General features: G+C 58.8%; 57 protein-coding genes and 4 tRNA genes (2 of these 61 running past the window's edge). 27 read left to right on the top strand and 34 right to left on the bottom strand.

Annotated elements, in window-relative coordinates; translation table 11 throughout:
• The 5 genes from I9H07_RS06910 to I9H07_RS06890 all read right to left on the bottom strand — a co-directional run.
• Positions 1 to 28, bottom strand: partial view of a DUF1289 domain-containing protein gene (locus I9H07_RS06910; RefSeq protein WP_024673636.1) — the beginning only. It extends 164 nt beyond the left edge of the window; only the first 28 of its 192 coding nucleotides appear in the window; the start codon lies at positions 26 to 28; its stop codon lies off the left edge, out of view.
• Between the two features lie 201 nt (positions 29 to 229).
• Complete coding sequence (gene scpB, locus I9H07_RS06905; RefSeq protein ID WP_024672499.1) at positions 230 to 997, bottom strand: SMC-Scp complex subunit ScpB; 768 nt, start codon at positions 995 to 997, stop codon at positions 230 to 232.
• A 15-nt stretch (positions 998 to 1,012) separates the two neighbouring features.
• Positions 1,013 to 1,711: a segregation and condensation protein A gene (locus I9H07_RS06900; RefSeq protein WP_236425231.1), complete on the bottom strand. Its 699-nt coding sequence runs from the start codon at positions 1,709 to 1,711 to the stop codon at positions 1,013 to 1,015.
• Positions 1,712 to 1,830: 119 nt separating this feature from the next.
• Entirely contained in the window at positions 1,831 to 2,460 is a 630-nt protein-coding gene (locus tag I9H07_RS06895; RefSeq protein ID WP_024646391.1) for an L-threonylcarbamoyladenylate synthase, read from the bottom strand.
• A gap of 13 nt (positions 2,461 to 2,473) precedes the next feature.
• The gene (locus tag I9H07_RS06890; protein ID WP_236425228.1) at positions 2,474 to 3,337 is read right to left on the bottom strand and encodes a PHP domain-containing protein; all 864 of its coding nucleotides are present in this window, start codon (positions 3,335 to 3,337) and stop codon (positions 2,474 to 2,476) included.
• 65 nt (positions 3,338 to 3,402) lie between these two features.
• Here I9H07_RS06890 and I9H07_RS06885 point away from each other — a divergent pair, with 65 nt between their 5' ends.
• The 5 genes from I9H07_RS06885 (at position 3,403) to I9H07_RS06865 (ending at position 7,196) form a co-directional block, all read left to right on the top strand.
• Positions 3,403 to 3,999 carry a septation protein A gene (locus I9H07_RS06885; protein WP_024672502.1) on the top strand — a complete coding sequence of 199 codons (597 nt, stop codon included), beginning with the start codon at positions 3,403 to 3,405 and terminating at the stop codon, positions 3,997 to 3,999.
• Position 4,000: 1 nt separating this feature from the next.
• On the top strand, positions 4,001 to 4,300 hold the full coding sequence (locus I9H07_RS06880; protein WP_236425229.1) for a YciI family protein: 300 nt from the start codon (positions 4,001 to 4,003) through the stop codon (positions 4,298 to 4,300).
• Positions 4,301 to 4,388: 88 nt separating this feature from the next.
• Entirely contained in the window at positions 4,389 to 5,066 is a 678-nt protein-coding gene (locus tag I9H07_RS06875; RefSeq protein ID WP_024672504.1) for a response regulator transcription factor, read from the top strand.
• A gap of 205 nt (positions 5,067 to 5,271) precedes the next feature.
• Positions 5,272 to 5,751: a Spy/CpxP family protein refolding chaperone gene (locus I9H07_RS06870; protein WP_024672505.1), complete on the top strand. Its 480-nt coding sequence runs from the start codon at positions 5,272 to 5,274 to the stop codon at positions 5,749 to 5,751.
• Positions 5,752 to 5,837: 86 nt separating this feature from the next.
• Positions 5,838 to 7,196, top strand: coding sequence for a sensor histidine kinase (locus I9H07_RS06865; protein WP_236425230.1), 1,359 nt, complete (start codon positions 5,838 to 5,840; stop codon positions 7,194 to 7,196).
• Here the strand turns inward: I9H07_RS06865 and I9H07_RS06860 are convergent.
• Positions 7,177 to 7,737 carry a nitroreductase family protein gene (locus I9H07_RS06860; protein WP_058391778.1) on the bottom strand — a complete coding sequence of 187 codons (561 nt, stop codon included), beginning with the start codon at positions 7,735 to 7,737 and terminating at the stop codon, positions 7,177 to 7,179. The two genes, I9H07_RS06865 and I9H07_RS06860, sit on opposite strands and share 20 nt — an antisense overlap.
• A 173-nt stretch (positions 7,738 to 7,910) precedes the next feature.
• Between I9H07_RS06860 and I9H07_RS06855 the strand changes: the two genes are divergently transcribed.
• Together I9H07_RS06855 and I9H07_RS06850 are read left to right on the top strand one after the other, a co-directional pair.
• Positions 7,911 to 9,365 (top strand): TrkH family potassium uptake protein, encoded by a 1,455-nt coding sequence (locus I9H07_RS06855; protein WP_005767693.1) that lies wholly within the window; start codon positions 7,911 to 7,913, stop codon positions 9,363 to 9,365.
• A gap of 1,335 nt (positions 9,366 to 10,700) precedes the next feature.
• Positions 10,701 to 11,012, top strand: a complete 312-nt coding sequence (locus tag I9H07_RS06850; protein ID WP_024672946.1) for a DUF962 domain-containing protein — start codon at positions 10,701 to 10,703, stop codon at positions 11,010 to 11,012.
• Positions 11,013 to 11,031: 19 nt separating this feature from the next.
• On the opposite strand, the gene I9H07_RS06845 is transcribed toward I9H07_RS06850, so the two are convergent.
• Entirely contained in the window at positions 11,032 to 11,853 is an 822-nt protein-coding gene (locus I9H07_RS06845) for a UDP-2,3-diacylglucosamine diphosphatase (protein ID WP_236425478.1), read from the bottom strand.
• A 93-nt stretch (positions 11,854 to 11,946) separates the two neighbouring features.
• Positions 11,947 to 12,249 (bottom strand): SelT/SelW/SelH family protein, encoded by a 303-nt coding sequence (locus I9H07_RS06840; protein ID WP_236425477.1) that lies wholly within the window; start codon positions 12,247 to 12,249, stop codon positions 11,947 to 11,949.
• A gap of 243 nt (positions 12,250 to 12,492) precedes the next feature.
• Between I9H07_RS06840 and I9H07_RS06835 the strand changes: the two genes are divergently transcribed.
• Positions 12,493 to 13,581 (top strand): LLM class flavin-dependent oxidoreductase, encoded by a 1,089-nt coding sequence (locus I9H07_RS06835; RefSeq protein ID WP_236425476.1) that lies wholly within the window; start codon positions 12,493 to 12,495, stop codon positions 13,579 to 13,581.
• A 57-nt stretch (positions 13,582 to 13,638) separates the two neighbouring features.
• On the opposite strand, the gene I9H07_RS06830 is transcribed toward I9H07_RS06835, so the two are convergent.
• Positions 13,639 to 14,544, bottom strand: a complete 906-nt coding sequence (locus I9H07_RS06830) for a LysR family transcriptional regulator (RefSeq protein ID WP_236425475.1) — start codon at positions 14,542 to 14,544, stop codon at positions 13,639 to 13,641.
• Positions 14,545 to 14,746: 202 nt separating this feature from the next.
• On the opposite strand from I9H07_RS06830, the gene I9H07_RS06825 reads away from it, so the two are divergent.
• The 4 genes from I9H07_RS06825 (at position 14,747) to I9H07_RS06810 (ending at position 19,406) form a co-directional block, all read left to right on the top strand.
• Positions 14,747 to 15,367, top strand: coding sequence for a cysteine dioxygenase (locus I9H07_RS06825; RefSeq protein WP_236425474.1), 621 nt, complete (start codon positions 14,747 to 14,749; stop codon positions 15,365 to 15,367).
• Complete coding sequence (locus I9H07_RS06820; RefSeq protein ID WP_236425473.1) at positions 15,364 to 16,947, top strand: rhodanese-related sulfurtransferase; 1,584 nt, start codon at positions 15,364 to 15,366, stop codon at positions 16,945 to 16,947. Before I9H07_RS06825 ends, I9H07_RS06820 begins: the two co-directional genes overlap by 4 nt.
• A 258-nt stretch (positions 16,948 to 17,205) precedes the next feature.
• Complete coding sequence (locus tag I9H07_RS06815) at positions 17,206 to 18,195, top strand: ABC transporter substrate-binding protein (RefSeq protein ID WP_236425472.1); 990 nt, start codon at positions 17,206 to 17,208, stop codon at positions 18,193 to 18,195.
• A gap of 32 nt (positions 18,196 to 18,227) precedes the next feature.
• Positions 18,228 to 19,406 carry an acyl-CoA dehydrogenase family protein gene (locus I9H07_RS06810; RefSeq protein ID WP_024673537.1) on the top strand — a complete coding sequence of 393 codons (1,179 nt, stop codon included), beginning with the start codon at positions 18,228 to 18,230 and terminating at the stop codon, positions 19,404 to 19,406.
• Positions 19,407 to 19,420: 14 nt separating this feature from the next.
• Here the strand turns inward: I9H07_RS06810 and I9H07_RS06805 are convergent, their stop codons facing one another.
• Positions 19,421 to 20,329: a LysR family transcriptional regulator gene (locus I9H07_RS06805; protein WP_024673536.1), complete on the bottom strand. Its 909-nt coding sequence runs from the start codon at positions 20,327 to 20,329 to the stop codon at positions 19,421 to 19,423.
• A gap of 184 nt (positions 20,330 to 20,513) precedes the next feature.
• Between I9H07_RS06805 and I9H07_RS06800 the strand changes: the two genes are divergently transcribed.
• Positions 20,514 to 21,236, top strand: a complete 723-nt coding sequence (locus I9H07_RS06800; protein ID WP_058391023.1) for a pirin family protein — start codon at positions 20,514 to 20,516, stop codon at positions 21,234 to 21,236.
• 101 nt (positions 21,237 to 21,337) lie between these two features.
• Here the strand turns inward: I9H07_RS06800 and I9H07_RS06795 are convergent.
• The 4 genes from I9H07_RS06795 to I9H07_RS06780 form a co-directional block, all read right to left on the bottom strand.
• Positions 21,338 to 21,413, bottom strand: a tRNA-Gly gene (locus I9H07_RS06795).
• A gap of 4 nt (positions 21,414 to 21,417) precedes the next feature.
• Positions 21,418 to 21,493 (bottom strand) — tRNA-Glu (locus I9H07_RS06790).
• A 102-nt stretch (positions 21,494 to 21,595) separates the two neighbouring features.
• A tRNA-Gly gene (locus I9H07_RS06785) sits at positions 21,596 to 21,671 on the bottom strand.
• A 2-nt stretch (positions 21,672 to 21,673) separates the two neighbouring features.
• A tRNA-Glu gene (locus I9H07_RS06780) sits at positions 21,674 to 21,749 on the bottom strand.
• Between the two features lie 326 nt (positions 21,750 to 22,075).
• Between I9H07_RS06780 and I9H07_RS06775 the strand changes: the two genes are divergently transcribed.
• The gene (locus tag I9H07_RS06775) at positions 22,076 to 22,834 is read left to right on the top strand and encodes a hypothetical protein (RefSeq protein ID WP_080266524.1); all 759 of its coding nucleotides are present in this window, start codon (positions 22,076 to 22,078) and stop codon (positions 22,832 to 22,834) included.
• Between the two features lie 61 nt (positions 22,835 to 22,895).
• Here I9H07_RS06775 and I9H07_RS06770 read toward each other — a convergent pair whose 3' ends face one another.
• Both I9H07_RS06770 and I9H07_RS06765 read right to left on the bottom strand, forming a co-directional pair.
• Positions 22,896 to 23,378: a GAF domain-containing protein gene (locus I9H07_RS06770; protein ID WP_236425471.1), complete on the bottom strand. Its 483-nt coding sequence runs from the start codon at positions 23,376 to 23,378 to the stop codon at positions 22,896 to 22,898.
• On the bottom strand, positions 23,375 to 24,265 hold the full coding sequence (locus I9H07_RS06765; protein WP_024672612.1) for an ATP-binding protein: 891 nt from the start codon (positions 24,263 to 24,265) through the stop codon (positions 23,375 to 23,377). Before I9H07_RS06765 ends, I9H07_RS06770 begins: the two co-directional genes overlap by 4 nt.
• 91 nt (positions 24,266 to 24,356) lie before the next feature.
• Between I9H07_RS06765 and I9H07_RS06760 the strand changes: the two genes are divergently transcribed.
• On the top strand, positions 24,357 to 26,708 hold the full coding sequence (locus I9H07_RS06760; protein ID WP_024672613.1) for a hybrid sensor histidine kinase/response regulator: 2,352 nt from the start codon (positions 24,357 to 24,359) through the stop codon (positions 26,706 to 26,708).
• Positions 26,709 to 26,714: 6 nt separating this feature from the next.
• On the opposite strand, the gene I9H07_RS06755 is transcribed toward I9H07_RS06760, so the two are convergent.
• Together I9H07_RS06755 and msrB are read right to left on the bottom strand one after the other, a co-directional pair.
• Complete coding sequence (locus tag I9H07_RS06755; RefSeq protein WP_058823955.1) at positions 26,715 to 27,200, bottom strand: glutathione peroxidase; 486 nt, start codon at positions 27,198 to 27,200, stop codon at positions 26,715 to 26,717.
• 111 nt (positions 27,201 to 27,311) lie between these two features.
• A complete protein-coding gene (gene msrB, locus I9H07_RS06750) occupies positions 27,312 to 27,707 on the bottom strand; it encodes a peptide-methionine (R)-S-oxide reductase MsrB (RefSeq protein WP_024672615.1) in 396 nt (131 codons plus the stop codon).
• Between the two features lie 187 nt (positions 27,708 to 27,894).
• On the opposite strand from msrB, the gene I9H07_RS06745 reads away from it, so the two are divergent.
• The 3 genes from I9H07_RS06745 (at position 27,895) to I9H07_RS06735 (ending at position 31,508) form a co-directional block, all read left to right on the top strand.
• A complete protein-coding gene (locus I9H07_RS06745; RefSeq protein WP_058392456.1) occupies positions 27,895 to 29,106 on the top strand; it encodes a pyridoxal phosphate-dependent aminotransferase in 1,212 nt (403 codons plus the stop codon).
• 263 nt (positions 29,107 to 29,369) lie between these two features.
• Entirely contained in the window at positions 29,370 to 30,257 is an 888-nt protein-coding gene (gene htpX, locus I9H07_RS06740; protein ID WP_236425995.1) for a protease HtpX, read from the top strand.
• 483 nt (positions 30,258 to 30,740) lie between these two features.
• Positions 30,741 to 31,508: a DODA-type extradiol aromatic ring-opening family dioxygenase gene (locus I9H07_RS06735; protein ID WP_024675868.1), complete on the top strand. Its 768-nt coding sequence runs from the start codon at positions 30,741 to 30,743 to the stop codon at positions 31,506 to 31,508.
• 88 nt (positions 31,509 to 31,596) lie between these two features.
• Here the strand turns inward: I9H07_RS06735 and I9H07_RS06730 are convergent, their stop codons facing one another.
• Both I9H07_RS06730 and I9H07_RS06725 read right to left on the bottom strand, forming a co-directional pair.
• Entirely contained in the window at positions 31,597 to 33,309 is a 1,713-nt protein-coding gene (locus I9H07_RS06730; protein ID WP_200866820.1) for a DEAD/DEAH box helicase, read from the bottom strand.
• 421 nt (positions 33,310 to 33,730) lie between these two features.
• Complete coding sequence (locus tag I9H07_RS06725) at positions 33,731 to 34,492, bottom strand: spermidine synthase (protein WP_236423361.1); 762 nt, start codon at positions 34,490 to 34,492, stop codon at positions 33,731 to 33,733.
• A gap of 169 nt (positions 34,493 to 34,661) precedes the next feature.
• Between I9H07_RS06725 and I9H07_RS06720 the strand changes: the two genes are divergently transcribed.
• Positions 34,662 to 36,008: a class II 3-deoxy-7-phosphoheptulonate synthase gene (locus I9H07_RS06720; RefSeq protein WP_024675865.1), complete on the top strand. Its 1,347-nt coding sequence runs from the start codon at positions 34,662 to 34,664 to the stop codon at positions 36,006 to 36,008.
• A gap of 26 nt (positions 36,009 to 36,034) precedes the next feature.
• Here I9H07_RS06720 and I9H07_RS06715 read toward each other — a convergent pair whose 3' ends face one another.
• Positions 36,035 to 36,268, bottom strand: coding sequence for a DUF1127 domain-containing protein (locus I9H07_RS06715; protein ID WP_236423362.1), 234 nt, complete (start codon positions 36,266 to 36,268; stop codon positions 36,035 to 36,037).
• 67 nt (positions 36,269 to 36,335) lie between these two features.
• On the opposite strand from I9H07_RS06715, the gene I9H07_RS06710 reads away from it, so the two are divergent.
• Positions 36,336 to 37,217: a LysR substrate-binding domain-containing protein gene (locus I9H07_RS06710; RefSeq protein ID WP_032606661.1), complete on the top strand. Its 882-nt coding sequence runs from the start codon at positions 36,336 to 36,338 to the stop codon at positions 37,215 to 37,217.
• On the opposite strand, the gene I9H07_RS06705 is transcribed toward I9H07_RS06710, so the two are convergent.
• A complete protein-coding gene (locus tag I9H07_RS06705) occupies positions 37,207 to 37,953 on the bottom strand; it encodes a sulfite exporter TauE/SafE family protein (RefSeq protein ID WP_024675862.1) in 747 nt (248 codons plus the stop codon). The two genes, I9H07_RS06710 and I9H07_RS06705, sit on opposite strands and share 11 nt — an antisense overlap.
• Before the next feature lie 189 nt (positions 37,954 to 38,142).
• Between I9H07_RS06705 and I9H07_RS06700 the strand changes: the two genes are divergently transcribed.
• Positions 38,143 to 38,616, top strand: coding sequence for a MarR family winged helix-turn-helix transcriptional regulator (locus tag I9H07_RS06700; RefSeq protein ID WP_058823958.1), 474 nt, complete (start codon positions 38,143 to 38,145; stop codon positions 38,614 to 38,616).
• A 245-nt stretch (positions 38,617 to 38,861) separates the two neighbouring features.
• On the top strand, positions 38,862 to 39,281 hold the full coding sequence (locus tag I9H07_RS06695; RefSeq protein ID WP_024675860.1) for an organic hydroperoxide resistance protein: 420 nt from the start codon (positions 38,862 to 38,864) through the stop codon (positions 39,279 to 39,281).
• A 101-nt stretch (positions 39,282 to 39,382) separates the two neighbouring features.
• Here the strand turns inward: I9H07_RS06695 and I9H07_RS06690 are convergent, their stop codons facing one another.
• Both I9H07_RS06690 and earP read right to left on the bottom strand, forming a co-directional pair.
• Entirely contained in the window at positions 39,383 to 39,952 is a 570-nt protein-coding gene (locus I9H07_RS06690) for an elongation factor P (protein ID WP_002554550.1), read from the bottom strand.
• A 98-nt stretch (positions 39,953 to 40,050) separates the two neighbouring features.
• Positions 40,051 to 41,187, bottom strand: a complete 1,137-nt coding sequence (earP, locus tag I9H07_RS06685) for an elongation factor P maturation arginine rhamnosyltransferase EarP (protein WP_058823959.1) — start codon at positions 41,185 to 41,187, stop codon at positions 40,051 to 40,053.
• A gap of 154 nt (positions 41,188 to 41,341) precedes the next feature.
• Between earP and I9H07_RS06680 the strand changes: the two genes are divergently transcribed.
• The 3 genes from I9H07_RS06680 (at position 41,342) to I9H07_RS06670 (ending at position 42,556) form a co-directional block, all read left to right on the top strand.
• Positions 41,342 to 41,740, top strand: a complete 399-nt coding sequence (locus I9H07_RS06680; protein ID WP_024675858.1) for a hypothetical protein — start codon at positions 41,342 to 41,344, stop codon at positions 41,738 to 41,740.
• A gap of 3 nt (positions 41,741 to 41,743) precedes the next feature.
• Positions 41,744 to 42,226 (top strand): GreA/GreB family elongation factor, encoded by a 483-nt coding sequence (locus tag I9H07_RS06675; protein ID WP_024675857.1) that lies wholly within the window; start codon positions 41,744 to 41,746, stop codon positions 42,224 to 42,226.
• Between the two features lie 123 nt (positions 42,227 to 42,349).
• Positions 42,350 to 42,556: a hypothetical protein gene (locus I9H07_RS06670; protein WP_002554553.1), complete on the top strand. Its 207-nt coding sequence runs from the start codon at positions 42,350 to 42,352 to the stop codon at positions 42,554 to 42,556.
• A gap of 67 nt (positions 42,557 to 42,623) precedes the next feature.
• Here the strand turns inward: I9H07_RS06670 and I9H07_RS06665 are convergent, their stop codons facing one another.
• The gene (locus tag I9H07_RS06665) at positions 42,624 to 43,901 is read right to left on the bottom strand and encodes an aromatic amino acid transport family protein (RefSeq protein WP_058823961.1); all 1,278 of its coding nucleotides are present in this window, start codon (positions 43,899 to 43,901) and stop codon (positions 42,624 to 42,626) included.
• Between the two features lie 403 nt (positions 43,902 to 44,304).
• On the opposite strand from I9H07_RS06665, the gene I9H07_RS06660 reads away from it, so the two are divergent.
• Together I9H07_RS06660 and I9H07_RS06655 are read left to right on the top strand one after the other, a co-directional pair.
• Complete coding sequence (locus I9H07_RS06660; RefSeq protein ID WP_024675855.1) at positions 44,305 to 45,144, top strand: TlpA disulfide reductase family protein; 840 nt, start codon at positions 44,305 to 44,307, stop codon at positions 45,142 to 45,144.
• 73 nt (positions 45,145 to 45,217) lie between these two features.
• Entirely contained in the window at positions 45,218 to 45,787 is a 570-nt protein-coding gene (locus tag I9H07_RS06655; RefSeq protein WP_024675854.1) for a TetR/AcrR family transcriptional regulator, read from the top strand.
• Positions 45,788 to 45,890: 103 nt separating this feature from the next.
• Here the strand turns inward: I9H07_RS06655 and I9H07_RS06650 are convergent, their stop codons facing one another.
• The 9 genes from I9H07_RS06650 to cmk form a co-directional block, all read right to left on the bottom strand.
• Positions 45,891 to 46,247, bottom strand: coding sequence for a ComEA family DNA-binding protein (locus I9H07_RS06650; protein WP_024675853.1), 357 nt, complete (start codon positions 46,245 to 46,247; stop codon positions 45,891 to 45,893).
• 149 nt (positions 46,248 to 46,396) lie between these two features.
• The gene (locus I9H07_RS06645; protein WP_024675852.1) at positions 46,397 to 48,400 is read right to left on the bottom strand and encodes a polysaccharide biosynthesis protein; all 2,004 of its coding nucleotides are present in this window, start codon (positions 48,398 to 48,400) and stop codon (positions 46,397 to 46,399) included.
• Positions 48,401 to 48,498: 98 nt separating this feature from the next.
• The gene (locus I9H07_RS06640) at positions 48,499 to 49,515 is read right to left on the bottom strand and encodes an MraY family glycosyltransferase (protein WP_236423364.1); all 1,017 of its coding nucleotides are present in this window, start codon (positions 49,513 to 49,515) and stop codon (positions 48,499 to 48,501) included.
• Complete coding sequence (locus tag I9H07_RS06635) at positions 49,508 to 50,503, bottom strand: UDP-glucose 4-epimerase family protein (RefSeq protein ID WP_236423365.1); 996 nt, start codon at positions 50,501 to 50,503, stop codon at positions 49,508 to 49,510. Before I9H07_RS06635 ends, I9H07_RS06640 begins: the two co-directional genes overlap by 8 nt.
• Positions 50,504 to 50,701: 198 nt before the next feature.
• Positions 50,702 to 52,129, bottom strand: coding sequence for an MBL fold metallo-hydrolase RNA specificity domain-containing protein (locus tag I9H07_RS06630; RefSeq protein WP_236423367.1), 1,428 nt, complete (start codon positions 52,127 to 52,129; stop codon positions 50,702 to 50,704).
• 408 nt (positions 52,130 to 52,537) lie between these two features.
• On the bottom strand, positions 52,538 to 52,780 hold the full coding sequence (locus I9H07_RS06625) for a lipopolysaccharide assembly protein LapA domain-containing protein (RefSeq protein ID WP_024675848.1): 243 nt from the start codon (positions 52,778 to 52,780) through the stop codon (positions 52,538 to 52,540).
• A 24-nt stretch (positions 52,781 to 52,804) separates the two neighbouring features.
• Entirely contained in the window at positions 52,805 to 53,101 is a 297-nt protein-coding gene (ihfB, locus tag I9H07_RS06620) for an integration host factor subunit beta (protein ID WP_002554561.1), read from the bottom strand.
• A gap of 226 nt (positions 53,102 to 53,327) precedes the next feature.
• On the bottom strand, positions 53,328 to 55,019 hold the full coding sequence (gene rpsA, locus I9H07_RS06615) for a 30S ribosomal protein S1 (protein WP_002554562.1): 1,692 nt from the start codon (positions 55,017 to 55,019) through the stop codon (positions 53,328 to 53,330).
• Between the two features lie 121 nt (positions 55,020 to 55,140).
• Positions 55,141 to 55,281, bottom strand: the final stretch of a protein-coding gene (gene cmk / locus I9H07_RS06610) for a (d)CMP kinase (protein ID WP_024675847.1). Its footprint extends 549 nt past the window's final position; only the last 141 of its 690 coding nucleotides appear in the window; its start codon lies off the right edge, out of view — the gene reads right to left on this strand; the stop codon is at positions 55,141 to 55,143.

Genomic DNA, 55,281 nt, shown 5'->3' with positions numbered 1-55,281 from the left:
TGATGCAGGGGTTCTTGGTCGAACTCATGGGCAGCGAATCTCATGGCGAGTGGTATCAGATGTGACCCTGAGCTGACGTATGAATTCGACCGAAGTGCACGGAGCATTGCAGAGGATATCGTTCCGCACGCTCCAGCGTGGGAATGCAGTTCTCGACGCTCCGCGTCGTCAAGAGGACGCAGAGCGTCCAGAAAAGCGCTACCACGCAGAGCGTGGGAGCGATAATCAATCAGATTTCATCGTCGCCTTTGCTGTCTTCAGCCTCCGGCTCGTCACGCAGCAGGTCGTCGAAGTCAGTCTTGAGGCCCTGCTCCATCGAGTCCAGTTCCACCAGCAGGCTGCGAAAGCTGGTTTCGTCGCGAGGGGCTTCGGGCTCTGCGTCCGGGTCCAGGCTGGCGTCGGCCAGGGCTTGCAAGTGCGCGGGCACCGGGGCCTCTTCGAAGTCCATGACCGGCTCGGTTTCCATCTCGCGCAGGTCGGCCAGCGGCGGTAGCTCATCCAGGCTCTTGAGGTTGAAGTGATCGAGAAAGCCTTTGGTGGTCGCGAACATGGCCGGTTTGCCCGGTACGTCACGGTAGCCCACCACGCGAATCCACTCGCGCTCCAGCAGCGTCTTGACGATGTGGCTGTTCACCGCAACGCCGCGCACGTCTTCGATCTCGCCACGCGTGATCGGCTGGCGATAGGCGATCAACGCCAGGGTTTCCAGCATGGCGCGGGAGTAGCGCTGCGGCCGCTCTTCCCACAGCCGGCCTACCCACGGTGAAAACCGGTCGCGGATCTGCAGGCGATAACCCGACGCCACTTCCTTGAGTTCGAACGCGCGGCCGTCACAAGACTTGCGCAGCACCTCCAGCGCCTTCTTGAACACTGGCGGCTCGGGACGCTCGCCCTCTTCGAACAGCTCGTAAAGCCGTTCCAGCGTCTGCGGCTTTCCGGAGGCCAGCAGAAATGCTTCGAGCAACGGGGCCAGTTCGCGGGGTTCGTTGAGGTTCATGGGTGTGTTCTAGCTCTACTCGGCTCGCGCCCGGACATGGATCGCCGCAAAGGGCTCGTTTTGGACCAGCTCGACAAGGGATTCCTTGACCAGCTCAAGCACCGCCATGAATGTCACGACCACGCCCAGACGCCCTTCTTCTGCGGTGAACAGCTCGGCAAACGGTACGAAACCGCCACCCTTGAGGCGCTCCAGCACATCGCTCATGCGCTCGCGGGTCGACAGCGCCTCGCGGCTGACCTGATGGCTTTCGAACATGTCGCCACGGTGCAGCACTTCAGCCATGGACATCAGCATTTCTTCAAGGCTGACGTCCGGCAACAGCTTGCGTGCGCGGGCTTCAGGGGCGTCGAGCTTCGGCACGATCACATCACGACCGACCCGTTTCAGGCCGTCGATGCCTTCGGCTGCGGCCTTGAAACGCTCGTACTCCTGCAAGCGGCGAATCAGTTCGGCGCGAGGGTCACCCTCTTCCTCCTCGATTTCCGCCGAACGCGGCAGCAGCATGCGCGATTTGATCTCGGCCAGCATGGCGGCCATGACCAGATATTCGGCCGCCAGCTCCAGGCGCACGGTTTTCATCAGCTCGACGTAACCCATGTACTGCTTGGTGATCTCCGCCACCGGGATGTCGAGGATGTCGATGTTCTGTTTGCGGATCAGGTACAGCAGCAGGTCGAGCGGCCCTTCAAAGGCTTCGAGAAAAACCTCCAGCGCATCCGGCGGGATGTACAGGTCCAGCGGCATCTGCGTGACCGCGCGCCCGTAGACCACCGCGAACGGCAGTTCCTGCTGGGCGTCGGCCTGGCTGTCCGCTGGCTCCACGACGGTCATTAAGCGCGTTCGCCGAACGGGGTTGGATCGCCGCAGCCGACCCGCACGATCTGCGGCTCGCCCTCGGACAGGTTGATGACCGTGGACGCCGAAATGCCGCCGATCCCGCCATCGATGATCAGGTCGACATGGTGCTCGAGAATCTGACGCATTTCATAAGGATCGCTGAGCGGTACGCTGTCGCCGGGCATGATCAGGCTGACGCTCATCAACGGCTCGCCCAGTTGCTCCAGCAATGCCTGGGCGATGGGGTGACTCGGCACCCGCAGGCCGATGGTGCGGCGCTTGGGGTGCAGCACCAGACGCGGCACTTCGCGGGTGGCGTTGAGAATGAAGGTATACGGCCCGGGCGTGTGGGCTTTGAGCGCGCGGAAAGCGCCGGTGTCGACCTTGGCAAACAGCCCCAGTTGCGAGAGGTCGCAGCACATCAGGGTGAAGTTATGCTTGTCGTCCAGCTGGCGCAGGCGGCGGATGCGCTCGATGGCGCTCTTGTCGCCGATCTGGCAACCCAGTGCGTAGGACGAATCTGTCGGGTACACCACCAGCCCGCCGGCTTTTATGATTTCCGCGGCCTGTTTGATCAGGCGCGGCTGCGGGTTTTCCGGATGGACCTGGAAAAATTGACTCACGGTAACTTCCTGTTCAGACGGCGGCAGTAGGCTGTTCATGTTTGAATCTGCACCACAAAGGCGGTAGATCCTCCGGCACCGGACGGTAAGTGCCGATCTCGCCCCAGGTACCGGGCCCGTGGAAGTCACTGCCGGCGCTGACCAGCAGACCGAACTCACGCGCCAGGATGGCCAGGGTTCCGACCTGATCGGCAGGTTGCATGCCATTGACCACTTCTATGGCGTGCCCACCGGCCTGGACGAAATCGCCGACCAGTTTACGCCGTTTACTGCGCGTAAAGTCATAATGCGAAGGATGCGCGAGGCTGACCCACGCACCGGAGGCACGCAAGGTCGCAACGGTGTCTTCCAGGGTCGGCCAGTGCTGCTTGACGTCACCCAGCTTGCCCGCGCCCAGCCATTTGCGAAACGCTTCGGCGCGATCCTTGACGAAACCGGCACGCACCATGAAATCGGCAAAGTGCGGACGCGCCGGGGCATTGCCGCTGTCGCCGAGCTCCTGCTGGATCGCCCGGGCACCTTCCAGCGCGCCAGGCATACCTTTGATCGCCAATTTTCGGCTGATTTCTTCGGCGCGCAGCCAGCGCCCCTCATGCAATCGGGCGATGGCGTCGGTAAGCGCAGGGGCCTGAGTGTCAAAACCGTATCCCAGCACATGGATGGTCGCGCCACCCCAGGTGCAGGACAATTCGACCCCGTTGACCAGCTGCATACCCAATGAATGCGCCGCCGCACGGGCCTCTTCAAGCCCTTCAAGGGTGTCGTGGTCGGTAAGGGAAAGGACGCGCACGCCGTTTTCATGAGCACGGGCAATCAGCGCCGTGGGCGATAGCGCCCCGTCGGAAGCGGTGCTGTGGCAATGCAGGTCAACATTCATAGTGGTGCTTTCGTGTTCATTGATGTTTGTTATTATGCCGCCACATCCTGCTTCTGGCTGCCATTGTGAAACAATTCATCGACTTCATCCCGCTGTTGCTGTTTTTCATCGTTTACAAAACCGAGCCGCGTGCCGTGGACATCCTCGGCAATACCTACATGGTCGGCGGCATTTTCAGCGCAACGGCGATGCTGATCATCAGTTCGGTGGTGGTCTACGGCATCCTATATATCAAACAGCGCAAGCTGGAAAAAAGCCAATGGCTGACGCTGATCGCCTGTCTGGTGTTCGGTAGCCTGACCCTGGCCTTCCACAGTGAAACCTTCCTCAAGTGGAAAGCCCCGGTGGTCAACTGGCTGTTTGCCGTGGCCTTCGCCGGTAGCCATTTCATCGGTGATCGCCCGCTTATCCAGCGCATCATGGGCCATGCGCTGACCTTGCCAGCGGCTATCTGGACGAAACTGAACATCGCCTGGATCATTTTCTTCCTGTTCTGCGGCGCGGCCAACCTGTATGTGGCGTTCACTTATCAGGAATTCTGGGTCGACTTCAAAGTCTTCGGCAGCCTGGGCATGACCCTGCTGTTCCTGGTCGGTCAGGGGATCTACCTGTCACGCCACCTGCACGATACCGCTCCCACCACGACCAAATCCGAGGACTGACATGCTCTACGCAATCATCGCCACTGACGTCGAAAACTCGCTGGAAAAACGCCTGAGCGTTCGTCCTGCACACCTTGAGCGCCTGAATGCACTCAAGGATGCAGGCCGTCTGGTACTGGCCGGGCCACATCCGGCGATCGAAAGTAATGATCCCGGCGCTGCCGGCTTTACCGGCAGCCTGGTGGTTGCCGAGTTCGAATCGCTGGACGCCGCCAAAACCTGGGCTGATGCCGATCCGTACGTTGCAGCCGGCGTTTACGCCAATGTCGTGGTCAAGCCGTTCAAGCAAGTCATGCCCTGATCCGCGTCTGGCAGACCCCCATGCCGTGCTGCCGCTCGATCAAGGCAGCGCTGCGCTGCATCCTGGCAGTGGCTAAATTGAGTGAGTCATGAGCGAGCTGTTACTGATAGATGATGACCAAGAGCTGTGCGAGCTGCTGAGCAGCTGGCTGAGCCAGGAAGGTTTTCAGGTACGCGCCTGCCACGATGGCTCCAGCGCACGCAAGGCATTGGCTGATTCAGCGCCCTCTGCGGTAGTGCTGGATGTGATGCTGCCCGACGGCAGCGGTCTGGAGCTGCTCAAGCAGTTGCGCTCCGAGCACCCGGACCTGCCAGTGGTGATGCTCTCGGCGCGTGGCGAGCCGCTGGACCGCATCCTTGGCCTGGAACTCGGCGCTGACGATTACCTGGCAAAACCCTGCGACCCCCGCGAACTGACCGCCCGCCTGCGCGCTGTACTACGCCGCAGCCACCCGGTTGCTTCGTCGACGCAACTTGAGCTGGGTGACCTGACCTTCAGCCCGATGCGTGGTGTGGTCAGTGTCGATAACAAGGAGCTGACCCTCACCGTGTCCGAGAGCCGTTTGCTTGAAGCGCTGATGCGCCAGCCGGGCGAACCGCTGGACAAGCAGGAACTGGCACAGCTGGCCCTGGGCCGCAAACTGACCCTTTACGACCGCAGCCTGGACATGCACGTCAGCAACCTGCGCAAGAAGATCGGCCCGCACGCCGATGGCCGCCCACGCATCGTCGCCCTGCGCAGCCGCGGGTATTATTATGCTCTTTGAGCAGCGGCAAGCCTCAAGCTGCAAGCTACAAGTTGAAAGCAGAACGCTTCTGGCTTGAAGCTTGAAGCTTGAAGCTTGAAGCTGACAACTTGCAGCTGCCCCTGACCCTTACACAAGCTTTACGTACCGCTGACCGCGCTTGACCTTGTTCTCCCTAAACTGGGCTCATCGGCATTGAGCCGCACTAGAGACAAGGAGATACACCATGCGCAAGACCCTGATCGCTTTGATGTTCGCAACTGCCCTGCCCACCATTGCCATGGCCGCTCCACCAGCGCCACCTGCCGGTGGTCCTGATGCTGATGCACCTGGCATGCACATCGAGCGTGATGACCGGGGCCCTGGCCCAGGCATGCATCGCGGCCCTGGCCCGAAAGGCCCGATGGGTGAGCTGGATCTGACGCGTGAACAGCGTCAACAGATCGACCGTTTGATGCGCGAGCAGATGCACGAGCGCCGCGAGATCACTCAAAGCTACCTGGAGAAAATGCCAGCTGCTGACCAGAAAGCCATGAAGGACGAAATCGAAGCCAAGCGCTCCAAGACCGACAGCGAGATTCGTGCACTGCTCAAGCCTGAACAGCAGAAGCAGTTCGACGAAATCAAGAAGAAGGAAGATGAGCGTCGCGCCGAATGGGCCGAGTTCAAGGCCTGGAAAGCGGCAAAAGCAGCAAAAACGCAGTAATCGTCGGGCCCATCGGCCAGATGAGTTGAACAGAACCCGGCATGCACACGCATGCCGGGCTTTTTTACTGAGATCGAGGAAATCCCGTGCGTTCATTGTTCTGGCGAATCCTGGCCAGCTTCTGGCTGGCCATTGCCCTGGTTGGCGGCCTGTCGGTGCTCGTGGGGCACATGCTCAATCAGGACGCCTGGATTCTCAATCGCCATCCGGTGCTCAACGTGCTGCCGGAACAATGGACGCAACGCTTCGAAGAACAAGGCGCGGATAACGCTCAGGAGTTCCTGCAGGACATCAAACGCCGCAACCGCATCGACGTGCAGGTGCTGAGTGACAGTGGCGAACCCGTGGTGCGCGGAACCTTCCCGCCACGCGCCGCAGCGCTGGAAGCCCGCCAGGCGGAGGATGAGGACAAGGGGCGCAAGCTCCCATGGCGGCGTCTGGCCACTGAATACAGCAGCCCGAAGACCGGCGAAACCTACCTGTTCATCTATCGCGTCCCGCACCCGGAACTCGACGCCTGGCACCGCCAGAGTCTGATGTGGCCGCTGAGCGCGCTGGGTATCGCGCTGGTGGTGCTGACCCTGTTCAGCCTGTTCGTGACGCTGTCGATCACTCGCCCGCTGAACCGCCTGCGCGGCGCCGTGCATGATCTGGGGCAAACCAGTTATCAGCAGCACAGCCTGGGGCAGCTTGCCAATCGACGTGACGAATTCGGCGTGCTGGCCACTGATTTCAACCGCATGGGCGCACGCCTGCAAACCCTGATCGGCAGCCAGCGCCAGTTATTGCGCGACGTTTCCCATGAGTTGCGTTCGCCGCTGGCGCGACTGCGCATCGCCTTGGCGCTGGCCGAGCGTGCGGAGCCTGCCGAGCGTGAAAAACTGTGGCCACGGCTGGGCCGCGAATGCGACCGTCTGGAAGCGCTGATCAGCGAGATTCTGGCACTCGCGCGTCTGGATGCGGATTTTGGCGGACCCGAACCGGTGAATCTCGACGAACTGCTACACCGGCTGAAGCACGACACACACCTGGACGGCGCCGAGCAAAACATTCGGGTCGAGGTTCATAGCGGCCTTCAACTGCAAGGCTGGCCGGACATGATCGAGCGCGCGCTGGACAATCTGTTGCGCAACGCCCTGCGCTTCAATGTGCCAGGGCAGAGCATCGATTTGCAGGCGGTTCAGGTTGGCGATCATGTACGCCTGAGCGTACGCGATCACGGCCCGGGCGTTGCCGCAGAACACTTGGCGCAACTGGGCGAACCGTTTTACCGCGCGCCCGGCCAAAGCACTCCGGGACACGGCCTGGGCCTGGCGATCGCCAAGCGTGCAGCAGAGCGGCATGGTGGAAGCCTGATTCTGGGCAATCACCCGGACGGCGGCTTCGTCGCCACGCTGGATCTGCCGCTCGAGCCGGTAATCCCCTCTAGCCTTGCCACTCACTGACGAACTCAGCCACATCAACTTTCGGGGCCTGGCGTGGCGGGTTCTGTGGGGTGCCCAGGTACAGAAAGCCAATCACTTGTTCGTCGGATTCAAGCCCGAACCCCTTGGCGACATGCGGCGTATAAGACAACTCCCCCGTGCGCCAGACCGCACCCACGCCCAGCGCATAGGCTGCCAGCAGCACGCCGTGGGCGGCGCAACCGGCGGTTATCAGCTGTTCCGAGCGCGGCACCTTGAAATGATCCTGCAGGCGGGCAATCACCACCACGACCAGCGGCGCACGCAGCGGGCCTAGACGGGCTTTTTCCAGCGCTTGCGGGGTGACTTCTGCCCCGCTCTGTTGCAGCGCCTCGACCAGCAACTCGCCCATACGTTCACGGGCAGAACCTTCGACGGTCAGAAAACGATACGGCTTCAGCTGGCCATGGTCGGGCGAGCGCAACGCCGCGCCGAACATGATTTCCCGCTGTGCAGCGTCCGGGGCCGGGTCGACCAGTCGCGGAACCGATACGCGATTGAGCAAAACGTCGAGCGCCTGCATGGGCTGTCTCCTTGAAAGATGGGCTGGACATTCTAGAGCCTGTTCAGTGTCAATAACGAGTCCGGTGGACAAATCCTTACCTGCACTGTCGAAACGCCCCACGGCTACACTGGTTTACATGCCTTCAAGCGCGGGTAGAATGGCGCCTTTCCTGATACCAGCCAGAGTCTTTCATGTCGTTGCCGACCTTTCGCATCATCGGTTTCATCATCGGCATCTTCCTGATCACGCTGGCGGTCGCGATGATTGTGCCCATGGCGACACTGGTCATCTACGACCGCTTCGAGGATCTGCGCTCGTTTCTGTGGGCCAGCGCGATCACCTTTATTGCCGGTCTGGCGCTGGTGGTGCCCGGGCGGCCCGATAATGTCCAGCTGCGCCCTCGCGACATGTACATGCTCACGGTTTCCAGCTGGATCGTGGTGTGCATCTTCGCCGCCCTGCCCTTTCTGCTGACCCAGCACATCAGCTACACCGACTCGTTTTTCGAGAGCATGTCAGGCATTACCGCCACCGGTTCCACTGTGCTCAGCCATCTGGACAGCATGTCGCCGGGCATCCTGATCTGGCGCTCGATGCTGCACTGGCTGGGCGGAATCGGCTTTATCGGCATGGCGGTGGCGATTCTGCCGTTACTGCGCATTGGCGGCATGCGCCTGTTTCAGACCGAATCTTCCGACCGTTCGGAAAAGGTCATGCCGCGCTCGCATATGGTGGCCAAGTTCATCGTGCTGGCCTACGTCGGCTTCACTGCATTGGGCAGCCTGGCATTCTGGGCGGCAGGCATGAGCCTGTTCGATGCGATCAACCACGCGATGTCGGCCATTTCCACCGGTGGTTTCTCGACGTCCGACCTGTCGCTGGCCAAATGGCCACAGCCTGCGGTGCACTGGGTCGCCATTGTGGTGATGATCCTCGGCAGCCTGCCGTTCACGCTGTACGTCGCCACCCTGCGCGGCAATCGCAAGGCGCTGATCAAGGACGAGCAGGTGCAGGGGCTGATCGGCTTGCTGTTGATTACCTGGCTGGTGATGACCGTCTGGTACGCCAACACCACCGACCTGCCATGGACCGAGGCTCTGCGCCATGTGGCGTTGAACGTCACGTCGGTGGTGACAACGACTGGCTTTGCGCTCGGCGACTACAGCTTGTGGGGCAACTTCTCGCTGATGTTGTTTTTCTATCTGGGGTTCATCGGCGGCTGTTCCGGCTCGACGGCAGGCGGAGTGAAAATCTTCCGCTTTCAGGTGGCCTACATCCTGCTCAAGACCAACCTCAATCAACTGATCCACCCGCGTGCGGTGATGAAACAGAAATACAACGGCCATCGACTGGACGATGAAATCGTTCGTTCGATTCTGACCTTTTCGTTTTTCTTCACGATCACGATCTGTCTGATCGCGCTGATGCTGTCACTGCTCGGGCTGGACTGGATGACAGCGCTGACCGGCGCGGCCAGCACGGTATCCGGCGTAGGGCCAGGGCTGGGCGAAGTCATCGGTCCGGCAGGCAACTTTTCGACCCTGCCGGACGCAGCCAAGTGGATTCTGTCCGGCGGCATGCTGCTTGGCCGTCTGGAGATCATTACTGTGCTGGTGCTGTGCGTCCCGGCGTTCTGGCGGCATTGAGAGCGGGCAGCGCTCATACGTCTGACTATCGTGCCGACGCTCCGCGTCGGTACGCAGTTCGTGACGCTCTGCGTCACACAGCGGTTCTGCGATGTGACTATCGTGCCCACGCTCCGCGTTGGCATGCAGTTCGTGACGCTCCGCGTCACACAGTGGTTCTGTGATGTCAGTGATGTTTGTTTACGGATCGACGCACCTTTTCGCCCCTCGGCGAGTTACTTTGATGGGGCCAAAGTAACCAAAACCCCTGGCTCCGTTTCCGGCCCGACTTCGTCGGGTTCCTTCGTCCTGACCCTGATCCGGGGGTCGCCGCAACGGGCCATCCATGGCCCGGTGCGGCTAGCCTGGCGTCCTGCCAGGCTACCCCCGGATCAGTGTCAGGACTCAGCCGTCACTTACGTCGCACTCTGCGTCGTCAGTGACATCGTGATAAAAAAGCGCTTTCTTTTGACTATCGTGCCGACACTTCGCGTCGATACGCAGTTCGTGACGCTCTGCGTCACACAGTGGTTCTGCGATGTCAGTGATGTTTGTTAACGGCTCGACGCCCCTTTTGACTATCGTGCCGACGCTCCGCGTCGGTATGCAGTTCGTGACGCTCCGCGTCACACAGTGGTTCTGTGATGTCAGTGATGTTTGTTTACGGATCGACGCACCTTTTCGCCCCTCGGCGAGTTACTTTGATGGGGCCAAAGTAACCAAAACCCCTGGCTCCGTTTCCGGCCCGACTTCGTCGGGTTCCTTCGTCCTGACACTGATCCGGGGGTCGCCGCAACGGGCCATCCATGGCCCGGTGCGGCTTGCCTGGCGTCCTGCCAGGCTACCCCCGGATCAGTGTCAGGACTCAGCCGTCACTTACGTCGCACTCTGCGTCGTCAGTGCCATCGCGATAAAAAAGCGCTTTCTTGACTATCGTGCCCACGCTCCGCGTTGGCATGCAGTTCGTGACGCTCTGCGTCACACAGCGGTTTTGCGATGTCAGTGATGTTTATTTACGGCTCGACGCCCCTTTTCGCCCCTCGGCGAGTTACTTTGATGGGGCCAAAGTAACCAAACCCCCTGGCTCCGTTTCCGGCCCGACTTCGTCGGGTTCCTTCGCCCGGATCAGTGTCAGAACTCAGCCGTCACTTACGTCGCACTCTGCGTCGTCAGTGACATCGTGATCGAAAAGCCTCTTATGGCAACGTTTGTTTGCAAGCGACGCATGAAGTCGTGCTGCTGTGTCACGCGGAGCATCACGAATGCATGTCACGGGGTGGGCACGAGTCATAGCCGTATTTTGTGGCTCATCAGGACTTGTGTATAACAACAAGAACCAACCTGAGGGTACGCACTGTGGATACCATCAAGCGTTTCTCAAGCTTTGCCGAGTTTTATCCGTTCTATCTTGCCGAACACAGCAGCAGCACCAGTCGACGCCTGCATTTTGTCGGCACGTCGCTGGTGATTTTTCTGTTGGCGTTCGGCGTGGGCAGTGGTCGCTGGGGGTTGTTGTGGTTGGTGCCAGTCGCTGGCTATGGTTTTGCCTGGGCCGGGCATTTCTTTTTCGAGAAAAACCGGCCGGCCACGTTCAGGCATCCGTTCTACAGCCTGCTCGGTGACTTCGTCATGTACCGCGACATGTTGTTGGGTAAGGTAGCTTTTTAAACGAGCGCCGCTTCAACGTTCATGCAACCGTTTCGCTGACGGGCTCCTGCGCGACCACCTGTTGCGCCTTCACATGCGCATCAGCCAGGCGGAACAGTTCGATGTTGCCGTCCAGATGCTCGATCAGCGCGGTACAGGATTCAACCCAGTCGCCGCAATTGAGGTATTCCACGCCACCCACCTGACGGATTTCCGCGTGGTGGATGTGCCCGCAGACCACGCCGTCCAGACCACGCTTCACACACTCGTGAGCAATCGCTTCCTCAAAGTCGCTGATGAAGTTCACCGCACTCTTGACCTTGTGCTTCAAGTACGCCGACAGCGACCAATAGCCATAGCCGTACCTGGCGCGCCAGTGGTTAAGCCAGCGATTGAGGGTCAGGGTGAACTCGTAGGCCGAGTCGCCGAGAAAGGCCAGCCAGCGGTGGTAGCGGGTAATCACGTCGAACTGATCGCCGTGGATGACAAGCAGGCGGCGGCCATCGGCGGTCACGTGCTCGGCTTCGTCCACTAACTGGATGTTGCCCAGCACCAGTTTCGAATACCGACGCAGAAATTCGTCATGGTTGCCGGTGACGTAAATCACTTCGGTGCCGCGCTTGCTCATGGTCAGCAGACGGCGAATCACGTTGGTGTGTGCTTGCGGCCAGTACATGCCGCCGCGCAGTTTCCAGCCGTCGATGATGTCGCCGACCAGGTACACCTTGTCAGCCTGATAGCGCTTGAGGAATGCAGACAAGTGCTCAGCCTGGCAATCACGCGTGCCGAGGTGAACGTCGGAAATCCACAAGGTCCGCACACGTTGTTTGCGGCTGGGTGTGGCGAGCTGAGCGCTGCTCATGGGACAACCTCCGGCATGGTTTTGAAGAGAGTGGAGCATGCCGGTTAACTGAATGTGACACGCATGTGGCGATGTCGTGACAATCGCCCCGTGTCACTGGGAGCTGGTGGGCACGGGACGCTCGTTGTGGCCCAGATCACGTGCCGGGTCTATCTGATCACGGACCCGCTGCTTGAGCACCTTGGCCTCGGGAAAGCCGCCGTCTGCCTTGCGCTCCCAGATCTGCACACCCTCGCAGGTAATACGAAACGTACCTCCGGTGCCCGGTTGCAGGGATACTTTGCCCAGATCGTCACTGAAGGTACTCAGCAGCTCCTGTGCCAGCCAGGCGGCGCGCAACAGCCACTGACACTGAATGCAATACGTGATGATGATTTCAGGTTTTTCGGCAGACATGAACGTCCCCTCCAGCCAATACAGACGACCATGATACCCATCACAGGGCACATCAACGAGCGTTGATGATGCGCTGCACCCTGCGACGCAGCCTCGCACAAGACTTTAATTATCAGTCCATTAAATAATGCAGATTTTTTATAATTAACTTAGACCAAAATCGAATTTCACAGCGTCTGCCGATTGCCTTTATGGTGCTCCTCGACCAGGTCGAACGGACCTCAACCATTGGCAGGAGTTTTCATGAGCATTGAATTCATTGGCTACATCGCCACGCAACCCGGTTCTGAAATTCATTCCCGCAGCGGCGCAACCATTCAGCCCGACTATGTGCAGAAGGTGGCCAAGGCTCATGAAGACGCTGACTTTGATCGGGCATTGATCGCTTACCACTCCAACAGCCCGGACAGCACGCTGGTGGCTGCGTATGCTGCGAGCGTCACCCGCACACTGAAATTTCTCGTCGCGCATCGCCCCGGTTTTATCTCGCCAACCGTGGCCGCCCGACAGTTTGCCACGCTGGACGTCTTCAATGGCGGGCGCACCGCCGTGCACATCATCACCGGCGGCGATGACAAGGAACTGCGGGCTGACGGCAGCCACATCGGCAAGGACGAGCGTTACGCCCGCAGCGACGAATACCTCAGCGTGGTGCGTCAGGAATGGACCAGCGACAAGCCGTTTGATCATCAGGGCACTTACTACCAGTTCGAGGGCGCGCACTCGCTGGTCAAATCGCCACAGCAGCCACACATCCCGCTGTATTTCGGCGGCTCTTCGGCGGCAGCGATTGCCGTCGCGGGCAAGCATGCGGATGTCTACGCGCTGTGGGGCGAGACCTACGAGCAGGTGCGGGACGTGGTGAAACAGGTGCGCGCCGAGGCCGCCAGACATGGCCGCAGCATTCGTTTCAGCCTGTCATTGCGACCGATTCTGGCTGATACCGAAGAACAGGCCTGGGCCCGCGCCGACAGCATTCTGGAAAAGGCCAAAGCCCTGGCGGACAGTAACGGCTTCGTGCGCCGTGAACCACCGAACGAAGGATCGCGTCGCCTGCTGGCCGCCGCCGCGCAAGGCTCGCGTCTGGACAAGCGCCTGTGGACCGGCATTGCTGGCCTGCTCGGCGCACAAGGCAACTCCACGTCGCTGGTCGGCACCCCGGAACAGGTCGCCGAAGCGCTGCTGGATTACTACGACCTGGGGATTACCACCTTCCTGATTCGCGGTTTCGACCCGCTGGAAGATGCCATCGATTACGGCAAAAAGCTGATCCCGCTAACTCGCCAACTGGTCGCTCAGCGTGAGCAGCAAGCTCGCGAACAGGTGGCCTGACAGGTGGCGATGCGGACGGGCTGATTCCATGAAGGCAGCCCGCCCGCGATGCCAGTCTTACGCGGCGGCTGAAACCGGTTTGAGGGATCGAGCCACCAAGGCACCGAACGCGTCGACCGGTGCTTGCAGGTTGCCTAGAAAGCGTGGGTAGAACAGCCACAAATCCATGACCGGCTTGAAATCCTTCAGTGGCAGCACCACCAGATTCTCACGGTGGGCGCTGCGTTCAAGCAGCGGCCTCGGCACCAGGCCAAGCCCCATGCCATCGGCCACCAGCCCCAGTTGCAGCTCGGTGCCGAAGGTTTCCAGGTTGACCTTCATGCTCAAGCCCTGATCGGTCAAGGTGCGCTGCAAACCTGCGCGAAACCCACAGCCATCCGGGTTGAGCACCCAGCCCTGCTCGTAACAATCAGCCAGCTTGCCGGGCTTTTTCGGCACCGAACCTTTGGCGCACACCACCACCAGCTCCATCTTGCCGATGGACTGCCCCATGATGTTGTCGGGAAAGATCTTGCCCGCCGGGAACAGCGCTGCCGCCGCATCCAGCTCACCGTTCTCGATCTTGCCGATCAGGTGGCTGCCCCAGCCGGTGCTGACCTGAGCGCGCAAGTCCGGGAACTCGCCGCGCAGTTGCTTGAGCGCATCCAGCAGCACCACATCGCCAATGGTTTGCGGCACGCCAAGGCGCAACACACCACTGGGCGGCGTATCGCTGGCCACCAGCTCACGCAGCGAATCCATCTCGCGCAGGATCGCCAGGCATTTCTGATACACCTGAATACCCATGGGCGTTGGCTTGAGTGGCTTGGTGTTGCGGTCGAACAATTCGACGCCAAGCGCCTGCTCGAAATTCTGTACCCGGCGCGTGATGGCCGGCTGGGTCAGATCGAGTGATTCAGCCGCATGACTGATCGACTGACAGCGGATGACTGCAACGAACGCATCGATATCATCAATTTTCATTCGGACCGCACATAAATATGAGAAATCAACATAGGCAAAAAGCATAGTACCCGCAGGCGCTGATTAATAGCCCTGTCCAGGATTTCCCGTCTTCACGAAGAAAGGCAAAAGACATTTTTGTTATAACCTAATCATTAAAAAATAGCATATTAACTGACAATATTATGCTTATATCAGGTCATTCCCTGATCTGGAACCGGACATGACCCAGCCACGACGCCCTGAACAACACCCCGAACGACTCGGCGCGTTTATTGATGCGCTGGCCGAGCTGATCGGCAGCGAACCGCACGAAAGTGACCTGTTGCGGCGCGGCGGCAAACTGCTGGCGCAACTGGTCAGCCATGATGACTGGCTGCCTGCAGAATTCGCCATCCCCGATTCCGCGCGTTATCAGCAATTCCTCCTGCATGTCGACCCGCTGCAGCGCTTTTCGGTAGTGAGTTTCGTCTGGGGGCCGGGGCAACGCACGCCGATTCACGATCATCGTGTCTGGGGCCTGATTGGCATGCTGCGCGGCGCTGAGCACTCACAGGGTTATGCACGAAGCGCACACGGACACTTTGAAACCAGCGGCCCGCCGATTCTTTTGCAACCGGGTCAGGTCGAAGCCCTGTCGCCGCACAGCAACGACGTTCATCAGGTCAGCAACGCGTTCGACAATCAGGTCTCGATCAGCATTCATGTGTACGGCGCCGATATCGGCACTGTAAAGCGTGCCGTCTACGACCTCGATGGGCACGAAAAACTGTTCATTTCCGGCTATTCCAATGCCGTCCCCACTGCTCGTCAGGACCTGCCAACAGGGAGTGTTATCCAATGACCACAACCACAACCCGATCATTCGCCGATATTCGTCAGGCGCTGCTGGACCGCCGGGAGCTGGCGCTGGTGGACGTTCGCGAAGAGGCGCCGTTCGCCGAGGCTCACCCACTGTTTGCGGTGAATATCCCCTTGTCGAAACTGGAGCTGGAAGTGTTCTCGCGGATTCCACGCCGCGATACCGCCGTCACGCTTTACGACAATGGCGAAGGACTGGCGCAGATCGCCCTGCAACGCCTGCAATCCCTGGGCTACAGCGACGTCAAATTGCTCGACGGCGGCTTGCAGGGCTGGCGTGCCGCAGGCGGCGAGCTGTTCATCGATGTCAACGTGCCGAGCAAAGCGTTCGGCGAGCTGGTGGAGCATCAGCGCAACACGCCATCGCTGGCCGCCGAAGATGTCAAAGCCCTGCTCGACAGCCACGCCGATGTGGTGGTGCTGGATGCGCGCCGCTATGACGAATACCAGACCATGAGCATTCCAGGCGGCATCAGCGTACCGGGCGCGGAGCTGGTGTTGCGCGCGCGCGAACTGGCCCCTGACCCCAGCACGCGGATCATCGTCAACTGTGCGGGCCGTACGCGCAGCATCATTGGCACTCAATCGCTGGTCAACGCGGGTATTCCCAATCAGGTCCATGCGCTACGCAACGGCACTATTGGCTGGCTGCTGGCCGAGCAGACACTGGAGCATGGACAGAACCGGCGTTTCGCGGCAGTCAGCGACGCCACTCGCGACACTGCCCGCGCCGATGCACGCAAGGTCGCCGACCGGGCCGGGGTCAAACGTGCCCGTCGGGCCGAGCTGCAACGCTGGCAGGCTGAGCCGTCACGGACCACCTATCTGTTCGATGTGCGCACCCCGGAAGAGTTTGCCAAGGGCCATTTGCCGGGTGCGCGCTCTACGCCAGGCGGCCAGCTGGTGCAGGAAACCGACCATTTCGCCAGCGTACGCGGCGCACGCATCGTGCTGGTAGACGACGAAGGTGTACGCGCCAACATGTCGGCTTCCTGGCTGGCGCAACTGGGCTGGGAGGTCTCGGTCATCGATGATCTGCGTGAGGCGGACTTCAGTGAGTCAGGCGACTGGGACGCGCCCTTCCCTGCTCCGCCATACGTAGAAGCGATCAGTATCGAGACACTTGTCGAGTGGCAGAAAAATGTCGAGGTGGCGGTGCTGGATTTCACGGCGAGCGCCCATTACGTCAAGCAGCACATCCCTGGCGCATGGTGGGCGTTGCGCGCCGATCTCAAGCAGGCGCTGACAAAAATACCTGCCGCCGAGCGTTATGTACTGACCTGTGGCAGCAGCCGTCTGGCGCGTTTCGCCGTGGCCGACGTCGAGGCACTGACCGACAGGCCGGTGTTCCTGCTCGAAGGTGGTACCGCCAGCTGGGTCAAGGCCGGCCTGCCACTGGAGCACGGCGAAAGTCGACTGGCCTCGCCACGCATCGACCGTTACCGCCGCCCCTATGAAGGCACCGACGCCCCGCGTGAAGCCATGCAGGCTTACCTCGACTGGGAGTTCGGGCTGGTCGAGCAACTGGGGCGTGACGGGACACATGGGTTCTACGTGATTTGATGTTCGATCTTGAGCATGCGGTGCGGCGCAGGGTTGTGACGCGAAGCGTCACCCAATGCATGCCAACGCGGAGCATTGGCACGAGAATCAAAGCCCGGAAAACGAGGCCCAGACCACGATGACTCGCGTCCCCACGCTCTGCGTGGAAATGCATTTCTGGACGCTCTGCGTCCGACTTTGAAGGTGCGGTGCGGCGTACTGGCACAAGCGTCAAAGGCTTATCGGGACTATTCATCACCCTATTGGAGAACCACCTGAATGCTACCTTTTTTCAAATCCCCCCTGCCGCTCAAAAGCCTGTTGCTGGGGGCACTGTTGAGCGTCATGGCGGGTCAGCAGGTTCTGGCCGCTGAGCTGGCACCGTTGCTGGTGGCTAATCAGAAGTCACTGCTCAAAGTGCTGTTGCAGGTCTCCGGCGAACTCAAGGATGCGCCTTACGAAATCAGGTTCTCCGAGTTCCCTTCAGCCGCGCCTTTGGGCGAGGCCTTGAATGCCGAAGCCGTGGATATCGGTGCGCTGGGTGATGCACCTTATGTGTTTGCCCTCGGCGCAGGCGCGCCGTTGAAAGTGGTCAGCATCACCCACGCCCAAGGCCGATTCACCACCGCCGTGCTGGTGGCGAAAGATTCGCCGATCCAGACCGTGGCCGACCTCAAGGGCAAGCGCATCGTCACCGGGCGGGGCTCCATCGGCCACTATCTGGCGATTCGCGCGCTGCACCAGGCGGGACTCAAGACCAGCGATGTGACCTTCCTCTACCTGTTGCCCAGCGAATCACGGTTGGTGCTGGCCAACGGCGATGCCGATGCCTGGGCAACCTGGGACCCGTACACCACGATCTCCATCAGCCAGAACGATGCACGCGTCCTGGTCAGCGGCAACGAACTGCTGAGCAATCATCTGTACCTCGCCGCGACCAGCAAGGCCATTGACAGCAAACGCGTGCAACTGGAGGACTTCGTTGCCAGGGTCGAGCGCGCCTTCGACTGGACCAACAATCATCCCGAGGAGTATGCCGCCGCGCAGGCCAAAGTCACCGGCCTGCCAGTAGCCGTGCATCTGGCAGTAGCGAAGGCCACAAAGATGCAGCGCACGCCGATTGATGACCCGATTATTCAGGGCCTGCAAGAAACCGCCAACACCTACCTGGCAGAAGGCATTGTCAGCAAACCCATCGACGTCTCGACTGGTTTCGATAAAAGCTTCAACGCATCGCGTGCCCGGATTGCCCAGGCCAATGCTCAATAACGCTCAGATACCCGCTGCGAAAAGGACCCCGCATGAAACTTTCACCGCTTCGTCAGCACCGTGAGCTGCCCGAATCAGCCGCAGACTTCGCCACCCGGCTGCAGGGGATTACCGCAACGCTGGCCGAAACCGCAGAGCACTACGATGCCAGCGGAGCATTCCCCCACGCCAATTTTGCCTTGCTGCACGGCCACGGCCTGCTGGGCTTGACTGTGCCCGCCGAACTGGGCGGCGGCGGTGCTGATCTGGCTCGAGCGCAGCAGGTTGTCAGCGCAGTGGCCAAGGGCGAACCGTCGACAGCGTTGATTCTGGTGATGCAATACCTGCAGCATTCGCGCCTGCAAGAGAACCGCAAATGGCCGACTGATCTGCGCGTTCGCGTGGCCGAAGAAGCGGTTCGCGATGGCGCGCTGATCAACGCCCTGCGCGTTGAACCGGACCTGGGCACGCCCGCACGTGGTGGCCTGCCGGGCACCCTCGCCCGCCGTACCGCCGAGGGCTGGCGGATCAGCGGCAGCAAGATCTACTCCACCGGCAGCCATGGCCTGACCTGGTTCGCCGTGTGGGCGCGCAGCGATGACGACGACCCGCTGGTCGGCAGCTGGCTGGTGCACAAGGACACGCCCGGCATCACCATCATCGAAGACTGGGACCATCTGGGCATGCGCGCCACCAACAGCCACGAAGTCAGATTCGACAACGTGCTGGTGCCGCTCGAACACGCGGTCAGCGTCAGCCCGTGGAGCGCGCCACAATCGGAGCTGGACGGTGCGGGCATGCTCTGGATGGCCGTGCTGCTGTCATCGGTCTACGACGGCATCGCCCATTCCGCCCGCGACTGGCTGGTGCAGTGGCTGGAACAGCGCAAACCGTCCAACCTCGGGGCGGCACTCTCGACGCTGCCGCGCTTTCAGGAAACCGTCGGGCACATCGACACCCTGCTGTTCGCCAACCAGAGCCTGTTGCAAGCCGCTGCACAGGGGCATACGCCTGCCGAACACGCCGCGCAGATCAAATTTCTGGTGACCGGCAATGCCATACGCGCCGTGGAGCTGGCCGTCGAAGCCTCGGGCAATCCGGGCCTGTCGCGCAGCAACCCGCTGCAACGTCATTACCGCAATGTGCTGTGCGGTCGGGTGCATACGCCGCAGAACGATGCGGTGCTGAGCGGGGTGGGCAAAGCGGCTTTTGCCAGGCGCAACACCGGGTAACGTGGGCGCACCGATCACCCCTGCCGGTCATCCAGCTCGATATCAGCGTCCAGACGCTCGCGCAGAAACTCGATGAACATCTGTACCAGTCGCGAAGCCTGACGGTGTTGCGGGTACACCGCTGACAGCGTCAGAGGCTCGGGCCGCCTGTCGTCCAGCACGCGGACCAGACTGCCATCGCGCAGCGCGGCACCGACGATGAACGTCGGCAGGTAAGTGATCCCCAGCCCGGCAACTGCCGCATCTCTGAGCAACTCGCCGTTATTGACCCGCATTCGCCCACTGACGCTCAGACTCGATGCTTTGCCAGCCCCTTGAAAGCGCCATTGCACCTGGCGGCTGTGACCATACGGCAGGCAGTCGTGCTGGTGCAGGTCTTCAGGCTCCAGCGGCGTGCCGCGCGCGGCGAGGTAGCCGGGGCTGGCGCAGTAAACCCGATCAATGGCAGCGATGCGGCGTGCGATCAGGCTGGAGTCCTCCAGCACGCCGATGCGCAGCACCAGATCGTAGCCCTCACTGATCACGTCCACCGGCCGGTCGCTCAAGTCGACCTCCACCGCTACCTCACGGTAGCGCTGTAAAAACTCTGGCAACAGGCAGCCCAGGTGCGCGACGGCAAACGACAAGGGCGCGCTCAGGCGCAATGTGCCACGCGGTTCGCTGCTCTGCCCGGTGATGCTCTGCTCGACCTGTTCGACTTCGGCCAGCACGCGCAGGGCCGATTCGTAATAGCTTTGGCCCAGAGGCGTAGCATCCAGACGCCGCGTCGAGCGGTTGAGCAAACGCACGCCAAGCCGCTCCTCAAGCTGCATCAGGCGGCGACTGACAAACTGCTTGGACAGCCCGAGCTTATCGGATGCGGCCGTGAAACTACCGGACTCCATGACCTGGCAAAATATACGCATGTCTTCAAAAGGGTTCATCGGCATGGCCTGAGTGAGCTGAACTACATTCAGCAGAGACTAATCCTACACTTGGCACTGTCAACCAGAACGAGACAGTGATTCGTCTTTCAGCTACTTATTGCATCGAGAGATAGTCAGTAATCTTGATCTCACTTGATCGATTGCTGAATGTGCAGCGTCGATATTCGATGGAGAAAGAATCATGCTGACTCTTCGCAACGCTTCCGATCGCGGCGCAGCTGATCACGGCTGGCTGAAGTCCTTCCACACCTTTTCGTTCGCCAGCTATCGCAATCCGCAGGAACAGGGCTTTTCCGATCTGCTGGTCATCAATGACGACCGGGTAACTGCCGGCAAAGGCTTTGGCCAGCACCCGCACCGCGACATGGAAATTTTTTCCTATGTGCTGGAAGGCGCGCTGGAACACAAGGACACGCTGGGTACCGGCTCGGTGATTCGCCCTGGCGACGTGCAACTGATGAGTGCCGGTAGCGGCGTGGCGCATAGTGAGTTCAACCACTCGCAGACCGATGGCGTGCATTTCCTGCAGATATGGATCGTGCCGAATGTCGCCGGTGCCACTCCAAATTATCAGCAGGAACACTTCACCCCTGAGCAGAAACGCGGCCGCTTGCAGCTGATCATCGCGCCTGAAGGCGAGAATGGCGCACTGAAAGTTCGTCAGGACGCCCGTGTGTATGCCGGTCTGTTCGAGGGTGATGAAAGCGCCGCGCTTGAGCTGGCTGACAATCGCTATGCCTACGTGCATGTCGCCCGTGGCAGCGTGGTGCTCAATGGCCAGCGGCTTGGCGAAGGTGACGGGGTGCGCGTGCGTAACGAGCGGCTGATCAGCCTGAGCGAAGGGGTTGATGCAGAAGTGCTGGTGTTCGATATGCGGCCCAATGAACTGCCGCAAATGCCTTGAGCTGATGCTGACAATGCGCCGCTCCTGGAAGCGGCGTTCTCATACAGCGGTATAACGCACAAACAAAAACGCCGCTCTGATGAGCGGCGTTTTTGTGAATATGGAGCGGGAAACGAGACTCGAACTCGCGACCCCGACCTTGGCAAGGTCGTGCTCTACCAACTGAGCTATTCCCGCAAAATGGCGTCCCCTAGGGGACTCGAACCCCTGTTACCGCCGTGAAAGGGCGGTGTCCTAGGCCACTAGACGAAGGGGACACTGCCTGAAACACCATGGTGTGTGTGTTTCAGTTCCAGACATCATCCGCAGATGTGTACTGGTTTCACTCAACCCTGCCCTGAGGCAAAGCTGCTTAAAAATGGAGCGGGAAACGAGACTCGAACTCGCGACCCCGACCTTGGCAAGGTCGTGCTCTACCAACTGAGCTATTCCCGCAATGGCGTCCCCTAGGGGACTCGAACCCCTGTTACCGCCGTGAAAGGGCGGTGTCCTAGGCCACTAGACGAAGGGGACACACGTACAACATTCACTACTTATTTGCGCTACGCTGTGTGCTTTACGCTGTAAGTGGCGCGCATTCTATGGATGCTTTGAGGGGTCGTCAACCCCATTCTGAAAATTTATTGAAATCAATAACTTCGCTGCCGTTCAGACACTGACCGACGGCAGCCGACCGGCCGCCCGCCTGAGCAATATCGTTCAGTTGCCTGATCTGTCCTCATCTATATAGAAGAGATGCCGACAAACTCGGATAAGGACATCTATGCGCAGTAGTGCTTAGCCACTACACTCGCGCTAAAACTAATTGAACAAATGAGGTTTGCACAGTGACTCCACTCATGATCACGCTGATGGTAGTAGCAGGTATCGCACTGCTAATCGCGATCGGCTACCTGAATCACGTCGCTGAAAACGGCAAACTGGAGAAAGCCCGGACCAAGGTTGAACTGAGTGACCGACTGCGTCGCTGCAGCGAGATCACCGAAGTATTCCCGGGCCAGTTGATGTCGCCAGCATTGAAGCTGCTATTGGCTCGCCTGGAACTCAACGTTGTGCAGCGCATGCTGAACATGGAAAAAGGCAACGCCCAGCTCAAACACCGCATCGGCGAACTGGAAGAACAGATTGCCAAAGGCGAAGGCATCGAAATAACCAACCCGGTCACGCCTATCCAGACCGAAGCCAAGGCCAAGGACGTTCGTTTTCTGCTGGAAGCCCTGCATGGTCAGGTCACACGTGCCGCGCATGACGGTTTTCTGCAAACCAGCGAGGCCAAACACTGGATTCGTGAAATCCGCACCATTCTGGTCAACCTGCACATCGAATTCTTCAACAACCTGGGCCAGACTGCACTGTCTCAGGATCAGCCAGGCCAGGCGCGTCTGGCGTTCGAACGAGGCGTGCAGTATTTGCGCAACCAGCCGGACCCCGTTACCTATCAGCAACAACTGCTGGCAATGGAAAAGCAACTGGCCCGTGCAAACTCGGTAGTGTTGACCAACACCGCGCCGACCGAAGACGACGACAATGCGCTGACCGAAGGTCTGAAGCAGGACGACACCGAATCGGAATGGAAGAAAAAAGTCATCTACGATTGATGAGTGCCCCGCCGCTGCCCGCCCCCTGAGCGCGGGCAGCGCCTGGCAGACCGAGACCTGCTCAGCAGTCGGTAGCAGCCAGAAAGATAGCGGCCAGACGCTCGATTCCCGCCTGATCCTCTTCCGCAAAACGCCCCACGCTCGGACTGTCCAGGTCCAGCACGCCGATCAGACGCCCTTCCTTGACCAGCGGCACCACCAGTTCACTGTTCGATGCGCTGTCGCACGCGATGTGTCCGGGAAATTCGTGCACGTCTTGAACACGCTGTGTTTGCTGACTCTGCGCGGCCGCCCCGCAAACGCCGCGACCAAAGGGAATGCGCACGCAGGCGATCTGCCCCTGAAACGGCCCGAGTACCAGTTCTTCGTTGCGATTAAGATAAAAGCCCGCCCAGTTCAAATCCTCGATCTGGGTGTAGAGAAACGCCGAAAACTGTGCGGCATTGGCGATGAAATCACGCTCATCGGCGAGCAGCGCCTCAAGTTGAGCCGCCAGCAAGCCGTAGCCATCCAGTCCGTTGCCGGTGTTTTGCAAATCAATCATGTGTGTTGCTCCAACAATTCAAGTCCTACCCAGTAACGCGCAAATTGATAAGCGCAGCGGCCGTTGCGATTGCCCCGCGCTGTGGCCCAGCGGATCGCAGCCTTTTCCAGTGGCTCGTCGCGCTGCCATTGCAACCCTGCCTTGTGCGCCAGCTGAGTGATCCAGTGTTCGACCACATCCAGGTAGTGCTCCTGCGTGAACGGATAGAACGACAGCCACAGGCCGAACCGGTCGGACAGTGCAATCTTGTCTTCCACCGCTTCGCTGGGATGCAATTCGCCATCAACGTGAGCCCAGTTGGCGTTGTCGCTTTCCTTCTCGGGCACCAGATGGCGCCGATTGGACGTGGCATACAGCAGCACGTTGTCCGGGGCCTGTTCCAGCGAGCCGTCGAGCACGCTTTTCAACACCCGATAATCGCCTTCGCCCGACTCGAACGACAAGTCGTCACAGAACAGCACGAAACGCTGCGGCAGCTTTTGCAGTTGCTCGACCACGCGAGGTAAGTCGCCCAGGTGATCACGCTCGATCTCGATCAGGCGCAGACCTGCCGAGGCGTACTCGGCCAGCAGTGCGCGGATCAACGAGGACTTGCCCGTCCCCCGCGAACCCCAGAGCAACGCGTGGTTGGCCGGCAGACCTTCAATGAACTGGCGTGTGTTGCGCCCCAACTGGTCGCGCTGCAGGTCAACGCCGATCAGATCAGTCAGGCGCGTATCGAGACTGACCTGCAACGGCAGCAGATAGCCGCTACGCCCCTCGCGCACCCAGCGGGCGGCCAGCACCTGCGTCCACTCGACCGGCTCGCGTAGCGCAGGCAGCAGAGGCTCTAGCCGGGCCAGCACGGCGTCAGCGCGTTGCAGAAAAGCATCCAACCGAGAATCCACGTGATCTCCTTACGTATTTAACTGATTGGTCACCGATGCCGATCAGCTATGCTTGACCGGCACCGGGCACCCGAAGTGGCAGTAGGTATTCATGGATATATCGCTCAAAAACAGGCTTTCATTCAAGCAGGCGCGCCTGGCGGTGTTGATCGGCTTCGCGCTGGGAACCTTGCTGAGCTTTGCGCAGATTGCGCTTGATTATGCCAGCGAAGACGCCTCCATCAATCGCGAAATCAAATCCCTGCTGGAAATCACCCGCAACCCTGCGTCGCGCATTGCCTATAACATCGATGCCGAGCTGGCTCAGGAACTGACCCTCGGGCTGCTGCACTCCCCTGCCGTGATCAGTGCACGACTGACCGACAACAACGACACGGTGCTCGCCAGCGTAGAACGCCCGATGGCCTCCGGACGCTATCGAATGCTCAGTGACTGGCTGTTCGGCGAAAGCCGCCAGTTTCAGGAAAAGCTGCACCTTGATCATCTGCCGGACGAAACCATCGGCACACTCTACCTGACCGTCGACACCTTCGCTTTCGGCAGCCATTTCCTGCAACGCGCAGAAATCACCCTGCTCAATGGCTTTGTGCGCAGCCTGGCGCTGGCGGGGATTCTGACCATTCTGTTCTACGCAACGCTCACCAAACCGCTGGTCAGGGTGATCCGCGAGTTGAGCAGCCGCGACCCGCGCAGCCCCGATCAGGCCAGGATCAATTGCCCGCCGCACCATGAGCAGGATGAAATCGGCGTGTTGGTCGCCACATTCAATCGGCAGATCGAAACCATGAGCGGCGAGTTTTCCCGGCGCCGGGCGGCCGAGGACCGCCTGACCGACCACCTCAATCAACTGGAAAACATCGTCTCGGCACGCACCAATGAACTCAAGGCCAGTAATATGCGCCTGCGCCAGTCCAACGAGGAATTGCAGATCGCGCGCAGTACTGCGCTGGACATGGCGCACGCCCGCTCGGCGTTTCTGGCGCACATGAGTCATGAAATCCGCACCCCGCTCAACGGCCTGCTGGGCATGCTCGCCCTGTCGCTGGACAGCCCGCTCGGTGCCGAGCAACGCCAGCAACTGATGATCGCCCACGATTCGGGCAAAGTGCTGGTGGAACTGCTCAACGATATTCTCGACATGTCCAAGTTCGACGCCGGGCATCTGGAAATCGAACGCATCCCGTTCGACCTCGGCGCACTGATCGAGGACACCGCCAATCTGCTGTCGCAGAACGCAGCGCCCAGTGTGGAGCTGACCTGCCTGATCGCGCCGGACTTCCCGGCCATGGTCACCGGCGACCCGACCCGCGTCCGGCAGATTGTCAGCAACCTGCTGTCCAATGCGCTCAAATTCACCCGTTTCGGGCGCGTAGACGTACGCCTTACGCATCACCTGGACGCCACCAGCGGCGAAAACCGGGTGCGCATCGAGGTCCGCGACACAGGTATTGGCATCGCGCAGGACGCTCAGGCGAAAATCTTTCAGCCTTTCACCCAGGCGGAAGCCGCCATCACCCGCCAGTACGGCGGCACCGGACTGGGGCTGGCGTTGACCAACAACCTGTGCGAGGCCATGAACGGCCAGTTGAGCATTCAGTCGCAATCCGGCTTTGGCAGCCAGTTCTGCGCCGAGCTGCCACTGCCGATCAACCTGCCTGCGGTCGCTCAGACCCCGCTCAAAGGCCGGGTCACGGTGATCAGCTCGGCAGGCAGCGGCCTGGTGGAGCTGCTCGGCACCCTGCTCCCGTTCTGGGGCGTTGACGTCAAGCGACGCAGCATCGACGACCGTCCGGACGACATGGAGCTCGACAGCGGTCCGGACCTGGTGATTACCGACTGCCCCGAGTGCCTGTTCGCGATCCGTCCGACCACACCGGTACCGATTCTGCTGGTCACCGCCTACGGCAACTTCATGCCCGCCGAGCAGGTGGCCGCTCTGGCGCCGCTGCAGCAGCAGGCCCGGCCACTGGCGCGTAATGCGCTCTATCACACACTGAGGCGGGTTCTGAGCCAGGAAGAACCCGGCTCACGCGACCCGATGGCACTTGAACAGACCACGCAACGCCCGGCGCGCGTGCTGCTGGTGGAGGACAATCCGGTCAATCAACTGGTGGCCAAGGGCATTCTCGGCAAACTGGGCTGCGAAGTGGTGATCAGCAGCCATGGCGGCGAGGCGCTGGAGCAACTGGAACACGACCACTTCGACCTGGTATTGATGGACTGCAACATGCCGGTCATGGACGGTTACGAAGCCAGCCGGCAGATCCGCAGCAGCGGTCGCTGGCCGAACCTGCCGATCGTCGCCCTGACGGCCAATGCCATGCCCGACGAGCGCGAGCGCTGCAAGGCAGCGGGCATGAATGATTATCTGGCCAAGCCGTTCAGACGCGCCGAACTGGTCAGCATTCTCGATCAGTGGATACCGATCACCGAGGAGAGTTAAGCGGGCCTAGCGCAGCAAGGCTTCGATTTCGCCGGTCATTTCTTCCGGTTTGGTCAACGGCGCAAAACGCTTGACCAGCGTGCCATCGTTGCCAATCAGGAACTTGGTGAAATTCCACTTGATGCGTTCCGTCCCCAACACCCCCGGAGCCTGCTGCTTGAGTTGCACAAACAGCGGGTGGGCCTGATCGCCATTGACATCGATCTTCTTGAACAGCGGGAAGGTAACGCCGTAATTCAGCTCGCAAAACCCGGAGATCGCACTTTCATCTCCCGGCTCCTGCTTGCCGAACTGGTTGCAGGGGAAGCCAAGCACCACCAGCCCCTTGTCCTTGTAGTCCTGCCAGAGTTTTTCCAGCCCTTTGTATTGAGGCGTGAAGCCGCATTTGCTTGCCGTATTGACCACCAGCACCGCTTTGCCCGCAAAATCGGCCAGGGTTTTCTGTTCGCCCTTGAGGGTGGTGACGGGGATGCTCAGCAGGTTTTCGCTCATGGACATAGGCCTCGGGACGGTGACGGTGTCAGGACAATTGACGTTAGCGTGCAATTGAACAGCACGCACGCCAATTCCCGGGATTGATGCCGATGAACAAACCCGTTCGCGTTATTCGCGAGGCTCAAGCGTCAGGCACACCGAGTTGATGCAGTAACGCAGCCCGGTCGGCGCCGGACCATCGGGGAACACATGCCCCAGGTGCGCATCGCATTTGGCACAGACCACTTCGGTACGAATCATGCCGTGGCTGACATCGCGCACTTCGACCACCGCACTGCCTTCCAGCGGTGCATAGAAGCTCGGCCAGCCGCAGCCGGAGTCAAACTTGGTGGTGGAATCGAACAGCGGCTCGTTGCAGCAGATGCAGTGGTAGACGCCTGCTGTCTTGGTCTCGTTGTACTTGCCGGAGAAAGGTCGTTCGGTGCCTTTCAGGCGGCAAACGTTGTACTGCTCCGGGTCGAGCATCTGCTTCCACTCTTCAAGCGTTTTCTGCAACTTGTCCACAGGTACACCTCCGAATCGGAAAAAGCCCGATCTGTATCTTTTCCACAGATCAGGTGGCACGTATGATTGCGCCAGGTCAGACGTCAGTCTGGCACCCGCGTTTGCCGCACACAAACCCATTTTCATGGAGTCCGTGCCGCGGCCCTCGCTGCAAGCCGGCAACCGCTTCATTTTCGGGATCATCACCATGCAGTTCAGCAAATCGAACAAGCTCGCAAACGTCTGCTACGACATTCGCGGGCCAGTGCTCAAGCACGCCAAACGCCTGGAGGAGGAAGGTCATCGCATCCTCAAGCTGAACATCGGCAACCCGGCACCGTTTGGTTTCGAGGCGCCGGACGAAATCCTCCAGGACGTGATCCGCAACTTGCCGACTGCGCAGGGATACAGCGACTCCAAGGGCCTGTTCAGCGCCCGCAAGGCGGTCATGCAGTATTACCAGCAGAAGCAGGTCGAAGGCGTCGGCATCGAAGACATCTACCTGGGCAACGGCGTGTCCGAGCTGATTGTGATGTCGATGCAGGCGTTGCTCAACAATGGCGACGAAGTGCTGGTTCCGGCCCCCGACTACCCACTGTGGACCGCTGCCGTCGCCTTGTCCGGTGGCAGCCCGGTGCATTACCTGTGCGACGAGCAGGCCAACTGGTGGCCGGATCTGGAAGACATCAAGGCCAAGATCACCCCCAACACCAAGGCCATGGTCATCATCAACCCGAACAACCCGACCGGTGCGGTGTACTCGCGCGAAGTGCTGCTGGGCATGCTGGAGCTGGCTCGCCAGCATAATCTGGTGGTGTTCTCCGACGAAATCTACGACAAGATCCTGTATGACGACGCTGTGCACATCTGCACCGCCTCGCTGGCGCCTGACCTGCTGTGCCTGACCTTCAACGGCCTGTCCAAGTCGTACCGGGTCGCAGGCTTCCGCTCCGGCTGGATCGCCATTTCCGGGCCCAAGCACAACGCGCAGAGCTATATCGAAGGCATCGACATTCTGGCCAACATGCGTCTGTGCGCCAACGTGCCGAGCCAGCATGCGATTCAGACTGCACTGGGCGGTTATCAGAGCATCAACGACCTGATCCTGCCGCCAGGCCGCCTGCTGGAGCAGCGCAACCGTACCTGGGAGCTGCTCAATGACATTCCCGGCGTCAGTTGCGTCAAGCCGATGGGTGCGTTGTATGCCTTTCCACGCATTGACCCGAAAGTCTGCCCGATCCTCAACGACGAGAAGTTCGTTCTGGACCTGTTGCTCTCGGAGAAACTGCTGGTGGTTCAGGGCACAGCGTTCAACTGGCCCTACCCTGACCACTTCCGCGTGGTCACATTGCCACGCGTTGACGAGCTGGAGCAGGCCATTGGCCGGATCGGTAACTTCCTCAAAAGTTATCGTCAGTAACCAGGCTCTACCTGATAGCTCTACGCCTGCCCCGACCCGTTCGGGGCAGTTTATTTCAGCCCCGCTTCACCCTCCCGCGCTGACGGAGCAAATGCCCTCAGGTGCCGGACGCCTTGGCTCAGGTCCCGTTCAGCTTGTCGGGAATACCATCGATGACGTCAGCACGACACAGTTTGAAATAGTCCCTGTGTTGAATAGCAGCGGTCACCACCTTATATACCCGGCATCGAGTTACATATTTACCTGAGGAGAACGTTTCGACCATGATGCGCATTTTGCTGTTTTTGGCCACTAACCTTGCGGTCGTGCTGATTGCCAGCATCACCCTGAGCCTCTTTGGCTTCAATGGGTTCATGGCGGCCAACGGGGTTGATCTGAACCTCAATCAGCTGCTGGTTTTCTGCGCTGTGTTCGGTTTCGCGGGCTCGCTGATTTCGCTGTTCATCTCCAAGTGGATGGCGAAAATGAGCACCGGCACTCAGATCATCACCCAGCCGCGTACTCGTCATGAGCAATGGCTGCTGCAGACCGTTGAACAACTGTCCCGTGACGCGGGCATCAAGATGCCGGAAGTCGGTATCTTCCCGGCCTATGAGGCCAATGCGTTTGCCACGGGCTGGAACAAGAACGATGCCCTGGTTGCGGTCAGCCAGGGCTTGCTGGAGCGCTTTTCGCCGGACGAGGTGAAAGCCGTACTGGCGCACGAGATCGGCCACGTTGCCAACGGTGACATGGTCACGCTGGCGCTGGTGCAGGGCGTGGTGAACACTTTTGTGATGTTCTTTGCCCGCATCATCGGCAATTTTGTCGACAAGGTGATCTTCAAGAGCGAGAACGGTCAGGGGATCGCCTACTACATCACGACCATTTTTGCCGAGCTGGTACTGGGCTTCCTGGCAAGCGCCATCGTCATGTGGTTTTCGCGCAAGCGTGAATTCCGCGCCGACGACGCCGGTGCCCGCCTGGCGGGCACCGATGCGATGATTGGCGCCCTGCAACGCCTGCGTTCCGAACAGGGCGTACCGGTGAACATGCCTGACAGCCTGACGGCGTTCGGTATCAGCTCCGGTCTCAAGAAGGGGCTTGCGGGCCTGTTCATGAGTCACCCGCCACTGGAACAACGCATCGAAGCGCTGCGCCGTCGCGGTTGAGGGTATCAGCAGGCGCAAGGCTAGGCCTTGCGCCTGCGCTCTGCGCCTAGCAGCTAGCAGCTAGCAGCGAGAAGTGCTCTCCCGGACACCTCTCGTTCCTCTCGTTCCGCGCTCATCGTTATATACAAGCCTTGGACAGCCCGGATTACGTGCCTTTCAGGCTTCTGCCCGCAAGGGCGTAGTAGCGAACCGGGCGACGCTTCGCTTGTTCGCGAAGACATTGTTTCAGACGACGCGTTTTCGGCGATCATACCGGCCCTTTCGCGAACAAGTTCGCTCCTACGGCCTCCGGCCAGAATCAAAAGCGGACTTGTGTATAACGCTGAGCGCTGTGCGTGGGCAAAAGAGCGGACAGCAGACTTGCGCAAGCCAGCACCCTTTCAAACCATCTGAAAACCCGATCAAAAACCTTCAGAACTTATATTAGATTTAGATCATGAGAATGACCGACTATGGGTCATTCCCATATTCTGGAGCTTTTGAATGTTCCCCAGCCTCTTCATTTCCCACGGCTCCCCCATGCTGGCACTGGAGCCTGGCGAAAGTGGTCCTGCGTTAACCCAATTGGCTGCCAGCCTGCCCAGGCCTCGCGCAATCGTGATGGTCTCGGCGCATTGGGAAAGCCACGAGCTTATCGTCAACGGCAATCCTCAGCCGGAAACCTGGCATGACTTCGGCGGATTCCCGCCTGAGCTATTCGCTGTGCAATACCCTGCTCCAGGCTTGCCGGAACTGACCCGGACGGTAGTCGAACTGCTCGCTGCCAGCGACCTGCCTGCACGTATCGACAGCAGACGCCCTTTTGACCACGGCGTCTGGGTGCCGCTGTCGTTGATGTACCCGCAGGCCGATATCCCGGTGGTGCAGATTTCCCTGCCCAGCCACCAAGGGCCGCAACTGCAAACGCGGGTTGGCCGAGCGCTGGCTGGCTTGCGTGCGCAAGGCGTGTTGATTATCGGCTCCGGCAGCATCACCCATAACCTGCGCGACCTGGACTGGAACGCCGGACCGGAAAGCGCCGAGCCCTGGGCCGCCGGGTTTCGCGACTGGATGATCGACAAGCTGCAACACGACGATGAAGCCGCCCTGCACCACTACCGCAGCCTGGCCCCGCATGCCATGCGTGCACATCCGAGTGACGAGCATCTGCTACCGCTGTATTTCGCGCGCGGCGCAGGTGGCGCTTTCAGCATTGCCTATCAGGGATTCACCATGGGCGCACTGGGGATGGACATCTATCGATTCGGTTAAAGCGATAGCGACAATGTCCTGAATCCAGAACAAAAAAATCCCCGAACCAGTCGGGGATTTTTTATTGGCCGATCAGCTCAGGAGCAGATCAGTCTTCGCGATAGCGACGCAGCTTGAGCTGCTTGCCAGCAACGCGGGTGTCCTTGAGCTTGGTCAGCAGACGCTCAAGACCATCTTCCGGCAGCTCCACCAGGCTGAAGCTGTCACGAACCTGGATACGGCCGATCGCTTCGCGGGCCAGGCCGCCTTCGTTGAGGATGGCACCCAGCAGGTTCTTGGCAGCGATACCGTCACGCGCACCCAGCGCGGTACGGCAACGAGCACGGCCTTCGGCCAATGGAACCGGCGCACGACGCTCACGCTCAGGACGATCACCACGGTCGCTGCTACCGCTGCGCTCTGGACGATCACCGCGAGGGGCGTTGTTCGGAACCAGTGGACGCTCGCGCTCGATGGCTGCCAGGGTCAGAGCCTGACCGTTGGTAGCCTTGCGCAGCAGTGCAGCAGCAAGGGCACGAGGGCTGCAACCGATGTCGGCAGTCAGACGATCCAGCAGATCACCATGAGTCGATTCGGCATCAGCGACCAGCGGCGACAGGCTGTTGGTCAGTTTCTTGATGCGCGCATCCAGAACGGCCTGGGCATCCGGCAGGCGGACTTCCGCAACCTTCTGACCGGTGACACGTTCGATCACTTGCAGCATGCGGCGCTCGCGAGGAGTGACCAGCAGCAGTGCACGACCTTCGCGACCTGCACGGCCGGTACGGCCGATACGGTGAACGTAGGATTCCGGATCGTAAGGCATGTCCACGTTGAACACGTGGGTGATACGCGGAACGTCGAGACCACGGGCAGCAACGTCGGTCGCCACAACGATGTCCAGACGGCCATCCTTGAGGGATTCGATAACGCGCTCGCGCTGGTTCTGGGCGATGTCGCCGTTCAGTGCAGCAGCCTTGTAGCCTTTGGCTTCAAGGGCGCTTGCCAGATCAAGGGTCGCCTGCTTGGTGCGGACGAACATGATCAGGGCGTCGAAGTCTTCAACTTCCAGCAGGCTCAATACAGCCGAGGTCTTCTGGTCAGCGTGAACCAGCAGGTGAGCCTGCTCGATCGCGGTAACGGTCTGGGTCTTGGTCTGGATCTTGACGTGCTTCGGATCACGCAGATGGCGCTCGGCGATGGCACGGATCGACTGCGGCAAGGTAGCCGAGAACAATACGGTCTGCTTGGTTTCCGGCATGGCCTTGAAGATGACTTCGAGGTCGTCCATGAAGCCCAGTTTGAGCATTTCGTCCGCTTCGTCGAGAACCAGATGGTTCACGGTCGCCAGGACTTTCTCGTCACGACGCAGGTGGTCGCAGAGACGACCCGGAGTGGCGACAACGATCTGTGCGCCATTGCGGATGGCCTTGAGCTGAGGGCCCATAGGCGCGCCGCCGTAGACCGCTACAACGGTCACGCCCGGCATTTGTTTAGCGTAGGTCTCGAACGCGGTGGCAACCTGAAGTGCCAGTTCGCGGGTCGGGGCCAGGATCAGTGCTTGCGGCTCGCGCTTGCTCGGGTCGATCCGATGCAGGATAGGCAGTGCGAACGCGGCGGTTTTACCGGTACCGGTTTGCGCCTGGCCGATCATGTCGTGGCCGGCCATGATGATCGGGATCGACTGCTGCTGAATGGCCGAAGGCTCTTCGTAGCCAGTGGCGATAACGGCTGCGAGGATATTTGGATGAAGTTCAAAAGCGGCGAAGCCGCCGAATTCCTGGGTCATGGGTCTGCCTCTAGTGCATCCGCAAAGACCCATGCTCCAAAGCTGCGCGTGCCGTGTACGACCCTAAAGTCACCCTGGCTGCTTTGTCGGCGGGGATTTGCGAAAACGTTTGATGAATGGATCGCCTAGGATAGTCCGCAGAGCGAACAAGCAGCCGAAGCTGGCTTCGGGAAATTGCAATACCTTGACGAGGGTCCTGTTAAAGACCGGCGCGCACTATACCGGAATTACGCGTGAAAGTGAGTCTTTTTTTTACGAGACATTGCCCTCAGCCTAAGCAATAACAGGCCTTCAAACCGTCGCCTGGCTAAAGGCGCAAGGCGCAGCCCCGCGTTTGCGGGCCTTGTCGCTTAAACGTTTCATCTGATCTGACAGATAACCGGTATTGCGGCCTGCACAGTGTGGCGAATTGTCTCACCCAAAATCCGGAAGACGCTTGCCACAATCTGTTCACTCAAGTGGCAGACCGGACGGCCTTGATCAACGTATCGAGCGAATAACCCAAATGGGGGGCAAGCGCCTCGGCACGCTGACTCAACGCCTCGACATCCAGCGTCTGATCCAGATCGGCAGGCACGATCAGAATGACGTTGCCCTCCTTCACCGGCAGCTCCCAGTAATGGCGGTGATACAGGCCACGCAACAGTGCCGCGCCCAGCGGCTTGCCGTCGTCGGTTGCCCACTGATTGATGATCAGCCAGCCGCCGGGATTGAGGCGCTGCTGGCAGCTCTGCAGAAAATTCCAGGCCAGATGCCCGACCCCGGGCCCGACATCGGTATACAGGTCGACGAAGATCAGGTCGGCCGTCTCGGCGCTGTCCAGCAGATCAAGCGCATCGCCGATGCGGATATACAGACGCGGATCGTCGTCGAGCCCCATGAACTCCATGGCCAGACGCGGGACGTCCGGGCGCAGCTCAATGACTTCCACGTCTTCCAGCGGCAGAAACTTCATGCACGCCTGCGTCAGCGTTCCGGCACCCAGCCCCAGAAACAGCGCGCTTTCCGGGGCGTCATGGCACAACGCGCCAATCAGCATGGCGCGGGTGTAGTCGTATTCCAGCCAGCTCGGGTCAGCCACAAACGTACAACTCTGCTCGATGGCATCGCCAAACTCGAGGAAGCGGTAATCTTCCACTTCCAGCACGCGGATCATGCCGAAGGCGTCATGCACCTCAGCCAGTATTCGCTCTACGCGCTCACGCTCTTCCGTCATTACCGTTCCTGGTCTGGTTGCGCCGGGCGCAAAACGCGAATTGTCCGGCAAGCGCGCGGCTTTGTCACATCTTGCGGCCGCAACACTATCCCGATGCCATGCGCCGCACTGCCAGGCCCACGACGAACTGCTAACATACCGATCCGATTGCACAACCCTAGAGCCAATAATGAGCCAACCCTGGAGCCCCGACAGCTGGCGGGCAATGCCGATTCAGCAGCAACCTCAATACCCTGACGCCGCGCACCTGCTCAAGGTCGAACAGACGCTTGCCAGCTACCCGCCGCTGGTGTTCGCTGGCGAAGCCCGCGAGTTGCGCCGTCAGTTTGCCGAGGTTACCGAGGGTCGCGCCTTTCTGCTGCAAGGCGGCGACTGCGCCGAAAGCTTCATGGAGTTTTCGGCAGCGAAGATCCGCGACACCTTCAAGGTGCTGTTGCAGATGGCAATCGTGATGACCTTTGCTGCCGGTTGCCCGGTGGTCAAGGTCGGACGCATGGCCGGGCAATTCGCCAAGCCGCGCTCGGCAAATGACGAAACCATCGACGGCGTGACGCTTCCGGCGTATCGCGGTGACATCGTCAACGGTATCGGTTTCGACGAGAAAAGCCGTGTGCCAGACCCTGAGCGTCTGATCCAGGCCTACAACCAGTCCACCGCGACCCTGAACCTGCTGCGCGCCTTTGCTCAGGGCGGGTTCGCCGACCTGCATCAAGTGCACAAGTGGAATCTGGACTTTATCGCCAACTCGGCGCTGGCCGAAAAATACAGCCAGCTGGCCGGGCGCATCGACGAAACACTGGCGTTCATGCGCGCCTGCGGCATGGACAGCTCGCCACAGTTGCGCGAGACCAGTTTCTTCACCGCCCATGAAGCGCTACTGCTCAACTATGAAGAAGCCTTTGTGCGGCGCGACAGCCTGACCAACGATTATTACGACTGCTCGGCACACATGCTGTGGATCGGCGACCGCACCCGCCAACTGGACGGCGCGCACGTTGAGTTCCTGCGTGGGGTGAACAACCCGATTGGCGTGAAAGTTGGCCCAAGCATGAACACCGACGATCTGATCCGGCTGATCGATATTCTCAACCCGGATAACGATCCGGGGCGCCTGAACCTGATTGCGCGCATGGGCGCCAACAAGGTCGCCGACCATCTGCCGCAGTTGATCCGCGCCGTAGAGCGCGAAGGCCGCAAGGTGCTGTGGAGTTCCGACCCGATGCATGGCAATACCATCAAGGCCAGCAGCGGTTACAAGACCCGTGACTTTGCGCAGATCCTTGGCGAAGTGAAGCAGTTCTTTCAGGTGCATCAGGCTGAAGGCACCTACGCCGGTGGCATCCATATCGAAATGACCGGCCAGAACGTCACCGAATGCATCGGCGGCGCCCGTCCGATCACCGAAGACGGCCTGGGTGATCGCTACCACACCCATTGCGACCCACGCATGAATGCCGATCAGTCTCTGGAACTGGCGTTTCTGATCGCCGAGACCCTGAAACAGGTCAGGCGCTAAGCAACGCACCGAGGTCAAATGCCCGCTCAACGCTTGAGCGGGTCGTCCCAGAACGGACGCTCGATCTCCTGCTGGATATCGGCCCGACTCAAACCCAGATCCTTCAGCGTTCCATCACTCATCTGCGCGAGATATTGGCGTTGGCGATGCAGTTCCAGCCAGCGCCGCACGTGATGCTTCAAAGCCGTCAACGCCTTGCCAAACGGCGAATGCCCGGCGGCTCTTACGGCGAGTACACACTCTTCTTGACCTTTCATCATCTAGCCCTCCATGTGGGATGACTAAAGTCTCGCGCCAGGCGTAAGATCAATCCAACGAATGTTTCTTATGCAGTCCATCTGGGAGATTGATGTATTGGCCCATTATCCGAGCATTGATACCGAGCTGTTGCGCACCTTTGTAGCGATCGCCGATCACGGCGGTTTTACCCGCGCAGGCGAAGCCGTCAATCGTACGCAGTCGGCGGTCAGCATGCAGATGAAGCGGCTGGAAGAGGACGTCGTGCAGCGCCAGTTGTTCCAGCGTGACGGCCGCACCCTGAACCTGACGGCCGAAGGTCAAGTGTTGCTCGGTTACGCGCGGCGCATCCTCAAGCTGCACAGCGAGGTGTTCAATACCCTGCGCGAGCCGCACATGGTTGGCGTGGTGAAAATCGGTTCTCCCGACGATTACGTGATGCGCTTTCTGCCCGGCATTCTGTCGCAGTTTGCGCAGGCCTATCCGCTGGTTCAGGTGGAGGTACATTGCGAGCCTTCGGACCTGCTGCTGCAACGTCACGATCTGGATCTGACCATCGTGACCCGCAAGCCTGGCACCGAGATAGGTACGCTGCTGCGTCAGGAGCGTCTGGTCTGGATCGAAGCCATCGGCTTCGCTCCCCACGAGCAGAAACCCATCCCGCTGGCGATGTTCAACACGCACTGCTTCTGTCGCGACTGGGCCTGCAATGCGCTGGACAGCGTAGAGCGCGAATATCGCATCGCCTATAGCAGCTCCAGCATGGCAGCGATCACTGCGGTGGTCAGCGCCGGGCTCGCAGTGACCGCGCAACTGCAAAGCCTGGTGACACCTGACCTGCGCATTCTTGGCGAGGCAGAGCAACTGCCACAACTGCCGACCGCCAGCATCGTGCTGCTGCGCAATCCGAAAACGCCCTCGCCTATCACCGAATGCATGGCTGAGTACATCATCGACGGGTTCAGACTTTAAGCGCGAGAATCACTGCACACAGCACCAGAAACACGCAGAACATCAGGCGCAGCGTTCGCTCCGGCAGCGAATGCGCCAGCTTGACGCCCCAACTGATGCTGGCCAGACCGCCGACCGCCAACGGGATGCCCATCGACCAGTTGACATGATCGTGCAGCGCGTAGGTCACCAGCGTGATCCCGGTGCTCGGTGCTGCCAAGGACAGCGCCAGCCCTTGCGCCACAACCTGCGTCGCGCCAAACACGCTGGTCAGGATCGGCGTCGCCACCACCCCGCCGCCCACACCAAACAGGCCGCCGGTCACGCCGGAACCGACGCCCAGCAGCCACAGCCACTTTTCATGACGCAGCCCGGTGCTGGCCTGTTTTTTACGCCAGTACATCTGCGCAACGTTAAACACCGTCAGGACCACCAGAAAGCCGATAAAGCCCAGGCGCATGCCTTGAGGGTCAACCCGCACCGCCAGCAGTGACGTGAGCCAGGCAAGAAAGAAACTCGGGATGATCAGCATCAGCGCGTTGCGCAGCAAAATCCGGTTACGCTGGTTGTAGCGCCACAAGGCGAGCAACACATTCGGCAAGACCATCAACAACGCAGTGCCTTGGGCCAACTGCTGATCCAGGCCGAACAGCACACCCAGTGCCGGAATCGCCACCAGCCCGCCGCCAATCCCGAACAACCCGCCGAGGGTGCCCATTGCCGCGCCGAGCAACACAAACATCACAATTTCAATCACACTGCGTCCCCAACCATCCAATGGCCAAATGCTACGCAGTCCTGCCCGCGATCAACACCCGGTAATGCCTGTTTTTTCCTAGCCCGTACATGATGCCATTGCTGCCAGCCTGCACGCGCGCAAATTATACGGCGCGTTAAACAGCGCAACACTGAGTTAAACTCATTTCACCGAGTACGAGGATCTGACATGAGTGCAGACAAGAGCCCGCCCCACCTTGAGTCCGCCGATTGCGACTCGCTGCTGCTGGATAACCAATTGTGTTTCGCCCTCTATTCCACGTCGCTGATGATGACCAAGGTCTACAAGCCCTTGTTACAGGCGCTTGGCCTGACCTATCCGCAGTATCTGGCGATGATGGTGTTATGGGAAAAAGACGGGCTTACCGTGGGCGATGTCAGCGCCCGCCTGCTGACCGATCCGGGCTCGCTGACACCTTTGCTCAAGCGCCTGGAAGGCGAAGGCTTCATCAGCCGCACCCGTAGCAAAGAAGACGAGCGCGTGGTCTTGCTGCATCTGACCGAACAAGGCCGGGCATTACAGCACAGGGCGCTGAGCGTTCCCGGCTGCATTCTCTCGAGCAGCGGCCTGAGCATGGACAAACTCCACGCGCTGCAAGCCCAGTTGCTGGCCTTGCGCGACCAGCTGCAGCAAAGCCTCTGACAGCAGGTCCGCAGGCGACCTGGTGTCGCCTGCAATGAGGCAATCTCCAGCAAGCCAGCGATCGTTACCTTTCAATACGCCCTGACAGGGCCGCTGTAACCGCTCCATTCCGCTCCGCACCAAGACCCTATCGATGTTTTCAAAATTTAGCTTGCGCGCAAACTATTGAACGGCTATCTTTTCTTCGAGATTAGTTAGCGCGCAAGTATATTGCGTAAAAATCACCGTCAAAATGAGGTTTCACCATGGACACGCTTTACACCGCAGTTGCAACCGCCACCGGCGGCCGTGATGGCCGTGCTGTTTCCGACGACAAGATTCTCGACGTCAAGCTGGCGACCCCGAAAGAACTGGGCGGTGCCGGCGGCGCAGCGACTAACCCTGAACAATTGTTCGCGGCGGGTTACTCGGCCTGCTTCATCGGCGCGCTTAAATTCGTCGCCGGTCAAAGCAAACGCAGCATTCCTGCCGACGCCTCAATCACTGCTCACGTGGGTATCGGCCAGATCCCCGGCGGTTTCGGTCTGGACATCGACCTGCACGTCAGCCTGCCCGGCCTTGAACAAGCCGACGCCCAACAACTGGTCGACGCAGCGCATGTAGTCTGCCCTTACTCCAACGCCACTCGCGGCAATGTTGATGTGCGCCTGCATGTGACTGTCTGATCCCGCTTGAAGCCAGAATGCGGCTGATCAGCACGAATTTCAGGCGTAAAAAAACCCGCAGCGATGCGGGTTTTTTGCGTAACGGGGTTACAACACCCTGCTTACTTCGCACGGCCTTTGTAGGAACCGCCTTCACGGGTATCGATCTCGATCATGTCGCCGATTTCGATAAAGTCAGCAACGCTCAGCTCGGTGCCGTTTTTCAGTTTGGCAGGCTTCATGACCTTGCCCGACGTGTCGCCACGAGCGGAACCTTCGGTGTAGTCAACCTGACGCACGATAGTGGTCGGCAGCTCTACCGAAACCAGACGGTCTTCGAAGAACACGGCTTCGCAGACGTCGGTCATGCCTTCTTCGACGAATGGCAGAACGCTTTCGATGTCTTCGGCGTTCAGCTCGTACATGGTGTAGTCAGTGGTGTCCATGAACGTGTAGGTGTCACCGCTGATGAAAGACAGGGTGGCTTCCTTGCGATCGAGGATCACGTCGTCCAGCTTGTCGTCAGCGCTGTAAACGATCTCGGTCTTGTAACCGGTCAGCAGGTTTTTCAGCTTGGTCTTCATGATCGCGCTGTTACGACCGGATTTGGTGAACTCAGCTTTCTGAACCAGCCAAGGATCGTTTTCGAGACGGATCACAGTACCGGGTTTCAGCTCTTTACCAGTTTTCATTGCATATATCCGAATTTGGATGAATTAACCAAAGGCTCTGTACGAGAAATAGCCTGCGCAGGCACTTTTCGTACAGAGCCTTATATCAAGGCCGCGTATCATAGCGAATTTCCATAAAACTGTACCAGCGCCGTGGCAAGATCAGTCTGCAAGGCCTGTTGCAGACACCAGCGCTCGGCGTGTTTTTCTATGTCAGGCCAGTGATTCAGCACCGCCTGCCAGTCGTTGCCCAGATCACCGCCCGTATTCCAGCTCTGCCAGAACCGGTTCAAAGCCTGTCCGGCGGTTGGCGAAAGACCATCCAGATAAAGCTGCAGAAATGCATCGAGCTTCGGCAGGTGGGCATCGTCTTCCTGCTGATAGATGTGCCAGAGCATCGGTCGACCCGCCCACTGTGCGCGAACGAACGAGTCTTCGCCGCGCACGACGTTGAAATCGCAGCTCCACAGCAACGGGTCGTAATGCTCCTGGCGGATGAACGGTAGAACCTGAACCGTCAGCGCGTTTCGCACGTATATCGCTCCGGCTTTCAGCACCTCTTCAACGCCAAGCCAGCGCTGCAAATCTTCAAGAATGCGCCCTTCCGGCACCAGCAAATGAGTCGGACGACTGTCGCTGGCCAGCGACTCCAGCCAACTGCCCAGCTTCGGGTTTTCGTAGGCAAATACCGAGATCAAACGTGCGTCGGCCAAGGGCTCGACACCCAGCCCCTGCAAAAAAACGCGCCGGGCGGCGCTGTCCTGCTGAAATACCTGCCGTCGCCCGATCAAATCCTTTTCGCGTAGAAGGCCTCCGGTGGTCCCCGGAAAGCCGGGAAAGAAGAAGAATTTCTTCAGGCCGTTGGATTGCGGCGATGGCAAACCGTGGCAGCCAGACACCCAGTCTTCGGCACTGAGGTAATCAAGGTTGAGCCACAAGGGTCTGGGCGAGCGTTGCGGCATCGACTCGACATAAAGCGCCGGGAGGCGGCAGGCAAACGCTTCGATGACGACATCCGGAACATCGCTACTCACCCATTGCGCAGGCCAGTGACAGACGGTAACGCCGGCATGCACCTGCTGCGCAGCCTGCGGATCGGCGCCCGGGTACAGCCGGACAAAGGCTGACAAATCGTCTATCCACAAGCGCACATTCAGATCGTGTTCGGCGACCAGCTGCCGTGCCAGACGCCAGGTCACGCCCACATCACCGTAGTTGTCGACTACGCTGCAAAAAATGTCCCAAGAGGCTTTCATCCTGCTCCCTGAGTCTGGATGGCAAAACGCTGATTGTCGTTCAGAACCACCGCTCACCACCAGCCTCGCGCCCGGAAAACGTGCGGCACAGTTTTCATGCCATGCCATCAGCCATGGCACAATCACATCTGCTGTCCCTGCCAGGAGCTCAACCATGTCATCCGTCACCCGCCGTCGCGACCTCTATGTGTCACTGAAGCTGATTGTCTGCATTGCATTGGGTATCTGGCTGGGTGCCATGGCGGTGTTCCTGACCGGCCTGCTGTATTACAAGAATTTGCCTGCTGCTCAAGCCAGGGTGCTGGAAAATGCAGCTGTCCAGCTCAGCACCCCGCCGGCACAAAAAACGGGTGATGCGGCCGAGCCCGAGACTGAAATGTTCCGCAAGTACGAGCAAAGCCTGCGTGAAAGCGAGGCCCGACAGGCTCGTGAACAGGTGCAGGAGCAACAGCAGCGCACGTTCAGCCGCTCCAAATGCGATTTCTGGCTACAGCAGGACCGCACCGCGCCAAGTGAGAAGAGCCGTGCCAGCATTAATCAGTTCTGCGGATAATTCATGAACAAGCAAGATGTGCTGCAATTGATCATCGACAAGCTGAAAATCGATCTGGACATCGCGCAGCGGGCCGCGCAGACCGCTTACGAAACAGCCACCCACGAAGAAAACATCGCCGAGAACAAATACGACACGCTGGGGCTGGAGGCTTCTTATCTGGCTGCCGGACAGGCGCGTCGGGTGGAGGAAATACGCCAGTCACTTGCGCTCTATCAGAACTGGACACTCAAGCCGTTTGATGAATCGCAGGGTATTCAGACCGGTGATCTTGTCGTGGTAGAAGCTGAAAACGGGCAGACGCAATCTCTGTTCCTCGGCCCTGATGCTGCCGGACTGAAAGTGTTCGCCGCCGACCGATTGATCACCGTCATTACCGCGCGCGCGCCCCTGGGGCAGAGTCTGCTGGGCAAACTCGAGGATGATGCGGTGCAGATTGTCATCAATGGCAGCGGACAATCCTATGAGATCACCCAAACCTTGTGACACAGCCCGCAATTACAGGGTTGATCGCGCCAAGTTTTTATGGGTAAGGTGAGCCGTCGCTACAACCACTGCAACAGGGGCTACATCAAAGCAAGCAAGGACTTAAACCCAAGGAGATTTTTCATGACGAACGTCATCGCATTCCCTGACGCCCATGAACGTGATCGCCTGAAGTCCAGTCAAGATCCGGCGTTGAGGTACCTGAACAAAAAAGAGCGACAACTGATCGACCAGTTGCGGTCGACCAGCCATGCAGGACGGCAGTACGTTTACGATTATGCGAGCATCATGCACTTGTCCAGGCCCTTATATCCTGAGCCAGTGGACTGAAGGCGTACCGTAGAACCTGACCGTGAGCTGCACCGATGCGTCGGCGCAGCTCGCATAAGTCGGCAGATCAGCGGACCAGCGAAAAGATCAGTGCCGAGATCGCCACCAGACCCGCAGCAACCACAAAGTAGTTGGACCACGCGCCTGCGTACTTGCGCATGGCGGGCACTTTATGGATCGCGTACATCGGCATCAGGAACAGCAACACCGAAATCACCGGCCCGCCCATTTTCTCGATCATGCCCAGAATGTTTGGGTCGAGCGTCGCTACCACCCAGCACACCACCAGCATGAGCGCCGCCGTCATACGGTCCAGGGCTTTCGCAGCCGGACGACGTCCGGACTTCAGCACCAGCCCTTTCAAGCCCTCGCTGGCGCCGATGTAATGGCCGAGGAATGACTTGGAAATGGCCACGAACGCAATCAGCGGCGCGACGAAGGCGATGGTCGGGTTGTTGAAGTGGTTGGCCAGGTAGGACAGGATCGAGATGTTCTGCGCCTTGGCTTCAGCCAGCTGGGCGGGCGACAGGGTCAGCACGCAGCTGAACACGAAGAACAGCACCATCACCACCATCAAGACATGGGCGCGGGCCAGAATCTGCGAACTGCGCACTTCGGCATTCTCGCCGTACTGGCGCTTCTGATCCACCGCGAAGGCCGAGATGATCGGCGCATGGTTGAAAGAGAACACCATCACCGGAATGGCCAGCCACAGGGTCGACAAAAACGCCGAGGGCTCAGGCAGCGTAGTGGCGGTGCTCAGAATACCGCCGGTCCAGTGCGGAATCAGGAACACGGCCAGAAACAGCAGCGCGACGATAAACGGATACACCATCACGCTCATGGCCTTGACGATGAATCGCTCGCCACAGCGAACCAGCGCCAGCAGGCCCATGATCAGCACGAAGGCCAGCGCGGCACGTGGCGGCGGCGTGATGTGCAACTGGTGTTCGAGAAAGCTGCCCACGGTATTGGTCAGGGCCACGCTGTAGATCAGCAAGATCGGAAAAATCGCGAAAAAATACAGCAAGGTAATCATCGCTCCGGCGCTCTTGCCGAAATGCTGTTCGACCACTTCAGTGATATCGGCACCTTCACGGCCAGACAGCACGAAACGGGTCAGGCCCCGGTGCGCGTAGAACGTCATGGGAAACGCCAGCAGCGCCAGAGCCATCAACGGCCAGAAACCACCGATGCCCGCATTGATGGGCAAAAACAGAGTACCCGCGCCAATGGCGGTGCCGAACAATCCGAGCATCCAGGTGGTGTCATTACGATTCCAAGAGGCGATGCTCTCGGGAGCTACGTCCAGACGTTCTAGGACGCCATTAGCCTGATCATTCATCCGGTCGACTCTCCGTGGCCGGTTTATCAAAAAGAGAAGCGCGTCAAAAATGCCGGCAGCTCGGCGCTTCCCTCGAAAACAGCGGGCGGAATTGTCCGGGATTGGCGACAGAAGTCAAAGGTTTGTAGGACAAGACTTGTCAGGCACTGATGCCCTTCTGCTGCGCAAGCCCTCTGGAACAAGGGCTGGCGGTCGATCAACCTGCTGTCGCCAGCAGGGCGTTTTTTAGCCGTGGCAGCTAATCAAGGCGTCATCAACGGCCTCACATTCAGGCACAGTTACGCGTTAGGCATAAAAAGGGAGGAGCGATACCATCGCCGCCGCGCGCACGTCAGGCCTGCCAGCTTTCAGTTGCGCAAATGATCGCGCACTTAATCGAAAGCCCCTCCAGGAGCCGAAATACATGCTGAGTATCAATGCCGGGCCCTTTGCCATCGCCGTGACCCACTTGCTGTTACTGACTGCCCTCGTATTGGCAACACTGGTGGAAGCCCGTTGCATGCGGCATGACAAAGCAAAAAAGACAGCAATATTCGGGCTGTTCATTTTTGGCCTCATCACGGCACGTGTCGCCTTTGTGATTGCCTACTTCGCTCAATACCGCGACTCACCATGGCAAACGCTGGACATTCGTGATGGCGGCTTTCTGGTCTGGCCGGGGCTCGTCGGCGCCGTGCTGGGCGGTTTGATCATCGGTTGGCGGCGCCCCAGGCAACGTCGCGCACTGGCATTCGGGCTGGGCACCGGGCTGCTGGTCTGGATGCTGGGCGGTCTGATCCTGGACCGCTATCAGCAAGGCGCGTCATTGCCCGAAACAACCCTGCGTAACATGAATGGCGAGCCGGTCAACATCGCTGATCACCAAGGCAAGCCCATAGTCATAAACCTCTGGGCGACATGGTGCCCTCCCTGCCGCAGGGAAATGCCGGTACTGCGAGATATGCAGCTTGAGCGGCCGGACATTGTGTTTCTGTTCGTCAATCAGGCCGAAAGTGCCGACACGGTCAGCCGCTACCTATCGGCGCAGGGCCTGGCGCTACGCAACAGCCTGCTCGACACGGACGGCGAGTTTGCCCGGCAGGTCGGCTCTGTCGCGCTGCCCACTACGCTGTTCTATTCACCTCAAGGGCGCTTGACGGGCAGCCACCTCGGCGAGATGTCCAGAGCCAGTCTGACCCACTATCTGGACACTCAAAGCGGACTTGGTTCGCAGGATTCGGTACCGAGTAGCAATCAGGAGTGAAAGCCTGCTGCATCGATTCATCTATCCCTGTATAAATGCGTTGACACTTTGGTCATCTCTGGAGACTCAGCGCATGCGTTACGCGCTCGATCATAAGGCCCAAACCCATCAACGCATCGTAAAGGAAGCGTCCATGCGCTTTCGTCGCGACGGCATTGGTGCTACCGGCTTGCAACCTTTGATGAAAGCACTCGGCTTGACCCATGGTGGCTTCTACGCGCATTTCAAATCCAAGGATGATCTGGTCGAACAGGCATTGAGTCACGCCCTCGACGAGGTAAAAGGAATCACCAGCGAAGTTTTCGCCAGACCGGACTCGCTCAGTGAATTCATTGATCTCTATCTCTCTCTAGCCAGTCGCGACGCCCCCGATGGCGGATGCCCCCTGCCCAGCATGTGCCTGGAATTGGGACAGCGCGACCAACCCAGCGAGGTCACCGATGAAATCATCCTTCATTTGCTCGAACTGTTTGATAAAACGCTTTCCGGGACAGGTTCCGAATCCAGAAGCCTGCCTATATTGTCCACACTGGTAGGCGGCCTGGTACTGTCGCGCAGTGCTTTCGACGAGGAACTGTCAGAGCGTATCCTGAATACCACCAGGGACTTTCTCAAACAGGAGATCAGAAAAACTGCTAACTGACGGAGTGGACAGCGGAAGAGTGCTCAGCATAACGTCCTGTTCTATTGCAGAAAAAGAAAGGCCGATTCTTGATCGGCCTTTCTTTTTTCAGGGGTGGTAACAGTTATTCAATAGCCAGCTTGTCACGATTTTGTTCCAGAATAGCCTTGCCTATCCCTTTTACTTCAATCAACTCGTCCACCGACATAAACTTTCCGTTACTTTCTCTGTAAGCAACAATGGCATCGGCTTTGTTCTTGCCAACACCCGCCAGTTCTTTCTGAAGCATCTGAGCATCCGCCATGTTGATGTTGACTTTACCATCACCCATCTCATGCATTGAGGCCATGGACGACGGCTGGGCCATGGAGGTGCTGGCAGGGGTCATGGACGAGGACTCGGCCGCCGGTGCCGCGTTGACCGCAACCGAAGCACTGGTGAGCAAGGAAAATATCAGCGCGCTGAATAAGGTGGTTCGCATAGTTAAAGCTCCATAGCAGTTAAAGGCAGCATGCAAGATGCTGTGGCCGAAACTTAGACTAATGCTTACCGGTAGAGAAGACGCGGTGCGTTGCGACGTATGTCCGTATCAATCAACTTGTTTCTGCACTGGCCGAACGCTCGGATTCTTCAATAAGAATCGCTTTCACCGCTGCGTTCCTGATACATCCAGTCAACAATTTCGCCTTCCGGCGTATAACCATTTACCGTTTCGCGCAACAACTGTCGGACACTGTTGTAATCATCCTGTTCAACGGCATCCAGCAGCCGGGTGAGTCGAACTTTCAATACATCCCAGGGCAGAAAGTCTTCACTCGCGCTCATGATCATAGGGTGTTCAGTGGCCACCACATTGTCGCCAATCAACAACTCTTCATAGAGCTTCTCGCCGGGGCGCAGACCGGTGAATTCGATGGAGATATCGCCCTGTGGATTTTTTTCCGAACGAATCGCCAGGCCTGAAAGGTGAATCATCTTTTCAGCCAGCTCGACAATCTTGACCGGCTCGCCCATGTCCAGCACGAACACATCCCCACCATGCCCCATCGAGCCAGCCTGAATGACCAACTGAGCGGCTTCGGGAATGGTCATGAAGTAACGGGTGATCTTCGGATGAGTCACCGTCAGCGGCCCGCCAGACTGGATCTGCCTGTGGAACAGCGGGATGACTGACCCCGATGAACCCAGCACGTTGCCGAAGCGGACCATGGTAAAGCGGGTCTTGTTGACCTGATAGACGTTGGCCTTGTCACCAAAGATGACCGGAGCCGTTTCACGACTCAGCGCCTGCAATATGAGTTCGGCCAGACGCTTGGTGCTGCCCATCACATTGGTGGGCCTGACAGCCTTGTCGGTGGAGATCAGAACGAAATTGGAAACACCGGCCTGCAACGCCGCCTGAGCGGTATTCAGGGTGCCTACCACGTTATTGATGACACCTTCGGCGATATTGTGCTCAACCATCGGTACGTGCTTGTAGGCCGCCGCATGGTAGACCGTGTCGACCTTCCAGGTTTTCATGATCGACAGCAGCTTGGGATGATTGCGCACCGAACCGAGGATGGGCAGCAACTTGACCGACAGCGACTCCCGCGCAGAACGTTGTTCAAGTTCTGACAGAATGCTGTACAGGTTGAATTCGCTATGATCCAGCAGCAGCAACTGCGTGGGTTGCAACAACAGAATCTGACGGCACAATTCGGAACCGATCGAACCACCGGCACCGGTCACCAGTACAGTCTTGCCCTTGATGCAATGCTCGAGCAGATTCTCACGCGCAGGAACGGAGTCACGCCCCAGCAGGTCGGCGATATCGACCTCTTGCAGGTCATCGACCTTGACCCGCCCGGCAGCCAGATCCATGAAGCCGGGAACGCTTCGCACCTTGATCGGGAAGCCTTCCAGAAAGCCCAGTATTTCGCGCCGCCGGCCTCGCGAGGAAGAAGGAATCGCCAGCAGGATTTCCTGAGCCCCTGTGGTATCGATCATTCGCTGGATATTGCGCGGTTTATAGACCTGTAGACCGGAAATTACCCGGTTGGAGATGGACTCATCGTCATCGATGAACGCCACCGGATGCATCAGCCGCCCCATACGCAATGCCGCAACCAACTGGTTGCCCGCAGCCCCGGCGCCGTAGATCGCAACCTTCTGCAAACCATTGTCGCTTTTGGCGAAGGGCACATGCTGGGCAGCGGCGAACCAGTCACCGAGAAAGTACTGCCTCATCGCCAGGCGCAGGCCGCCAATCATCACCATGCTCAACCACCAGTAGTTGAAGATGACCGAGCGTGGGACCAGTTGCTGATGGTTGCTGTAGACGTAGACCATGCACCCCAGAATCAACGAGGACATGGTCACGGCCTTGATGATTGCGATCAGGGCATCGTTGCCGAAGTAGCGCATGACTGCGCGGTACATGCCGAAGCGGATGAACAACGGAATGGCGGCGAGCGGCGCACTGATGAAAAGCCACGTGTGCTTTTCCAGCGGATTGATCAGTTCATCGATACCCAGTCGCACGACAAACGCCATCCAGAGGGCGAGCCAGACAAGAACCACATCAGTAGCCACCTGAAGAATGCGCTTCTTGCGACGGGGTAGAGCCAGCAATCTGGCTCGCAACCTGCTCATCAATTGTTTAATGCTCCGCTATGCACCGACTGAAACATCACTTGAAACCGGTGACTGTGAAACCGCCACGTTCCTGAGACAACCAGAAAATCGCTTCGTTACATCCTTTCTGCCCCGCCAGCCCTGAACCTCAGTGCCAGCAAAACAAGGGGTATATAGGCAATTGCCGTCCATGTCAGCCCGTCTCCTCCCTTCAACGCTACCCACATCGCCACGGGCAGCAACCAGACCAGATTGATCAGGCCGACAGCCAGCGTGACCGGCAAATGCCTGCCATAACGCCGTGAAGCAAACTGATAGGCGTGGCTTCGATGGGCCTCATAAACCTTTTCGCCACGCAGCAGACGACGAAAAAGCGTCACAGTAGCATCAACGATGAAAACGCCCAGCAGAATCAACCAGGACCAGAATAACTGAGATGAGGCCCAGGATGCCTGAATCGAAAGCACACCCAGCACCAGTCCGAGAAATCCGCTACCGGCATCCCCCATGAATATTTGCGCTGGCGGGAAATTCCAGTAAAGAAAACCGGCAACTGCCGCAGCCAGAAGCAGAGGGCTCCACGCCAGTCCGGCGAAGCCTGCCATGACGTAGATCAGGCTCATGCCTGCGCATACGGTGACAGCCTCGACACTGGCGATTCCGTCGATACCGTCCATGAAGTTGTAAAGATTCAGCATCCATACCAGGTAGAACGCCGCGAGAACCTGGCCGATCAGGCCAGGCGCAAAGGTCCATCCCATGACAGTCAGAGGTGCCAGCCCGCCTATCCAGGCCAGTGCCCATCCGGCAGCCACGAAATGCCCCAGCAAACGCCAGCGTGCAGCGATGTGACCATGATCGTCCATGAAACCGATCAGCGCGACCAGGCCCGCTGACCCGAAGATGGCGACCAGCGCCGCTATCGACAACAGACCCGCCCAGGCCAGCACCGACAGTGCGAGTAAAAAGGCAACGACAATCGAGACCCCGCCACCGCGTGGTGTGGGGACGGAATGCGAACTGCGCGCATTGGGTGTGTCGATCAGACTTCTGGCCAAGGCATATTTGCGCAATAACGACGTTAAAATCAGAGACAGCAGCGCAATAGCGATTACTGACAGCCACTCAATCATGCTTATCATGGTCCGGCTTTTCATACCCCAAAAAATATCGAGCAGTGTCCCGCATGGCGTCCTCGATACTCACCGGCGGACGCCAGTCCAGCATCGTACAGGTTTTACTGATATCGACCTGCAAAGAGCTGCACAAGCGCTGCGAAAACGCTCTTTTGCCTAATAGCGCCGCTGCGCCATTCAGCATTGCCGCAGGCACGGGCAATAATCTGGCAGGCTTGCCAAGTGCATGACCCATCGTTCGCAACAACCGTGTCGTTGAAACATCGTCCCCGTCGCTGACCAGAAATGTCTGATTCGCCGCCGCAGGATGATAGATGCAGACCAGGATCAGATCAGCGAGGTTGTCTACTGCCACCAGACTTCGACGATTGTGGATCGCACCAAGCGGTAGCGGTATGCCGCGGTCAAGCCAGCGCATCATGTTCATGAAGTTGGCTTTCACACCCGGCCCGTAAACCAGAACGGGACGAATGATCACCACTTGCATACCGGTGCGGGCAGCCAGCTCACGCAGCCCTTCCTCGGCTTTCTGCTTGGAGATGCCATAGGCATCCAGAGGCCTGCAGGGATCATCGGCCCTGAAAGGCGCACCCGGCAACGTGAATTCGCCATTGGCCTTGATGGAGCTCAGAAATATGAAACGCCTTACTCCTGCTGCTGCAGCCTGTTCAGCAAGGTTCAGCGTCGCGGTGACATTGGCACGAAAGTATTCCTGATCCGGCTCCGCAGACTGCTCGTTCAGTACATGAACACGGGCCGCACAATGAATAACCACATCGGCGCCCGTTACAAAACTTTCCCATCGGTTATCAGGTGCAAGTGACTCCACGTTGACAACATCGACGCGGTCTGCAGAAAGATCATGTACGCCCCTGACAGCGACCCGAACAGAATGGCGGGTCTTGTCGAGCAACCGACGAACTACCGCGCCACCCACAAAACCCGTTGCACCTGTTATCGCAACCAATGCAACTTCATCATTCATTCAGGAGCGCCTTCAAATGGCCAAATATTACTTATAGGACATTTTTTGACAACTAAAATATTTTCTATTCATTGGATAACTTCCTCGAACACACAGGCTTTCCTGGCTTCGCAACCCGGTTATATACGCCACAAACAGTTATTCAAATGTGGCCGCCAAAGTGGCTCATGACAATGAGCCACTTAACGACATTACCTATCAAGGAATGATCAGGTCCACGACGCGTCTTTCGAACGTATATTTGCGGGCAAGAACACTTCCCAGCGCCTTTTTCGCTCCTGCCTCGCCGTGCACCAGCCGAATTTCCCCAGGCCACTCGCTCATGCCGGTCACGAACTCGACCAGGCCAGCCTGATCGGCATGGGCAGAATAGCCCTTGGCCGTATGCACACCGGCACGAATGTCGTAACGCTCGCGATCAAGTTCGACATAGCCACCCGATGGACCATGAGCCTGAATGGCAGCGCCAGGTGTTCCCTTGCCTTGATAACCGACGAAAACCACGTTATGCCGACTGTCGCCCAGCATGGCCTTCAGGTAATTGACGACCCTGCCTCCGGCACACATTCCATTACCGGCAATCACGATGGCGGGACGCGCAGTGCTGGCGAGGTAATTGACGGTACGCACATGCTCTTCATGGGTATCGACAGTGACCAGTTGAGCAAAGCCCAAAGGCGCCCTGCCCTCGTCGAGGCGTCCACGGGCATCTTCATCCCAGTAGTCTTCGAACGACTGATACGCTTCTGTGAAGCGCTTGGCCAGCGGCGAATCAAGGATGATCGGCAACCGCGACCAGTCCGCAGGGCTGCTGTCACTACAGGCCTCGGCGGAAGTGGCCAACAGCGCCTTGCGGCGAAGGATATCTTCGAGCTCGTAGAGCAGCTCCTGAGTACGCCCGATGCTGAACGCCGGTATCAGAACGGTGCCCTGATCTTCCAGCGCCTTGTCGATGATTCGCTCAAGCCCCTGCTGACGAATGCTGCGATCATCGTGCAGACGGTCACCGTAAGTGCTTTCCAGAATCAGGATATCCGCGCGCTCAGGCGGCTTTGGCGCCGGCAGGAAGGGCGTCTGACTTGCGCCTAGATCACCGGAGAAAACCACGCGCCTGGAACGTTCTTCCAGCGGATAGTACAGATCGCATTCCACATAAGCCGAACCCAGAATATGCCCTGCGCGCTGCAGACGAACCTTGCAGCGCAGCGCTTCGTTGTCGACCAGGCTGAACCAGTTGTCGAATGGCAAGGCAATGATGCGCTTGCTGATGTCCTTCAATAATTGCTCGGCCAGCACCGGATCATGCGCCAACTGGATTTTCAGGATGTCTTCCATGACCAGCGGCAGCAGGTGGGCACTCGGCTCACTGCACAATATGGGCCCCTTGTAGCCCGAAGCCAGCAGCTCGGGAATACGCCCGACATGGTCATTGTGTACATGACTGATCAGCAGCGCGCTGATCGACTCAGGGGCGAATTCGAATGGGCTGACCTCCCCCCGCCCGGCTTGCTCCTGTACCGAACCGCAATCGATCAGCAGGTTGCTGAACGCATCCATGCATAGTTGATGACAAGAGCCCGTTACGGTGTCGATAGCGCCGTGATGAATGATATCCGGATAATACATGCAGTCCCCTTATTTCGCCGATCTGGAGTTGTCGTCTGGCACTTCCCGGCATCAGGTCTGGAGCGCAAGTTTCGACGCATCCCAGGCTCGAAATTCTTGTTTTCAGGATCTGACACATGGCTGTTAAAACCAGAGCAAGCAACAGTGCGAAAAGAATATAACCGCAGCGCTCTTTAAAATGGCGACGCTAGTTTAAAAAGCGAACATTCCTACACAAAAAGGTAACTAATATTCAACTAAGCAGCGAATAGCCTGCGAAAGTTTGATGATTTTTTTGATAAAGGCTGGAGACAGGCGTGCGCACAAACCAGAAAGCAGCGCCGGCTGTGACAGTGGCAAAGAGAAAAAAGGCAGGTACACGGTTTTATTTCGCCGGATTTGCATCCGACGAGGCCTTGCCGATGCTACTCAGATAGAGCGAGCGGAGGTGGTGCGTTTTTTAGCAAAGCTGGCTATCCAGGCGAGCAGCGGGCCGATGAGCATACCCAGAAGCAAAGCAAGAACGACGGGCAGCGCCAGCGGAAGGTCGGGCGCAGACCAGCCAAAAAAATTCATGGCAACGGTTTGTCGGTTTTCAAGCACGAATACGACGGTTGCCAACGCAACCAGCAACACGGCGACAGACAAAATGACTCTTTTGAAGATACGCATCTGGTGATCCTGTGGTTGACGGCTTTAAAAGCCCTCTTCTTCATCCTCGTTGACCCTGTCTCGTAGCTCCTTGCCCGGCTTGAAATGCGGGACAAATTTGCCATCGAGGCTGACCGACTGGCCGGTCTTCGGGTTACGCCCTACTCGCGGTGCGCGGTAATGCAGGGAAAAGCTGCCAAACCCCCGAATTTCTATCCGGTCACCGGTTGCCAGGCACTGAGACATTTGTTCAAGCATGGTCTTGATGGCCAGCTCGACATCCTTGGATGAGAGCAGCCCTTGATGGGTGACAATTCGTTCGATCAACTCCGACTTCGTCATATTTTTCCCTTCTTTTTCAAGCAGCTAGATCAGCGCTCCGAAGGTTTTAGCATGACCGGAAGAATTTGAACAGCCCATGTATTGACTTATGTTTAGCATTGTCAACCAGGCATAAACACATTGCGGGCGCGTTACACACCAAAGGTCCGGAAAGCGGGCCTGAAAGGCTGAACAGCAGGCATGAAAAAGGGCGACCGAAGTCGCCCTTTTTTTGGTCAAGCAGAACTTAGTTCTGTTTTTCCATTTGCGCGCGCAGCAGGTCACCGATAGTGGTTGGACCTGTGCTTTCAGCAACTTCAGGCTTGCTACGCAGGCTCTGGATTGCTTCTTTCTCGTCTTCAACGTCTTTCGACTTGATGGACAAGCTGATTACGCGGCTCTTGCGGTCAACGCTGATGATCTTGGCTTCGATCTCTTCGCCTTCCTTCAGAACGTTACGCGCGTCTTCAACGCGGTCACGGCTGATTTCGGAAGCCTTGAGGGTCGCTTCGATGTCATCGGCCAGAGTGATGATGGCGCCTTTGGCGTCAACTTCTTTAACGATACCGCGAACGATAGCGCCCTTGTCATTGACAGTGACGTACTCGGAGAACGGATCGCTTTCCAGCTGCTTGATACCCAGCGAGATACGCTCACGCTCAGGATCAACCGACAGGATCACAGTGTCGAGCTCGTCGCCCTTCTTGAAGCGACGTACGGCTTCTTCGCCCACTTCGTTCCAGGAGATGTCGGACAGGTGAACCAGACCGTCGATGCCGCCGTCCAGACCAATGAAGATACCGAAATCGGTGATCGACTTGATGGTGCCGGAGATTTTATCGCCCTTGTTGAACTGGCCAGAGAAATCTTCCCATGGGTTGGATTTGCACTGTTTGATGCCGAGGGAGATACGACGACGCTCTTCGTCGATGTCCAGAACCATGACTTCCACTTCGTCGCCAACCTGAACGACTTTCGACGGGTGGATGTTCTTGTTGGTCCAGTCCATTTCGGAAACGTGTACCAGGCCTTCCACGCCTTCTTCCAGCTCTGCGAAGCAGCCGTAGTCGGTCAGGTTGGTAACACGCGCGGTAACGCGGGTGCTTTCCGGGTAACGAGCCTTGATAGCAACCCATGGGTCTTCACCCAGTTGCTTCAGACCCAGGGAAACACGATTGCGCTCGCGATCGTACTTCAGGACCTTTACATCGATCTCATCGCCAACGTTGACGATTTCCGATGGATGCTTGATACGCTTCCAAGCCATGTCGGTGATGTGCAGCAGGCCATCGACGCCACCCAGATCGACGAATGCGCCGTAATCGGTGAGGTTCTTGACGATACCTTTGACTTGCTGGCCTTCCTGCAGGGACTCGAGCAGAGCTTCGCGCTCGGCACTGTTCTCGGCTTCCAGGACACTGCGACGGGAAACGACAACGTTGTTGCGCTTCTGGTCCAGCTTGATGACCTTGAACTCGAGCTCTTTGCCTTCCAGGTGAGTCGTGTCACGCACAGGGCGGACGTCAACCAGAGAACCAGGCAGGAACGCACGGATGCCGTTAACGTCGACAGTGAAGCCGCCTTTAACCTTACCGTTGATAACGCCCTTGACCACTTCTTCAGCTGCGAAAGCCGCTTCCAGAACGATCCAGCACTCGGCACGCTTGGCTTTTTCGCGGGACAGCTTGGTTTCGCCAAAGCCATCTTCGACCGCGTCCAGCGCAACGTGAACTTCATCACCGATCTTGATGGTCAGCTCGCCAGCGTCGTTGTGGAACTGCTCCAGCGGGATGAGGCCTTCAGATTTCAGACCGGCGTGAACCGTAACCCAACCTGCCTGATAGTCGATATCCACGATGATCGCGGTGATGATCGAACCGGCCTGAAGGTTGAGGGTCTTTAGGCTTTCTTCAAAAAGTTCTGCAAAGCTTTCGCTCATTTTAATTCCTGTTGATCAAGGGCGAAGGATACGCCCATCTGCCACGCTCCAGACAACGTGGGTTTCGTTCAAGTAAAAGAAAGCGTGCAGGACTATGACTGGTCTCCCGCATGCTTCTTCGTCACCCGGCAATATCGCGAAGCGCGATCTCGCTCAGAATGCGTTCCAGCACCTGCTCGATGGACAACTCAGTGGAATCCAGCTGTATGGCGTCGTGCGCCGGCTTGAGCGGCGCTACCGCTCGCTGGGTGTCACGCTCGTC

The sequence above is a fragment of the Pseudomonas syringae genome (genome assembly GCF_023278085.1).
Lineage (GTDB): Bacteria > Pseudomonadota > Gammaproteobacteria > Pseudomonadales > Pseudomonadaceae > Aquipseudomonas > Aquipseudomonas syringae_Q.
The sequence above is the reverse complement of the archived record's forward strand: the minus strand, read 5'-3'. Positions and strand labels throughout refer to the sequence as shown.

What these genes read in the sequence shown, in the direction of transcription:
- scpB (WP_024672499.1), bottom strand. Translation starts at nt 997, where the DNA reads ATGAACCTCAACGAACCCCGCGAACTGGCCCCGTTGCTCGAAGCATTT.
- I9H07_RS06890 (WP_236425228.1), bottom strand. Translation starts at nt 3,337, where the DNA reads ATGAATGTTGACCTGCATTGCCACAGCACCGCTTCCGACGGGGCGCTA.
- I9H07_RS06880 (WP_236425229.1), top strand. Translation starts at nt 4,001, where the DNA reads ATGCTCTACGCAATCATCGCCACTGACGTCGAAAACTCGCTGGAAAAA.
- I9H07_RS06875 (WP_024672504.1), top strand. Translation starts at nt 4,389, where the DNA reads ATGAGCGAGCTGTTACTGATAGATGATGACCAAGAGCTGTGCGAGCTG.
- I9H07_RS06870 (WP_024672505.1), top strand. Translation starts at nt 5,272, where the DNA reads ATGCGCAAGACCCTGATCGCTTTGATGTTCGCAACTGCCCTGCCCACC.
- I9H07_RS06860 (WP_058391778.1), bottom strand. Translation starts at nt 7,737, where the DNA reads ATGCAGGCGCTCGACGTTTTGCTCAATCGCGTATCGGTTCCGCGACTG.
- I9H07_RS06855 (WP_005767693.1), top strand. Translation starts at nt 7,911, where the DNA reads ATGTCGTTGCCGACCTTTCGCATCATCGGTTTCATCATCGGCATCTTC.
- I9H07_RS06845 (WP_236425478.1), bottom strand. Translation starts at nt 11,853, where the DNA reads ATGAGCAGCGCTCAGCTCGCCACACCCAGCCGCAAACAACGTGTGCGG.
- I9H07_RS06840 (WP_236425477.1), bottom strand. Translation starts at nt 12,249, where the DNA reads ATGTCTGCCGAAAAACCTGAAATCATCATCACGTATTGCATTCAGTGT.
- I9H07_RS06835 (WP_236425476.1), top strand. Translation starts at nt 12,493, where the DNA reads ATGAGCATTGAATTCATTGGCTACATCGCCACGCAACCCGGTTCTGAA.
- I9H07_RS06830 (WP_236425475.1), bottom strand. Translation starts at nt 14,544, where the DNA reads ATGAAAATTGATGATATCGATGCGTTCGTTGCAGTCATCCGCTGTCAG.
- I9H07_RS06825 (WP_236425474.1), top strand. Translation starts at nt 14,747, where the DNA reads ATGACCCAGCCACGACGCCCTGAACAACACCCCGAACGACTCGGCGCG.
- I9H07_RS06820 (WP_236425473.1), top strand. Translation starts at nt 15,364, where the DNA reads ATGACCACAACCACAACCCGATCATTCGCCGATATTCGTCAGGCGCTG.
- I9H07_RS06815 (WP_236425472.1), top strand. Translation starts at nt 17,206, where the DNA reads ATGCTACCTTTTTTCAAATCCCCCCTGCCGCTCAAAAGCCTGTTGCTG.
- I9H07_RS06810 (WP_024673537.1), top strand. Translation starts at nt 18,228, where the DNA reads ATGAAACTTTCACCGCTTCGTCAGCACCGTGAGCTGCCCGAATCAGCC.
- I9H07_RS06805 (WP_024673536.1), bottom strand. Translation starts at nt 20,329, where the DNA reads ATGAACCCTTTTGAAGACATGCGTATATTTTGCCAGGTCATGGAGTCC.
- I9H07_RS06800 (WP_058391023.1), top strand. Translation starts at nt 20,514, where the DNA reads ATGCTGACTCTTCGCAACGCTTCCGATCGCGGCGCAGCTGATCACGGC.
- I9H07_RS06775 (WP_080266524.1), top strand. Translation starts at nt 22,076, where the DNA reads ATGATCACGCTGATGGTAGTAGCAGGTATCGCACTGCTAATCGCGATC.
- I9H07_RS06770 (WP_236425471.1), bottom strand. Translation starts at nt 23,378, where the DNA reads ATGATTGATTTGCAAAACACCGGCAACGGACTGGATGGCTACGGCTTG.
- I9H07_RS06760 (WP_024672613.1), top strand. Translation starts at nt 24,357, where the DNA reads ATGGATATATCGCTCAAAAACAGGCTTTCATTCAAGCAGGCGCGCCTG.
- I9H07_RS06755 (WP_058823955.1), bottom strand. Translation starts at nt 27,200, where the DNA reads ATGAGCGAAAACCTGCTGAGCATCCCCGTCACCACCCTCAAGGGCGAA.
- I9H07_RS06745 (WP_058392456.1), top strand. Translation starts at nt 27,895, where the DNA reads ATGCAGTTCAGCAAATCGAACAAGCTCGCAAACGTCTGCTACGACATT.
- htpX (WP_236425995.1), top strand. Translation starts at nt 29,370, where the DNA reads ATGATGCGCATTTTGCTGTTTTTGGCCACTAACCTTGCGGTCGTGCTG.
- I9H07_RS06735 (WP_024675868.1), top strand. Translation starts at nt 30,741, where the DNA reads ATGTTCCCCAGCCTCTTCATTTCCCACGGCTCCCCCATGCTGGCACTG.
- I9H07_RS06730 (WP_200866820.1), bottom strand. Translation starts at nt 33,309, where the DNA reads ATGGGTCTTTGCGGATGCACTAGAGGCAGACCCATGACCCAGGAATTC.
- I9H07_RS06725 (WP_236423361.1), bottom strand. Translation starts at nt 34,492, where the DNA reads ATGACGGAAGAGCGTGAGCGCGTAGAGCGAATACTGGCTGAGGTGCAT.
- I9H07_RS06720 (WP_024675865.1), top strand. Translation starts at nt 34,662, where the DNA reads ATGAGCCAACCCTGGAGCCCCGACAGCTGGCGGGCAATGCCGATTCAG.
- I9H07_RS06715 (WP_236423362.1), bottom strand. Translation starts at nt 36,268, where the DNA reads ATGATGAAAGGTCAAGAAGAGTGTGTACTCGCCGTAAGAGCCGCCGGG.
- I9H07_RS06710 (WP_032606661.1), top strand. Translation starts at nt 36,336, where the DNA reads ATGCAGTCCATCTGGGAGATTGATGTATTGGCCCATTATCCGAGCATT.
- I9H07_RS06700 (WP_058823958.1), top strand. Translation starts at nt 38,143, where the DNA reads ATGAGTGCAGACAAGAGCCCGCCCCACCTTGAGTCCGCCGATTGCGAC.
- I9H07_RS06695 (WP_024675860.1), top strand. Translation starts at nt 38,862, where the DNA reads ATGGACACGCTTTACACCGCAGTTGCAACCGCCACCGGCGGCCGTGAT.
- I9H07_RS06690 (WP_002554550.1), bottom strand. Translation starts at nt 39,952, where the DNA reads ATGAAAACTGGTAAAGAGCTGAAACCCGGTACTGTGATCCGTCTCGAA.
- earP (WP_058823959.1), bottom strand. Translation starts at nt 41,187, where the DNA reads ATGAAAGCCTCTTGGGACATTTTTTGCAGCGTAGTCGACAACTACGGT.
- I9H07_RS06680 (WP_024675858.1), top strand. Translation starts at nt 41,342, where the DNA reads ATGTCATCCGTCACCCGCCGTCGCGACCTCTATGTGTCACTGAAGCTG.
- I9H07_RS06675 (WP_024675857.1), top strand. Translation starts at nt 41,744, where the DNA reads ATGAACAAGCAAGATGTGCTGCAATTGATCATCGACAAGCTGAAAATC.
- I9H07_RS06670 (WP_002554553.1), top strand. Translation starts at nt 42,350, where the DNA reads ATGACGAACGTCATCGCATTCCCTGACGCCCATGAACGTGATCGCCTG.
- I9H07_RS06665 (WP_058823961.1), bottom strand. Translation starts at nt 43,901, where the DNA reads ATGAATGATCAGGCTAATGGCGTCCTAGAACGTCTGGACGTAGCTCCC.
- I9H07_RS06660 (WP_024675855.1), top strand. Translation starts at nt 44,305, where the DNA reads ATGCTGAGTATCAATGCCGGGCCCTTTGCCATCGCCGTGACCCACTTG.
- I9H07_RS06655 (WP_024675854.1), top strand. Translation starts at nt 45,218, where the DNA reads ATGCGTTACGCGCTCGATCATAAGGCCCAAACCCATCAACGCATCGTA.
- I9H07_RS06650 (WP_024675853.1), bottom strand. Translation starts at nt 46,247, where the DNA reads ATGCGAACCACCTTATTCAGCGCGCTGATATTTTCCTTGCTCACCAGT.
- I9H07_RS06645 (WP_024675852.1), bottom strand. Translation starts at nt 48,400, where the DNA reads ATGAGCAGGTTGCGAGCCAGATTGCTGGCTCTACCCCGTCGCAAGAAG.
- I9H07_RS06640 (WP_236423364.1), bottom strand. Translation starts at nt 49,515, where the DNA reads ATGATTGAGTGGCTGTCAGTAATCGCTATTGCGCTGCTGTCTCTGATT.
- I9H07_RS06635 (WP_236423365.1), bottom strand. Translation starts at nt 50,503, where the DNA reads ATGAATGATGAAGTTGCATTGGTTGCGATAACAGGTGCAACGGGTTTT.
- I9H07_RS06630 (WP_236423367.1), bottom strand. Translation starts at nt 52,129, where the DNA reads ATGTATTATCCGGATATCATTCATCACGGCGCTATCGACACCGTAACG.
- I9H07_RS06625 (WP_024675848.1), bottom strand. Translation starts at nt 52,780, where the DNA reads ATGCGTATCTTCAAAAGAGTCATTTTGTCTGTCGCCGTGTTGCTGGTT.
- ihfB (WP_002554561.1), bottom strand. Translation starts at nt 53,101, where the DNA reads ATGACGAAGTCGGAGTTGATCGAACGAATTGTCACCCATCAAGGGCTG.
- rpsA (WP_002554562.1), bottom strand. Translation starts at nt 55,019, where the DNA reads ATGAGCGAAAGCTTTGCAGAACTTTTTGAAGAAAGCCTAAAGACCCTC.